At 41.9% G+C, this 57671-nt stretch carries 51 protein-coding genes (2 of these 51 cut by a window edge); 39 read left to right on the top strand and 12 right to left on the bottom strand.

The genetic code is table 11. The features are described 5' to 3' along the window. The 13 genes from WS34_RS00480 to WS34_RS00420 all read left to right on the top strand — a co-directional run. Positions 1–392, top strand: partial view of an MBL fold metallo-hydrolase gene (locus WS34_RS00480; RefSeq protein WP_013611028.1) — the end only. The gene continues 400 nt to the left of window position 1, outside the view; the window shows 392 of its 792 coding nt (coding positions 401–792); its start codon lies beyond the left edge, outside the window; it ends in the stop codon at positions 390–392. Positions 393–516: 124 nt separating this feature from the next. Continuing rightward, the gene (gene gyrA, locus WS34_RS00475; protein ID WP_046402425.1) at positions 517–3039 is read left to right on the top strand and encodes a DNA gyrase subunit A; all 2523 of its coding nucleotides are present in this window, start codon (positions 517–519) and stop codon (positions 3037–3039) included. 57 nt (positions 3040–3096) lie between these two features. Beyond that, positions 3097–4269, top strand: coding sequence for a tetratricopeptide repeat protein (locus WS34_RS00470; RefSeq protein ID WP_022160896.1), 1173 nt, complete (start codon positions 3097–3099; stop codon positions 4267–4269). Positions 4270–4453: 184 nt separating this feature from the next. Beyond that, complete coding sequence (locus WS34_RS00465; protein WP_046402422.1) at positions 4454–5263, top strand: SDR family oxidoreductase; 810 nt, start codon at positions 4454–4456, stop codon at positions 5261–5263. Between the two features lie 7 nt (positions 5264–5270). Further along, positions 5271–6908 carry a DUF3078 domain-containing protein gene (locus WS34_RS00460; protein WP_013611032.1) on the top strand — a complete coding sequence of 546 codons (1638 nt, stop codon included), beginning with the start codon at positions 5271–5273 and terminating at the stop codon, positions 6906–6908. A gap of 33 nt (positions 6909–6941) precedes the next feature. Next, on the top strand, positions 6942–7988 hold the full coding sequence (locus tag WS34_RS00455; RefSeq protein WP_013611033.1) for a nucleoid-associated protein: 1047 nt from the start codon (positions 6942–6944) through the stop codon (positions 7986–7988). Between the two features lie 20 nt (positions 7989–8008). Beyond that, positions 8009–9031, top strand: a complete 1023-nt coding sequence (gene mltG, locus WS34_RS00450; RefSeq protein ID WP_022160898.1) for an endolytic transglycosylase MltG — start codon at positions 8009–8011, stop codon at positions 9029–9031. A gap of 199 nt (positions 9032–9230) precedes the next feature. Beyond that, positions 9231–9581 carry a 30S ribosomal protein S6 gene (rpsF, locus tag WS34_RS00445; RefSeq protein WP_013611035.1) on the top strand — a complete coding sequence of 117 codons (351 nt, stop codon included), beginning with the start codon at positions 9231–9233 and terminating at the stop codon, positions 9579–9581. Between the two features lie 3 nt (positions 9582–9584). After that, the gene (rpsR, locus tag WS34_RS00440) at positions 9585–9854 is read left to right on the top strand and encodes a 30S ribosomal protein S18 (protein ID WP_013611036.1); all 270 of its coding nucleotides are present in this window, start codon (positions 9585–9587) and stop codon (positions 9852–9854) included. An 18-nt stretch (positions 9855–9872) separates the two neighbouring features. Beyond that, positions 9873–10313 (top strand): 50S ribosomal protein L9, encoded by a 441-nt coding sequence (rplI, locus tag WS34_RS00435; protein WP_013611037.1) that lies wholly within the window; start codon positions 9873–9875, stop codon positions 10311–10313. Between the two features lie 132 nt (positions 10314–10445). Beyond that, complete coding sequence (gene uvrA / locus WS34_RS00430) at positions 10446–13211, top strand: excinuclease ABC subunit UvrA (protein WP_046402447.1); 2766 nt, start codon at positions 10446–10448, stop codon at positions 13209–13211. Positions 13212–13248: 37 nt separating this feature from the next. Then, on the top strand, positions 13249–14010 hold the full coding sequence (locus tag WS34_RS00425) for a dihydroorotate dehydrogenase electron transfer subunit (RefSeq protein ID WP_013611039.1): 762 nt from the start codon (positions 13249–13251) through the stop codon (positions 14008–14010). Beyond that, positions 13998–14903, top strand: a complete 906-nt coding sequence (locus WS34_RS00420) for a dihydroorotate dehydrogenase (RefSeq protein ID WP_013611040.1) — start codon at positions 13998–14000, stop codon at positions 14901–14903. The genes WS34_RS00425 and WS34_RS00420 overlap by 13 nt, the downstream gene beginning before the upstream one ends. Positions 14904–14952: 49 nt before the next feature. Here WS34_RS00420 and WS34_RS00415 read toward each other — a convergent pair whose 3' ends face one another. Continuing rightward, entirely contained in the window at positions 14953–15384 is a 432-nt protein-coding gene (locus WS34_RS00415; protein ID WP_041556351.1) for a helix-turn-helix domain-containing protein, read from the bottom strand. A 651-nt stretch (positions 15385–16035) separates the two neighbouring features. On the opposite strand from WS34_RS00415, the gene WS34_RS00410 reads away from it, so the two are divergent. The 3 genes from WS34_RS00410 (at position 16036) to WS34_RS00400 (ending at position 19781) form a co-directional block, all read left to right on the top strand. Then, on the top strand, positions 16036–17814 hold the full coding sequence (locus WS34_RS00410; RefSeq protein ID WP_046402419.1) for an aminopeptidase P family protein: 1779 nt from the start codon (positions 16036–16038) through the stop codon (positions 17812–17814). Between the two features lie 139 nt (positions 17815–17953). After that, positions 17954–18490, top strand: a complete 537-nt coding sequence (locus WS34_RS00405) for an RNA polymerase sigma factor (RefSeq protein ID WP_022160901.1) — start codon at positions 17954–17956, stop codon at positions 18488–18490. Beyond that, entirely contained in the window at positions 18480–19781 is a 1302-nt protein-coding gene (locus WS34_RS00400) for an outer membrane beta-barrel protein (protein WP_046402417.1), read from the top strand. Before WS34_RS00405 ends, WS34_RS00400 begins: the two co-directional genes overlap by 11 nt. Here the strand turns inward: WS34_RS00400 and WS34_RS00395 are convergent. Then, a complete protein-coding gene (locus tag WS34_RS00395; protein ID WP_046402415.1) occupies positions 19778–20149 on the bottom strand; it encodes a hypothetical protein in 372 nt (123 codons plus the stop codon). The two genes, WS34_RS00400 and WS34_RS00395, sit on opposite strands and share 4 nt — an antisense overlap. A 33-nt stretch (positions 20150–20182) precedes the next feature. Here WS34_RS00395 and WS34_RS00390 point away from each other — a divergent pair, with 33 nt between their 5' ends. From WS34_RS00390 to WS34_RS00340, 10 genes are all read left to right on the top strand, one after another. Then, a complete protein-coding gene (locus tag WS34_RS00390; protein WP_046402413.1) occupies positions 20183–20662 on the top strand; it encodes a Rieske (2Fe-2S) protein in 480 nt (159 codons plus the stop codon). A gap of 155 nt (positions 20663–20817) precedes the next feature. Beyond that, complete coding sequence (gene purH, locus WS34_RS00385; protein WP_046402412.1) at positions 20818–22353, top strand: bifunctional phosphoribosylaminoimidazolecarboxamide formyltransferase/IMP cyclohydrolase; 1536 nt, start codon at positions 20818–20820, stop codon at positions 22351–22353. A gap of 47 nt (positions 22354–22400) precedes the next feature. After that, positions 22401–23423: a rod shape-determining protein gene (locus WS34_RS00380; protein ID WP_013611048.1), complete on the top strand. Its 1023-nt coding sequence runs from the start codon at positions 22401–22403 to the stop codon at positions 23421–23423. A 12-nt stretch (positions 23424–23435) separates the two neighbouring features. Further along, complete coding sequence (gene mreC, locus WS34_RS00375) at positions 23436–24269, top strand: rod shape-determining protein MreC (protein ID WP_013611049.1); 834 nt, start codon at positions 23436–23438, stop codon at positions 24267–24269. After that, positions 24262–24771 carry a hypothetical protein gene (locus tag WS34_RS00370; protein ID WP_013611050.1) on the top strand — a complete coding sequence of 170 codons (510 nt, stop codon included), beginning with the start codon at positions 24262–24264 and terminating at the stop codon, positions 24769–24771. Before mreC ends, WS34_RS00370 begins: the two co-directional genes overlap by 8 nt. A gap of 47 nt (positions 24772–24818) precedes the next feature. Then, positions 24819–26690, top strand: a complete 1872-nt coding sequence (gene mrdA, locus WS34_RS00365) for a penicillin-binding protein 2 (RefSeq protein ID WP_013611051.1) — start codon at positions 24819–24821, stop codon at positions 26688–26690. A 10-nt stretch (positions 26691–26700) separates the two neighbouring features. Then, positions 26701–28122: a rod shape-determining protein RodA gene (gene rodA / locus WS34_RS00360; RefSeq protein WP_013611052.1), complete on the top strand. Its 1422-nt coding sequence runs from the start codon at positions 26701–26703 to the stop codon at positions 28120–28122. A 121-nt stretch (positions 28123–28243) separates the two neighbouring features. Further along, positions 28244–29497, top strand: coding sequence for an imidazolonepropionase (hutI, locus tag WS34_RS00355; RefSeq protein WP_013611053.1), 1254 nt, complete (start codon positions 28244–28246; stop codon positions 29495–29497). A 43-nt stretch (positions 29498–29540) separates the two neighbouring features. Beyond that, positions 29541–31241 (top strand): glutamate formimidoyltransferase, encoded by a 1701-nt coding sequence (gene ftcD, locus WS34_RS00350; protein ID WP_013611054.1) that lies wholly within the window; start codon positions 29541–29543, stop codon positions 31239–31241. Between the two features lie 625 nt (positions 31242–31866). After that, positions 31867–34512 carry a calcium-translocating P-type ATPase, PMCA-type gene (locus tag WS34_RS00340; protein WP_013611055.1) on the top strand — a complete coding sequence of 882 codons (2646 nt, stop codon included), beginning with the start codon at positions 31867–31869 and terminating at the stop codon, positions 34510–34512. A gap of 183 nt (positions 34513–34695) precedes the next feature. Here the strand turns inward: WS34_RS00340 and WS34_RS00335 are convergent, their stop codons facing one another. Then, positions 34696–35586, bottom strand: a complete 891-nt coding sequence (locus WS34_RS00335) for a hypothetical protein (protein WP_146752596.1) — start codon at positions 35584–35586, stop codon at positions 34696–34698. A gap of 474 nt (positions 35587–36060) precedes the next feature. Here WS34_RS00335 and WS34_RS00330 point away from each other — a divergent pair, with 474 nt between their 5' ends. After that, on the top strand, positions 36061–36702 hold the full coding sequence (locus WS34_RS00330; protein WP_013611057.1) for an NUDIX hydrolase: 642 nt from the start codon (positions 36061–36063) through the stop codon (positions 36700–36702). A 50-nt stretch (positions 36703–36752) separates the two neighbouring features. Here the strand turns inward: WS34_RS00330 and bioC are convergent, their stop codons facing one another. From bioC to WS34_RS00300, 6 genes are read right to left on the bottom strand one after another with little or no spacing between them, the layout of a single operon-like run. Further along, positions 36753–37505: a malonyl-ACP O-methyltransferase BioC gene (gene bioC / locus WS34_RS00325; RefSeq protein WP_013611058.1), complete on the bottom strand. Its 753-nt coding sequence runs from the start codon at positions 37503–37505 to the stop codon at positions 36753–36755. Positions 37506–37511: 6 nt separating this feature from the next. Then, positions 37512–38165, bottom strand: coding sequence for a DUF452 family protein (locus WS34_RS00320; protein WP_013611059.1), 654 nt, complete (start codon positions 38163–38165; stop codon positions 37512–37514). Next, positions 38156–39319 carry an aminotransferase class I/II-fold pyridoxal phosphate-dependent enzyme gene (locus tag WS34_RS00315; protein ID WP_046402407.1) on the bottom strand — a complete coding sequence of 388 codons (1164 nt, stop codon included), beginning with the start codon at positions 39317–39319 and terminating at the stop codon, positions 38156–38158. The genes WS34_RS00320 and WS34_RS00315 overlap by 10 nt, the downstream gene beginning before the upstream one ends. Positions 39320–39338: 19 nt before the next feature. Then, positions 39339–40616, bottom strand: a complete 1278-nt coding sequence (gene bioA / locus WS34_RS00310) for an adenosylmethionine--8-amino-7-oxononanoate transaminase (protein ID WP_022160913.1) — start codon at positions 40614–40616, stop codon at positions 39339–39341. Next, the gene (gene bioB / locus WS34_RS00305; RefSeq protein WP_013611062.1) at positions 40613–41593 is read right to left on the bottom strand and encodes a biotin synthase BioB; all 981 of its coding nucleotides are present in this window, start codon (positions 41591–41593) and stop codon (positions 40613–40615) included. Before bioB ends, bioA begins: the two co-directional genes overlap by 4 nt. A 54-nt stretch (positions 41594–41647) precedes the next feature. Continuing rightward, positions 41648–41938, bottom strand: a complete 291-nt coding sequence (locus WS34_RS00300) for a hypothetical protein (RefSeq protein WP_140403402.1) — start codon at positions 41936–41938, stop codon at positions 41648–41650. A gap of 92 nt (positions 41939–42030) precedes the next feature. Between WS34_RS00300 and queC the strand changes: the two genes are divergently transcribed. Genes queC through WS34_RS00285 form a run of 3 tightly spaced genes read left to right on the top strand, consistent with a single transcriptional unit; the run spans position 42031 to position 44044 of the window. Next, on the top strand, positions 42031–42702 hold the full coding sequence (gene queC / locus WS34_RS00295) for a 7-cyano-7-deazaguanine synthase QueC (RefSeq protein WP_013611064.1): 672 nt from the start codon (positions 42031–42033) through the stop codon (positions 42700–42702). After that, complete coding sequence (locus WS34_RS00290) at positions 42696–43238, top strand: 6-carboxytetrahydropterin synthase QueD (RefSeq protein ID WP_013611065.1); 543 nt, start codon at positions 42696–42698, stop codon at positions 43236–43238. The genes queC and WS34_RS00290 overlap by 7 nt, the downstream gene beginning before the upstream one ends. Before the next feature lie 2 nt (positions 43239–43240). Further along, positions 43241–44044, top strand: a complete 804-nt coding sequence (locus WS34_RS00285; protein ID WP_013611066.1) for a 7-carboxy-7-deazaguanine synthase QueE — start codon at positions 43241–43243, stop codon at positions 44042–44044. On the opposite strand, the gene WS34_RS00280 is transcribed toward WS34_RS00285, so the two are convergent. Beyond that, on the bottom strand, positions 44045–45946 hold the full coding sequence (locus WS34_RS00280) for a RecQ family ATP-dependent DNA helicase (RefSeq protein ID WP_046402403.1): 1902 nt from the start codon (positions 45944–45946) through the stop codon (positions 44045–44047). An 80-nt stretch (positions 45947–46026) separates the two neighbouring features. On the opposite strand from WS34_RS00280, the gene WS34_RS00275 reads away from it, so the two are divergent. The 4 genes from WS34_RS00275 to WS34_RS00260 all read left to right on the top strand — a co-directional run bounded on the left by WS34_RS00275 (position 46027) and on the right by WS34_RS00260 (position 50795). After that, positions 46027–46863, top strand: a complete 837-nt coding sequence (locus WS34_RS00275; RefSeq protein WP_022160917.1) for a peptidylprolyl isomerase — start codon at positions 46027–46029, stop codon at positions 46861–46863. Between the two features lie 85 nt (positions 46864–46948). Next, a complete protein-coding gene (locus WS34_RS00270) occupies positions 46949–48286 on the top strand; it encodes a peptidylprolyl isomerase (protein WP_013611069.1) in 1338 nt (445 codons plus the stop codon). Between the two features lie 41 nt (positions 48287–48327). Next, positions 48328–49287, top strand: coding sequence for an AAA family ATPase (locus WS34_RS00265; RefSeq protein WP_046402446.1), 960 nt, complete (start codon positions 48328–48330; stop codon positions 49285–49287). A 14-nt stretch (positions 49288–49301) separates the two neighbouring features. Further along, entirely contained in the window at positions 49302–50795 is a 1494-nt protein-coding gene (locus WS34_RS00260; protein ID WP_013611071.1) for an OstA-like protein, read from the top strand. 280 nt (positions 50796–51075) lie between these two features. Here WS34_RS00260 and WS34_RS00255 read toward each other — a convergent pair whose 3' ends face one another. After that, positions 51076–52251 carry a carboxypeptidase-like regulatory domain-containing protein gene (locus WS34_RS00255; protein WP_041557173.1) on the bottom strand — a complete coding sequence of 392 codons (1176 nt, stop codon included), beginning with the start codon at positions 52249–52251 and terminating at the stop codon, positions 51076–51078. A gap of 133 nt (positions 52252–52384) precedes the next feature. Here WS34_RS00255 and WS34_RS00250 point away from each other — a divergent pair, with 133 nt between their 5' ends. Both WS34_RS00250 and WS34_RS00245 read left to right on the top strand, forming a co-directional pair. Beyond that, positions 52385–53035: a hypothetical protein gene (locus tag WS34_RS00250; RefSeq protein ID WP_013611073.1), complete on the top strand. Its 651-nt coding sequence runs from the start codon at positions 52385–52387 to the stop codon at positions 53033–53035. A 12-nt stretch (positions 53036–53047) separates the two neighbouring features. Next, positions 53048–53422: a hypothetical protein gene (locus tag WS34_RS00245; RefSeq protein WP_013611074.1), complete on the top strand. Its 375-nt coding sequence runs from the start codon at positions 53048–53050 to the stop codon at positions 53420–53422. A gap of 12 nt (positions 53423–53434) precedes the next feature. Here WS34_RS00245 and WS34_RS00240 read toward each other — a convergent pair whose 3' ends face one another. Continuing rightward, entirely contained in the window at positions 53435–54703 is a 1269-nt protein-coding gene (locus WS34_RS00240) for a DUF2851 family protein (RefSeq protein WP_013611075.1), read from the bottom strand. A gap of 172 nt (positions 54704–54875) precedes the next feature. Here WS34_RS00240 and WS34_RS00235 point away from each other — a divergent pair, with 172 nt between their 5' ends. The 3 genes from WS34_RS00235 to WS34_RS00225 form a co-directional block, all read left to right on the top strand. Next, positions 54876–55763 (top strand): coiled-coil domain-containing protein, encoded by an 888-nt coding sequence (locus WS34_RS00235; RefSeq protein ID WP_013611076.1) that lies wholly within the window; start codon positions 54876–54878, stop codon positions 55761–55763. Between the two features lie 37 nt (positions 55764–55800). Continuing rightward, complete coding sequence (locus tag WS34_RS00230; RefSeq protein WP_046402397.1) at positions 55801–57468, top strand: formate--tetrahydrofolate ligase; 1668 nt, start codon at positions 55801–55803, stop codon at positions 57466–57468. 115 nt (positions 57469–57583) lie between these two features. After that, positions 57584–57671, top strand: the start of a protein-coding gene (locus tag WS34_RS00225; RefSeq protein ID WP_013611078.1) for a metallophosphoesterase. It continues 1103 nt past the right edge of the window; 88 of the gene's 1191 nt are visible here — the first part of the coding sequence; the start codon lies at positions 57584–57586; its stop codon lies beyond the right edge, outside the window.

The following is a 57671-nucleotide window of genomic DNA, read 5'->3' as shown; positions in this document are numbered from 1 at the left end:
ACGACCGGCCTTTTTACATAGATGATATTCAAGTGGTTCCTATTCCGGTTTTGCATTATAAAATGCCCGTACTGGGATTTCGGATCGGTAATTTTGCTTATATCACCGATGCAAAAACAATCCCGGCCTCTTCCATGGAACGGCTGAAGGGGGTCGAATATCTGGTAATAAATGCACTTCGCAAGGAATTGCATATGTCTCACTTCAATTTAGAAGAAGCACTTACCATGATAGCCCGTATCCAGCCTAAAAGTGCTTTTTTGACCCATATCGGTCATCAAATGGGACTTTCGGCAGAGGTATCAAAAGAGTTGCCTGTTCAGGTAAAATTAGCATACGATACCCTGGAAATTGAAATTCCTGATCGGGAGATTTTCGAAAATCGATCGTAAAAAGAAGAGGTAAATTTCTTTTATAATGTCTGAATTTATTACATTTGTGTGATTTTTACAGAATTAGGGAAAAACAGTGTGGTTTTCCCTTTTATTTCTTTGATTAACAGTAATTTAAATATAGATGGAAAACGGCGGAGAAAAAATTATTAAAATCAACATTGAAGAGGAAATGAAATCATCTTACATTGACTATTCAATGTCGGTGATTGTTTCGCGGGCTTTACCAGATGTACGTGATGGTCTGAAACCCGTTCATAGACGAGTCTTGTTCGGTATGGATGAATTGGGATTGACCTCGGGTAAACCATACAAGAAGTCAGCTAGAATTGTAGGAGAGGTGTTGGGTAAGTATCATCCTCACGGCGATAGTTCCGTGTACATGGCTATGGTCCGGATGGCACAGGAATGGTCATTGCGCTATCCGTTGGTGGACGGTCAGGGAAACTTCGGCTCGGTAGACGGGGATAGTCCTGCTGCAATGCGTTATACGGAAGCACGTATGGCGAAAATTACTGAAGATATGTTGATCGATATCGACAAGGATACCGTCGATATGATGGATAACTTCGACGGTTCGTTGAAAGAACCGACAGTTCTTCCGACCCGTATACCTTATTTATTAGTGAACGGAGCCTCGGGGATTGCCGTCGGTATGGCTACCAATATGCCGCCTCACAACATCAAAGACGCTATAGATGCTATTTGTGCTTATATCGATAATAACGATATCGACATCGAAGAGCTGATCAAAATTATTAAAGCTCCGGATTTTCCTACCGGTGGAACGATCTACGGATACAGTGGAGTACGTGAATCCTATCTGACCGGGAGGGGACGTGTCGTCATTCGTCCGAAAACTTCGGTAGAGGTGATGCCGAACGGTAGGGAAAAGTTGATCGTTCACGAAATCCCCTATATGGTCAACAAAGCAGAGTTGATTTCCCGGATTGCCGACCTGATCAACGAAAAGAAAATCGACGGTATCTCGAATATCAATGACGAATCCGACCGGGAAGGAATGCGTATCGTTATCGATATCAAGAAAGATGCGATTTCGAATGTTGTATTGAATACTTTATTGAAACATACCGCCCTCCAATCTTCTTTCGGAGTAAATAACGTCGCTTTGGTTCACGGACGTCCGAGATTACTCAATCTGAAAGATATCATCCGTTACTTCGTAGAACACCGGCACGATGTGGTCGTTCGTCGTACTCAATTCGAATTGAGAAAAGCGGAAGAACGGGCACATATCCTGGAAGGTCTGATCATTGCTTCCGATCACATCGACGAAGTGATTCGTTTGATCCGGGCTTCAAAAACGCCTCAGGACGCTCAGGCTGCCTTGATGGATGCGTTCAGTCTGACAGACAAGCAAGCAGCAGCAATCGTCGCTATGCGTCTGGGGCAATTGACAGGGCTGGAACAAGATAAATTAAGAGCCGAATATGAAGACATCGAAAAACTGATCGCTCATTTGAACGACATTCTGGCCCATGTAGAACTGAGAATGGAGATTATTAAGAACGAGTTGTTGGCTGTGAAAGCACAGTATGGGGACGACCGCCGGACAGATATCGTTTATGCTTCCGAAGAATTCAATCCGGAAGATTTTTATGCAGATGAAGAAATGGTGATCACGATTTCTCATATGGGTTATATTAAACGTACTCCGTTGTCCGAATATAAAGTGCAGAACCGGGGAGGAGTCGGATCGAAAGGTTCGGCTACACGGGATGAAGACTTCCTGGAACATATGATTATGGCCACCATGCACAATACCATGCTTTTCTTTACAGAAAAGGGAAAATGTTTCTGGCTGAAAGTATACGAAATACCCGAAGGTACGAAACAATCCAAAGGACGGGCAATCCAGAATCTATTGAATATAGAACCGGACGATAAAGTGAAAGCTTATATCAATCTGCTGGATTTAAAAGATTATGACTATATCAACAGCAATTATATCGTATTGTGTACCAAAAAAGGTATCATTAAGAAAACAACGCTGGAGGCTTATTCACGTCCCCGTCAGAATGGAGTGAATGCCATTACCATCAAAGAGGGCGACCAGTTGCTGGAAGCTAAGCTGACCAATGGAGAGAATGACATTATGATTGCCGTAAAATCCGGTAAAGCCATTCGTTTTCCCGAGTCTAAGGTGCGGCCGATGGGACGTACCGCTTCGGGAGTCAGAGGAATCTGGATGGAAGACGACGACGAAGCGATCGGTATGGTTTGTGTCGAGCCTAATAGTGCCAATATTCTGGTTGTATCCGAAAATGGCTTCGGCAAACGTTCGGCGATCGAAGATTATCGGATCACCAACCGGGGCGGTAAAGGGGTCAAGACCATCAATATGACTGAAAAAACAGGTAATCTGATTGCGTTGATCGATGTAACGGACGAAGATAACCTGATGATTATCAATCGTTCGGGATTAACTATCCGGCTTGAAGTTTCTTCCTTGCGAGTGATGGGACGGAATACCCAGGGTGTGAAACTGATCAACTTAAGAAATGAGGATTCGATTGCTGCCGTAGCGAAAGTTTCTGCCGCGAAAGATGAAGAGAATAGTGAGGTAGTTGCCGAGGAAGAAAGGGGAGAAGCAGAGCCGAACGGACAGTCTGAAGAAAATGTGTAACCAAGATCACGTAAAATACGTGGAATAGAAACATAAATTAATGTAAAATTTATACTTATGAGAAAATTATCCTTTATTATGATTTTACTTTTTTGTGCGACTTTTACGTATGCACAAAAAGGAAAAGTAACTCAGGCAATCAGTTATCTGACTTCGGGTAAATTGGATCAGGCCAAAAAATTAATCGATGAAGCGATGGGACATGAATCCTGTGTCGCCTGGGATAAAGCTTATTTCACTAAAGGCCAGATTTATCAGGCCCTATATGAAAGTCCTGTTGCAGATTACAAAAAATTAGATTCCGAAGCTGTAGAAAAAGCCTGGGAAGCTTATCAAAAAGTAATCGAATTGGATGTGAAGAAAAAATATCCCAAAAAGCTGGAAACTCAATATCGGAATTTAGCGATCGATTTCACCAACAGAGCTGCTGAACTTTACAATGCAAAAGACTTTAAAAAGGCCTTGGCGTCTTTCAAAAGAGTACTTGAAATAAAAAGTTCGCCGATACTGACAGCAAACGGAGAAGTTTCCATCGACACCGCCGTTATTTATAATGCCGGTCTATGTGCTCAGCAAGCCGAAGAATATGCCGATGCTGAAAAATTCCTGAAAGAATCTATAAAATTGAATTACGAACCGGCCCAAAGTTATGCGATGTTGAGTAATGTTTTGAAACAACAAGGCAAAAACGAAGAAGCACTGGAATATCTGCACAAAGGATACGAACAATATCCCGATAATGCGTATATGTTAGTGGAATTGATCAATCATTATTTATTGGGGGGTGAACCTGAAAAAGCTGAAGTTTATCTGGATGCGGCTATCAAACAAGATCCGAAAAATGCATCTTTTTACAGGGCTAAAGGTACATTATACGAAAAAACCGAGCGGCCGGCACAAGCAGAGGAAATGTATGTAAAAGCGTTGGAATTGGATCCGAAAGACTTTTTGGCTCAATACAATCTGGGAAATATTAAATTGACAGAAGCGATCAATTTCCATAAAAAAGTTCAGGATATAGTCGATGTCAACGAATATAATAAAGAATTGGAAAAAGTTTACATCGCTTATGAATCTGTCATTCCGTATTTTGAAAAAGCATTGGAACTCAGTCCGGATGAAAAAAATACCCTGGCAACTTTGAGAGAACTTTATTTCAAACTGAGAAATCAAAAACCTGAATATCAGCAGAGATATGATGAGATAAAACAAAAGCTCGAAGCACAGTAAAAATAAAGGGGATTTTCCACTCCCCTTTATTTTAAAATATTATTATTAACATAATATAAATTATAGGACAAATATTCCAGACGGAGTTTACCCCAATTCTTATTATAGATTTTAAATATTTGCTCAAAAAGATGTCAACAAAAATTATTATCTTTGTCCACATTGTTTTAACACACATCATACTATGCGGGATAAAGTCGTTATTATTACTGGTGCGTCGTCCGGAATTGGTAAAGCTTTAGCATACGAATTGGCACATCAAGGAGCTAAAGTTGTCTTAGCAGCAAGAAATATTGAGGAATTACTTCATATCGAACAAGATTTAAGACAGCAAGAAGCTGAGGTGTTGTCGGTACGTACCGATGTGACGAAAGAATTGGCTTGTAAAGAATTGATCGAACAAGCTTATGCCCGTTTCGGACGGATCGATGCTTTGATCAACAATGCCGGAATTTCTATGCGCGCTTTGTTGGAAGATCTGGAACCGGCAGTACTCCGCAAAGTAATGGATGTCAATTTCTGGGGAACCGTATATTGTTCGAAATATGCCTTACCTTATTTATTGGAATCCAAAGGAAGTTTGGTCGGAGTGATTTCTATTGCAGGATTTATAGGTCTGCCGGGACGTACAGGCTATGCGGCCAGTAAATTTGCCGTTCGTGGATTTTTGAATACCGTCCGGATCGAAAATATGAAAAAAGGACTTCATGTGATGGTGGCAGCCCCCGGTTTTACAGCTTCCAACATACGGAAAACTGCTTTGAATGCCAATGGACGGCAACAAGGAGAAAGTCCCCGGAACGAAAACAAAATGATGACTGCCGAGAAATGTGCTGCAATCATCGTGAAAGGAATCAGAAAAAGAAAAAGAGAAATTATAATGACTTTTGTAGAAGGTAAATTAGCCGTATTCTTAAGTAAATGGTTGCCGGGTTTAGTGGATCGGCTCAGTTATTCACTGATGGCAAAAGAACCGGATTCTCCTTTTAAATAAGTGTGTTATGAGAAATATATTTCTTTTGTTTCTGTTTATATGTATAACCGGAAGTGGTTGGGCCCAGTTGTTATATCCGGAAGTCATGGAGCCCCGGACACCACTGAACGGCCCTGTGGTAAATAAACTGACGGGGCTCTCCTTCCCTCCTTTTCTCTACAAAGTAAGACAGGAAAACCGGACTATTGAAAACCCGGGAGTCCGGTATGCCATACAAAATCTGAAGAAGGAACGTTATCCGGAACCACAGGTCAATGAAGCCATCAATACCCTGATTCGCTATGCTGAAGATGAAAGATTAAAGCATGTGGTGGAGTATCTGAAAAGATATGCCCAAACGATGGGAAAAAAGGAACAAGCCCTGGAAACACTCGAACAAAAGATTACCTATGATAGTATCGAATTTTATAAAAATACTGAGTATTTACTGACCGGAGATTTTGAAGAATATATCAATACCGATTTACAGACCTTTGTCAACTATATTCATCAGGATTCCAATTATATATGGCTTAGGGATGCCAGCCGGGATTCTGTCCTGCTGGAAATCATGAGTGTGGCCGATAACTCTGTTCGCTTTTGGGTCAATAACGGGCGGATGCAATATCATCGTTTTTGGGCTTCCAATAAAATATGCGATACGATCGGCACCTGGATTCAGGTGATGCCACAAGGTAACCGGCTGAAAATCTATGTTGACGAAGATGTATACCAGACTCCCGCCATAGAGAAAAAACATGCTGAAACCAATGAAGCCGGCATTTCCAATCGCTTCGACGATGAATATTTCAAGCTCAATCCGATGCAGGTCGGGCAGTTACATCGGAGATACTGGACTTATTATTCCGAAGTCGAGTTGGCCATGAGTCAGGGTAAACTGGCCAACTGGACCAGTGGGGGTGAAAATTCCTTATCCCTGTTGAGTAATATCCGTTATTTCTGGAATTACAACCGGAATAATACCAGCTGGGAAAACTGGGTACACTATCGCTTCGGTTTCATGAAAAATGGGGATGAAGATATCCGGAAGAATGAAGATCGCTTTGAGTTGAACTCGAAATTGGGACAAAGGGCCTTTAAACATTGGTATTATACCGCCCAGTTCAATGTCATTACCCAGCTTTTCAACTCCTACGAGTATCCGCAGGATCAGGACAAGAAACTGGTTGCCAATTTTATGAGCCCGGGAGATTTCACCCTGTCATTGGGTCTTGATTTTAAGCCTAACGATCGTTTTTCGTTGTTTATCTCCCCTATTGCCGGTAAATGGAATTTTGTCCGGGATACGGCGAAAATCGACGTCGGACGTTATGGAGTGGAACAAGGTAAACGGGCCAGAAGGGAGGCCGGTGCAAGAATAGACCTGAGGAGCACGCAAAACAATATCTTTAAAATCATGAACATCAGGAACGAATTGACCTGGTTTATGAGTTATGAAAAAAAAGACCATTATCTGAATTTTGAATCCGATAACGAAGAAAAAAAGAAAATTCCTTTTACAGTAAACTGGAAACTCAATATCGACTTTAATATCAACTATTTCATGAGGGCTTCGATTTATACGGAAACTATTTATAATGAGAACAATTCCAAAAAGTTACAATTCAAGGAAAATTTGAATCTGGGTGTAAATTTCAGATTCTGACATAGGAATATTTACCTTAACTATTTTATCGTCATGATCAATTTTGAAAATAGCGACATCAGTAATATTGTGATTCATCATGTCGGCAATAAATTCGAAGGCGGTGGGCTCACTTTGTCCGACGGTTGTTTCCTACCCGAGGATCCCGATGTGGTAAATTTATTGAAAAGTTATTTCTTGTCCGCCTTCAAGAAGGATGCTTATTACAACTTTTTGCCCTATGAAGAAGAGTTGATGAATAACCCGGTCTATGCGTCGGTTTCCCAGATCTTCGACAATGAGTCTGAATTTTATCAGCAATCTGTCCAAATAGCCGAACATCTGTTCGAACAATCCAACAACCCGAATATCAAACCCGGAGAATTGTATATCGTTCATTTTCGAAATTGTAATGTTGAAGAAGGTGTCTGTGATGCTGTCGGCATTTTCAAATCAGAAACCAAAGACACTTTTCTGAAAATAGTGATGAATCAGAATACTTATCAACTGGTGGGAGAATCGGGGATCAATATCAAAAAACTGGACAAGGCTTGCATCGTCTTCAATGTCAACCGGGACAATGGATACAAAGTTTGTATCCTGGATAAAACGAATACCAAAGAGGCGATCTACTGGACGACCGATTTCCTAGGACTGGAACCGGCTGAGGCCAGTTATTTCCAGACCTCTAATTATCTGAACCTGTGTAAGGATTTTGTAAAAGATATTTACAATCAGGAGAATGATGTACCACGGGCAGACCAAATAGACATGCTCAACCGATCGATTAATTTCTTTAAGGATGCGGACGTCTTTTCGGAAGAACGTTTCAAACAAGAAGTCGTACAAGAACCCGAAGTAATCAATGCTTTCGAGAACTTCAAATGCCAGTACGAAACGGATAATAATGTCGAACTCACCGACCAGTTCGCCATATCGGATTTTGCTGTGAAGGATGAGAAAAAATATTTTAAACATGTCCTTAAATTAGACAAGAATTTTCACGTCTATATTCACGGAGAAAAAAAATATATCCGCAAAGGTTACGATCCTGACCGAGATATGAATTATTACGTACTCTATTTTCGGAATGAAGAGTAAAAAATGAAAAATGTCAACGGATGAAAAAGACAGGAATAATCGTCGGCTTGATTGTTTTACTCGGCTTGGGAGGTATTGCAGGAGGTTATTATTACTTTGTGCAGCGTCCTAACATCACTGTCGGCGATGATGGGATTATTTTCATTCAGCCGGGAGATTCCTTTGAAACGGTCATGACAACACTGATCAGTAGCGGATATGTAAAAAACGAATACACCCTTCGCAAGCTTGCAGAACTGAAAAAATATCCTTCTGCAGTAAAAACCGGCCGGTATCGCCTGGTCGACAAGATGAACAATAATCAATTGATCAATATGTTACGTGCCGGTCGTCAGGAACCGGTTCACCTGACTTTTAACAATATCCGTACTTTAGAGGACTTTGCTGCGATTTTATCCCGTCAGTTGGGTATCGATTCAACCGAATTTCTGCAATTGGCCCGTAACGCCGAATATGTAAAGAAATTAGGTTTTACGCCGGAAAATTTCATCGGTATGTTTATCCCTAACACCTACCAGGTGTATTGGCATACGCCGGTTGAAGATTTTATTCAGCGGATGTATAAAGAATACCGGAAATTCTGGACAGAAGAGCGGCTAGTGAAAGCCCGGAAAGCCGACCTCTCTCCTATGGATATTCTGATATTGGCCTCGATTGTAGAAGAAGAGACCAATATTGCCGACGAATACCCTGTCATCGCAGGGGTTTACATCAATCGCTTGAATAAAGGCTGGAAGTTAGAAGCTTGTCCGACCCTGAAATTTGCCTGGGGAGATTTCTCCATCAGACGGGTGCTGGATAAACATATGGAAATAGACTCTCCTTACAATACCTATAAAAATACAGGCCTTCCTCCCGGACCGGTACGTATGCCCTCTATCCGGGTAATCGATGCGGTATTGAATTATCAGCACCACGATTATATGTTTTTCTGTGCCAAAAGTGATTTTTCCGGTAGTCACTATTTTTCCCGTACCCTGCGGGAACACAACCGGCATGCCAACGAATATCACCGTGCCCTGAATATAAAAAGAATTTATTAAAAGAGGCAGTTATATACATATTTACCATCGGTCGCCTCAGTGATCCTAAAAAAAGTACCCGCAGGGGACATCGATTTTATAAACTTTACGGACTTTATAAACTTTATAACTCAAAAGCCCCCTGTTTGTTTGGCAGTTTCAGTTGAAAATACTACCTTTGCGGCCGATAAATTATTTTTATACTAATAATCAAATCATTATGTTGAATCATTACGAGACCGTTTTCATTACAACTCCCGTTTTATCTGAACAACAGATAAAGGAAGCGGTAGAAAAATTCAAGAATACCATCACCGATAATGGTGGTACGATTGAACATGAGGAAGCTTGGGGACTTCGCAAGCTGGCTTATCCGATCCAGAAAAAGACGACCGGATTCTATCATTTGTTACAGTTTGAAGCAGAAGGTGCACTGGTTGACAAACTGGAAACCGCTTACAGACGTGACGAGAGAGTTATTCGTTTTTTAACGTTTAGATTAGACAAGTATGCTTATGAGTATACTTTAAAAAGAAGAAGTAAATACGCAGCTAAACAAGAGGAGAAATAAGCTATGGCACAGAACGAAAGTGAAATCAGATATCTGACCCCCCCAACGGTGGATGTTAAAAAGAAAAAATACTGCCGTTTCAGAAAAGCAAGAATCAAATTCATCGATTACAAAGATCCTGAATTTTTAAAGAAATTTTTGAACGAACAAGGTAAAATCCTTCCCAGAAGAATTACCGGTACCTCTGTGAAATTCCAGAGAAAAGTTGCAACTGCTGTAAAAAGAGCAAGACACCTTGCTTTGTTGCCCTACGTAACCGATTTGATGAAATAATTAAAAGGAGGACACGAAATGCAGATTATATTATTGACAGATATCGCAAATCTGGGACATAAAGACGACGTGATCAACGTAAAACCCGGATATGGCCGTAACTACCTGATTCCTCAGGGATATGCCATTTTAGCTACCGAAGCTGCAAAGAAAATCGTTGCAGAAAATACCAAACAACGGGCACACAAGGAAGCTAAATTGAAAGCAGAAGCTGAAGAATTGGCTGCAAAACTGGCTGAATTGAAACTGACTGTAGGTGCTAAAACCAGTAGTACCGGTAAGATTTTCGGTTCCGTAAACAATATCATGATTTCAGAAGCTTTATTGGCTCAGGGATTCGATATCGACCGGAAGAAAATCATGCTGAAAGAAATTAAAGAAGTAGGAACTTATACCGCTGTCATCAAACTTCATCGTGAAGTGAAAGTCGATGTTCAGTTCGAAGTAGTTTCTGAATAATTAACCAAAGTCATAAACGGACTATAAACGTATTTCCAAACATATTCCAAACGCTTAAAAGCACCCTTCGCCGGGTGCTTTTATTTTTCGCAACATTTTCATTATCTTTGTATGCTAAATGTGAAAGATAATATGAATAAACCATATATTGATTTGAAGGGTGTACGGGTGCACAATCTGAAAAATATCGATCTGAAAATCGAACTCAATAAACTGATTGTCATCACGGGAGTATCAGGTAGCGGCAAATCTTCTTTGGCTTTCGACACGCTATATGCCGAAGGTCAGCGCCGGTATGTCGAGAGTCTGTCGTCGTATGCCCGGCAGTTTCTGGGACGTCTGAATAAACCGGAATGTGATTATATCAAAGGAATTCCCCCTGCCGTTGCAATCGAACAGAAGGTAAATACTTCTAATCCACGCTCGACGGTAGGTACTTCTACAGAAATATACGATTATATCAAATTATTATACGCCCGGGCAGGACAAACCATATCCCCGATATCGGGACGGGAAGTAAAAAGAGATCATACTGACGACATTACCCGGTATATCCTGGAAGACCACTTCGGCAAAACTGTTATTATCCTGGCACGTCCTGAACACTTGCAGGATGTGGAAACTTTAAAATTGTTGTTGAGCCAGGGATTTTCCCGTATAAAATCAGGAAAAGAATATCACCGGATCGACGATATCCTCGCTGAAAATAAAGTTCTTTCGAACCCATCCGATCTATATCTCGTCATCGACCGGATCAACATCACCCAGGAAAAAGATACCGTTTCCCGGGTTTCCGAATCGGTAGAAACGGCTCTGTATGAAGGAAAAGGAGAATGTTTTATAGAGATCGACGGGGAAATTCGCTCCTTTTCCAATCGTTTCGAAGCAGATGGTATGAGCTTTGTCGTGCCTACAGTCAATACCTTTAGTTTCAACTCTCCCTTGGGAGCCTGTCCGAAATGTGAAGGATATGGGAAAATTCTGGGTATAGACGAAGACTTGGTCGTTCCGAATAAATCGCTCAGTATCTACGAAGAAGCTGTGCTGTGTTGGAGAGGGGAAAAAATGAGCGAATGGAAAAACGAATTGGTGAAACATGCACACAAAGTTAATTTCCCGATTCATACTCCCTATTATGAATTGACAGAAGCGGAAAAGAATATCCTATGGAACGGATGTCCGTACTTTGGAGGAATTTACGATTTCTTCAATTATTTGGAATCCAAAAAATACAAAATTCAAAACCGGGTGATGATTGCCAGGTATACAGGAAAGACCAAGTGCCCAGAATGCCATGGTACTCGCTTAAAACCCGAAGCTTCATACGTGAAGATCGGCGGTAAATCGGTGCCCGAACTGGTTGAAATGCCGGTATCCGATCTGAAAGTATTCTTCGATACCCTTTCTTTGACTCCGGCTCAAAACAAAGTGGCAGAAAGGATCCTTCCCGATATTAAGAACCGACTTGAATTTTTACTTGAAGTAGGTTTGGGTTATCTCACTCTGAACCGGCTTTCTTCTTCACTTTCAGGTGGAGAATCCCAGCGGATCAATTTAGCTACTTCCCTGGGTTCGGCTTTGGTCGGTTCGCTCTATATCCTGGATGAACCTAGTATCGGATTACATTCCCGGGATACCGAACAATTGATCAAAGTATTGAAAAAACTAAGGGATTTGGGAAATACCGTCATTGTCGTCGAGCATGACGAAGACATCATTAAAGCAGCCGATCAGGTGATCGACATCGGCCCTCAGGCTGGACGCCTGGGGGGTGAAGTTGTATTTCAGGGCGATATGAAAGCACTGAAAACTGCCGGTACGTTAACCGCCGATTATATTTTCGGGAAGCGTAAAATCGAAGTTCCTGCCCGGAGACGTCCCTGGAAACAAAAAATAACAATCAGCGGAGCAACCGAGAATAACCTGAAAAATATCACTGTCGATATTCCTTTGAAAATCATGACTGCGATTACCGGAGTCAGCGGTTCAGGTAAAAGTACTTTGATAAAAACGATTCTGGTACCTGCCTTAAAGAAATTATATGGAGATTATTCCGATCGCACAGGTAGTTTCGATAAACTCACCGGAGATTTGAAAGCCATTACCGGAGTCGAATTTATCGACCAAAATCCGATAGGAAAATCTACACGCTCCAATCCGGTTACCTATTTAAAGGCTTGGGACGATATCCGTAAAATTTTCTCAGATACACAAGCTGCTAAGGTACAGGGGTTTAAACCGGCACATTTTTCTTTCAACGTACCCGGTGGGCGTTGTGAAGAATGTCAGGGAGAAGGAATTATTAAAGTGGAAATGCAATTTATGGCGGATGTATTTCTGGAGTGTGAACACTGCAAAGGCAGACGCTTTAAAGACGAGGTACTGGAGATCAGTTATAAGGGTAAAAATATTTATGATATTCTGGAAATGACCGTAAATCAGGCCCTGGAATTTTTTTCTGCGGGGAATGGTCATAGCGAACGTAGTATTGTAGATAAGTTACAAAAATTGGTAGACGTTGGATTAGGTTATGTGAAGCTGGGCCAGTCTTCCAGTACTCTCAGCGGTGGTGAAAGCCAACGGGTCAAACTGGCTTATCATTTAAGCCGGGAAAATGCCGATCCTACCCTTTTTGTTTTCGATGAACCGACGACAGGTCTGCATTTCCACGACATTCATAAATTGATGAGTTCGTTGAATGCTTTGATCGAACGGGGACATTCCGTATTGATCATCGAACACAATATGGATGTTATCAAATGTGCCGACTATGTTATCGACCTCGGACCTGAGGGAGGAAAAGAAGGTGGACGTATCGTTTGTACCGGTACACCGGAACAAGTGGTAAAATGTCCGGAATCCTATACAGGGCACTATCTGAAAGAAAAATTGCAATAAATAATAAATCAGTGATCACCAGATCTCATTAAACAGCATGAAGAAAATACTAGATTTTACTGTTAAAGAAAACCGCCGGCTCAATGCAGACAATTTTTTATTGGTGTTGCATTCCATAGAGTTACCGGAGATTCAGGCAGGACAATTCGTCAATGTCAGAGTAGACCATTCCCCTTCTACTTTTTTACGCCGGCCGATATCCGTGCATGATGTGGATAAGAAACAAGGCCTGCTTTATCTTTTAGTAAAAATTGCAGGTAAAGGGACCGAAAAATTGTCCACGCTTAAGCCCGGTGAACAGTTGAATATTATACTTCCATTGGGAAATTGCTTCTCTCAACCCGAACAAGGACGATGTTTACTGGTTGGTGGCGGTGTCGGTATCGCTCCCCTTTTGCATTTATCCAAAGAACTCTCCGATAAAGGGCTACACCCGGTGGTTCTGATCGGAACCCGGACAGTGAAAGATATTATCTTAAAAGAAGAGTATGAAAAGTATGCAACGGTATACTATACAACCGAAGACGGTTCTTATGGAGAAAAGGGATATCCCACTCAGCATACCATTCTAACTGAACAATTCGACCATATCTTTTGTTGTGGCCCCGAACCGATGATGAAAGCAGTTGCCAGGTATGCTTATTCTAAACATATCGATTGTGAAGTTTCTCTGGAGAATACGATGGCTTGTGGAATCGGAGCTTGCCTTTGCTGTGTAAACGACACCAAAGAAGGTCATAAATGTGTATGTACAGACGGTCCGGTATTTAATATAAATGATTTAAAATGGCAGATTTAAATATAAACCTCAATGGCTTAGAGCTAAAAAATCCTGTATTGACAGCATCAGGAACATTTGGTTATGGTTTAGAATTCCAAGATTTCATTCAACTCGATAAGTTGGGTGGATTTATAGTAAAAGGTACTACCCTAAAACACCGCGAAGGGAATTCCTATCCCCGTATGGCTGAAACCCCCTCCGGTATGTTGAATGCAGTCGGCTTGCAAAATAAAGGGGTCGATTATTTCATCGAACGTATTTATCCGGAAATAAAGGATATCGAAACGAATATTCTGGTAAATGTTTCCGGGTCTACCATCACTGATTATGCGGAGACTGCAGAAAAAATCAACGCCTTGGATCACATCCCTGCCATCGAATTGAATATTTCCTGTCCCAATGTAAAGGAAGGTGGAATGGCTTTCGGTACCAGTTGTGCTTCTGCTGCCGAAGTCGTAAAAGCAGTCAGACGGGTATACAAAAAGCATTTGATGGTAAAATTATCCCCCAATGTGACCAATATACAGGAAATAGCTTTGGCTGTAGAAAGTGAAGGAGCCGATTCGGTTTCTCTGATCAATACTCTGCTGGGAATGGCTATCGACGCCAAAAAACGCAAACCCGTTTTAAGTACGATTACCGGGGGATTGAGCGGAGCTTGTGTAAAACCGATCGCTCTACGTATGGTTTGGCAAGTCGCTAAAGCAGTAAAGATTCCGGTTGTCGGCCTTGGAGGAATCATGTGTGCGACCGATGCTATCGAATTTTTATTGGCAGGCGCTTCTGCTGTTCAAATCGGAACCGCTAATTTTATCGATCCGGCGATCACCGTAAAAATAATCGAAGGTATAAACGATTATCTGGATGAAAATGGTTGTAAGTCTGTCAAAGAAATTATCGGACTGATATAAATACTTCAAATCAGAAATGAGGCTGTCTGAATGCTATATGAAGATAACCTCATTTCTCATAATCTTCGAAGCTGCCGTCTTCAAAAAATAAGATAATCCGTTTGACCTTCTTTCCTTTGGCTGTAGGTATCGAAGCGACGGAAACGGCCGGTCGTAAAATCTCTTCTGCTTTTGTATTTTTTTCTTCGATAGGAAAGCGTTTTTCTTCTTCTTCAAATAAATTTTTCTGAACAGGTATTTTTTCAACCTCTTTAGCCGGAGTGGAAATACGGTTATTGTATAGAGAGCCTTTACCGGAAATCAACCAATTTAAGTTTACGTCCGGAAAAGCTTGTGCAATTTTGTCCAATACATCGAATCCGGGTTTACTTCGCCCGTTCAGAATATGTGACATCGCCGAAGCATTGACCTTGATCATTGCAGCAAAACGAGTTGCTGTCAGATTTTTTTCTTCCAAAAGCTGCTTAAATCTCTCTTGCATCTTGTAAAATATTGCATTACAAATGTAATATATATTCTGCAACTATCAAAATTACATTTGTAATATGATATACATTACAAATGTAATAATACAATCAATCCATGATTTATCGGTATGGTTAAATCCTTAAAATCAGTAATTTAGTGAACAGTTAAAAGGTTATTCGATACTAAGTTTCTGTAAATTAACAATTTGAATATATATTCCTAAGGTTATATTTCTGTTTTTTATATGAAGTTAAACATGAAATGATACAATATAAATAACTGGATATTAAATAAATATATAAATATAAATACCTTCAAATTGCCTTATTTATCGCTTTAACAACTGAAGTTTGCCCTAGGTAATTAAAGTAATTTATTCAAAATAGGATATATAATACTGATAATCATTATTATATATCTTAAAATATAAAAAATGTAAAATATTCCAAATCCCCTGAATTAAGATTGTAATCCACTTCTGTTGTTTTGGAATTTGATTACATTTGTAATATAAAAACCTTTAATTCCTGTAAAATCCCCATGTATTACAATTGTAATGTGTAACATTTCTATTCTTTTATTAGAAAATAGCACTACTCGATGACAATCGCTGCTAGAATTTTAATTTTTCTTATTATATTTGGTGAAATTTAAAATCTGGATTATGACGATCAAGGAAAAACTTTCAGCTTTAAGAGCCATTATGGAACGCGAATCACTGGATGCATATATTATATCCGGAACCGATCCGCACAATAGTGAATATTTACCGGCAGCCTGGAAACAAAGACAATGGATTTCCGGTTTCACAGGATCTTTCGGTACGGTTGTCGTCTTGAAAAATGAAGCCGGACTTTGGACAGATACCCGTTATTTTATACAGGCGGAAAAACAACTGAAGGATTCGGGAATACAGATGCATAAATTGAGAGTGCCGGAAGCGGTCGATTATCCGGAATGGCTGGCAACCAACTTACCGGAAGGAAGTCGGGTCGGTTTGGATAGTTTCTGTATTTCTGTCTGTGACATGAAAAATCTGCAAGAGACCCTAACCCCCAAACAGATTACTGTTGTAGAAAAAACAGATCTATTAGGAGAGATATGGCTGGATCGTCCTTCCTTACCCGATGCCCAACTCTTTTTAGTACCTACCGCTACTGCCGGAAAATCGGCTAATGAAAAGATAACCATGATCCGGGAAAAGTTACAAGCTGCACATGCAGATTATATGCTTTTCAGTTGCCTGGATGAAATCGCCTGGTTATATAATGTAAGATGCAACGATATCATTTACAATCCTGTTACCATCAGTTATGCAGTTGTCGGTAAAGCCAAAGCCTGGTTGTTTATAAAAAATACCAAAGTCTCTCGCGAAATCGCAAGTCAATTAAGTCAGGAAGGTATAGAAATCCGGGATTATCATCATTTGTTTTTATTCCTGGAAGAACTAGACAAAAATTCGGTGTTTACCGTGGATTCGGCCACCTTAAATTATGCTGTCTATCATAAACTCTTTACAGAATTTCAGGTAAAAGAACAAGAGTCACCTATTGTTTTGGCAAAAGCCATCAAAAATCCGATAGAAGTTGAAGGGTTCAGAAAAGCTTGTATAAAAGACAGTGTAGCCCTGACGAAATTCTTTTATTGGGTGGAACGTAATATCGGCAACCATTTGACGGAAATCTCTGTTTCCGAACAACTTTCGGCTTTCAGAGCCCAAAATGACGGATATGTAGAAGATAGTTTTGCCAACATTTCAGCTTATGGTGCAAATGCAGCACTGCCTCACTATTCGGCTATTCCGGGAGAAGATGCAGAACTGCAGCCACGTGGATTTTATCTGATCGATTCCGGGGGCCAATATACACATGGTACGACCGATATTACACGGACAGTTCCACTTGGAGAACTAACTCGCTTGGAAAAAGAAGATTACACCACCGTATTAAAAGGAATGATTGCACTGAGCAGATGCATTTTTCCGAAAGGTACCAAAGGTTGTAATATAGACGCTATCGCTCGTCAGCCTCTTTGGCAAACTTGCCGGAACTATGGACATGGTACGGGGCATGGGATCGGCTTTTTCTTAAATGTACATGAAGGTCCTCAGGCTATCCGCCAGGAATTGAAAAACCAGGATGTGGTTCCCGGTATGGTAACCTCCGACGAACCTGGTCTGTATCGGGAAGGTTCGCACGGTATTCGGCATGAAAATATGATTTTATGTATCCCGGTCAGTAAAAATGAATTCGGGGAATGGTATGGATTTGAGACATTAACACTCTGCTACTTCGATACTTCAGCTCTATTACTTGATTTGTTAAGTGAAGATGAAAAAAAATGGCTGAACGACTATCACAAAACAGTCTATGAAAAAACTGCACCTTATCTGACTCCCGAGGAAGCTCAATGGCTGGCTGAAAAGACCAAACCGGTACTATGATCCGGCTTCTATTCTACTCATATTTACCAATGTTCACAATTCCATTATGAACATTGGTAAATCATTTCATTTTTTCTGATTTTCTTTTTATCAGGGACGCAACCTTTTTAAATTTCTTACATCTCTATAACAGATATTGATGTGTAATTTGGACCGAATAATAGATAAATGCAAACAGGGTGACAGACAGGCAGCAGAGAAAATCTATCAGATATTTTCTGCAAAAATGTTTGCATTATGTCTCCGTTTTTCCAAAGACCGGGCAGATGCCGAAGATACGTTGCAGGATGGATTTATCAAAATTTTCACTTCTATCGGACAATATACCGGAAAAGGTTCATTTGAGGGATGGATGAAACGGATCATGATCAATACGGCAATGGAGAAATTCAGGAAAAATTCCCCATTGCAAATTGTAGAGGAGTTACCTGAAATCGAAGATAACGAGGACATAGACGAAGAGGTCAGCATTCCGGAAGAAGTGTTGGCTGATTTTGTAAATCAACTTCCGGAACGGTACAAAATGGTTTTCAACCTCTATGTGATCGAAGAAATGTCCCATAAGGATATCGCAGCCTTACTCGGTATTAACGAGGGTACGTCGAAATCCAATCTGGCCAGAGCCAGGGAAATATTAAAAAGAAAAGTGAAGGAATATTTAGACCATGAACAATAATTTAGATCATCTTTTTAAAAAGGCCCTTCAGGATAAAAGTTGTGAGCCTCCTCCCTATATCTGGGGAAATATAGAACGACAGCTGAACAAAAGCAAACACAAAGTGGCGTTGTGGTGGTGGCGCACTGCAGCTGCAGCAGCAGTGGTCGCCGCTTTTATCGGAATTTGGTTGTTCTATTCCGTCGAATCACCCGAAATAGAAGTTGCCGGTATTACCGGTACAGAAATATTAAAAACAAAAGATTCCACGAATTTGCCGGATACCTTCTCCGATTCTATACAAGAAGAAAAGACCGTTCAATATGTAACGAAGGAGACGGTGACGGAAGTACCGGTTTTGATAGCACAAAACAAGAGGACTGAATTAGAACCGATTCAAATGCATCGAGCCGGTGAAGCCGGATTTATCGAGCAGACAGCACCGGACTATGCAATTTCTACCCGGAAGCTTCAACGCAATTTTATTCCTTTAACCAGTAAAGAAGCCTATCAAAATCAAAAAGAATATCAGAAATTACTGAATACGCCCACTTCCTTGACAACGGATGAAAAAAGAAAAATCAAAGTGATGGTCAGCGGCCACTTTGTTCCGGCCTATTCATCCGGTAGTTATTCCTCTTCGTTAAAAAATTCCAGGGGAGTGAGTTATTCCAGTAACCAGATGGACGGCTTGATGAATGTCGGAGGTGGATTAAAATTATCTGTCTCTGCCAATAAAAGATTTTCCGTACAAACAGGATTATTCTATTCCCGTATGGGACAGAAAACTTCCGGAGCAGGCTCGGGAGTCCGGGCGATGATGCTCCCTTCGCTCCAACATAGTGACCGGATGATCGCCACTCCGTTGGGAAATATTAAAACCCGTACCCAAGGTGTCGCCTACCGTAGTCCGGAAGCTATTTTGCTCAGTAGTTTGAACAGTAGCAGCAGTGAAACCATCGAACAAACTTTCGGTACGCTCGAAATTCCTCTTCATGTGCGGTATTTACTGAATAATAATAAAGTATTGTTTGCCGTATCGGGAGGAGTAAGCGGCAATTTTATCGTAAATAACAAGGTATTCTTAAGGAATGGAAGAGACAAAGAATATATCGGAAGTACAGAAGATATCCGTAATTTCAATATAAGTACGGATATCGGATTGGGGATGGAATATCCGGTCACGTCTAAAATCAGAATTATGATCGAGCCGGGCTTCAAATATTTTCTGCAATCTTTAAGTCGGAATGACGACATCGATTTCAAACCTTATTTATTCACCTTCTCTACAGGTATCGGTATCCGGTTTTAATATTGAGGCCGTTTTAAAATTTCACTGCTGATAATAGCCTGCCGGATGTCGAACTGTACGTGTTCTTCCTCTTCATTTTCTTCGGCCGGTAATTCATCCCTGTCGTCAATCATGACTTTCGGATCTCTGTAATAATCAGCAACGATTTCCTGTATAACCGGTCCATCTGAAACATCTTTATTTTTAGTTATTGTATACTCTTCTACATTGGGCAGAATCTCTTCTTCTTCCCCGATCTGACCGGGTTGTTCAAAAACAGGCGGGACTTGGGTTTTCTTTGCATTATTACTTTTTATCCAACCGATAAGTCCAGCCCCTATGACCAATATCAGGGAAATCCAATCGAATTCTGCTGTAGAGATATTCATATTTATTATATTTGTGTCGCAAATTTCTTATTCATGAAATCAAAAATAGTATTTTTTTTATTAGTTTCCATCATTTGGGGAATAAATATCGGTTGCGGGGATAAATTCAACGAAAAACTCAGGGATAAACACCTCATTCCTTATGTCCCGGTATATACACAGATTAATTTAGGAATAGGAGGCGAAAGTAATCTTCAGGTTCCCGGCCAGCCTATTTACCTGACCAGTTCTCAGCCGGACGCCAAACCATTGGGATATAATGGCCAAGGAATCGTCGTCATCCGTTTGAACGATACCGAATATGCTTGCTGGGATGCCACCTGTACCAACTGCCAGGAACTGACTTCCCATTTTACGAAAGAAGATTTGGACGGAGAACTGGCTGTTTGTCCGGTTTGTCACACTCAATTTTCACTTCGTTACGGAACCCCTTTCAATCTGACTTATGAAATTTACCCCTTGAAAGGATATCCCATTTCAAAAGTAGGTAATAAACTCATTGTCAATTATTAAAACACAGCGAATAGGTGTATCCATAAAAAAAATGCACTATCTGCGATTTTATATAAAAATAATCTTCTTTTTTTTTACCTTTGCAACGAAATACGATTTGTATAAAATGAATAAAATCCGATAGCTCGGATGATAACTAAAAAAATATAATCCGGATGAAGAGAGCATTAATTAGTGTATTTGATAAGACAGGTATTGTTGAGTTCGCTAAATCACTGGATTCTATGGGCTGGGAGATCATTTCAACCGGCGGGACCTCTAAAAAACTGAAAGAAGAAGGCATTAAAGTTCAGGATATTTCAGATCTGACTAAGTTCCCCGAATGTTTTGACGGCAGAGTGAAGACCCTGCATCCCAATGTAGAAGGTGGTATTCTGGCGATCCGTGACAACGAAAAGCATCGGAAACAGATGGCAGAACTGGGAGTAGAACCGATCGATATTGTGGTTTGTAACCTTTACCCTTTTAAACAAACCATTCTGAAAGAAGGGGTATCCCATGCAGAAATCATTGAAAATATAGATATCGGCGGGCCCACTATGATCCGGGCCGCTGCTAAAAACTACAAATTCGTTACGGTCATCACCGATCCCGAAGACTATCGACTGGTAATCGATGAGTTGAAAAACAACGGAGATACGACAGCCGAAACCAAAGAAATGCTGGCAGCGAAAGTATTTATCCACACCGCCCACTACGATGCTCTGATTGCAGGATATTTTTCCGAACGTCTGAATATCAAATACCCGAAAACACTGACTCTCACCTACGAGAAAAAGCAAGATCTTCGGTACGGCGAAAATCCCCATCAAAGTGCTGCTTTTTATACTTCTGTACTAGGGACGCAAGGCACACTTACCGGAGCTGTCCAATTGCATGGTAAAGAGCTTTCTTACAACAATATCGGAGATACCGACGGAGCACTCGAAACCTTAAAAGAATTCGACGAACCGACTATAGTTGCAGCCAAACACGCTAATCCATGTGGGGTCGGGAGTGCAGAAACATTGGTAGAAGCCTACCGGAGAGCCTATGAAGCCGATCCGGTTTCTATCTTCGGTGGAATCGTGGCGGCAAACCGGGAAATAGATGCAGCCACGGCAACCGAAATGGCCAAGATTTTCCTGGAAGTGATCGTAGCTCCTTCTTTCTCTAAAGAGGCATTGGAAATATTGACTAAAAAGAAAAATTTACGTTTATTACAACTCGACCATATCGATCAGAAAAACCGGAAAGCCAGCAAAGCGAAAACAGTGCTTGGCGGCTTATTGATTCAGGATTCGGATACCCAGCTACTTCATGAATCGGAATTGAAAGTCGTCACAAAACGGCAACCGACCGAAGCTGAAATGAGAGATCTGCTCTTCGCCTGGAAAGTAGTGAAACATACCAAATCGAACGGTATCGCTATCGCTAAAGATTTGTGTACAACGGGTGTCGGCCCGGGACAGGTCAGCCGGATTTGGGCCTTAGAAAACGCTATCCGTCAGGGAAGCGATCGTATTGCGGGAAGTGTGATGGCATCGGATGCCTTTTTCCCTTTCTCCGATTGTGTAGAAGCTGCTCACCAAGCAGGTATTACAGCTATCATACAGCCTGGAGGATCGGTCAGAGACCAGGAGTCTATCGATGCTGCGAACAAATACGGTATCGCTATGATTTTCACCGGCATGAGACATTTTAAACATTAAACAATCCATTGAGGTTGACGCTCATAAATTATTAACGTTCATTTAAAATGGGATTATTTTCATTTCTAACACAAGATATAGCTGTCGATTTAGGAACAGCGAATACGATTATTATCTGTAACGATAAAATGGTGGTAAACGAACCCTCCATTGTCGCTATCGACCGGAAGACCGAAAAGGTTATCGCTATTGGAGAAAAAGCCCGGCAGATGCAGGGAAAGACACATGATAACATCAAAACCATCCGGCCTTTACGGGATGGGGTTATTGCCGACTTTAACGCTGCCGAACAAATGTTGCGCGGTATGATTAAAATGGCAAGTGTAAATAGTAAGTTCTTCTCTCCCTCTTTGCGGATCGTCGTTTGTATCCCGTCGGGAAGTACGGAAGTTGAAGTCCGGGCTGTCCGCGACTCTTCAGAACATGCAGGAGGAAGAGATGTATATATGATTTATGAGCCGATGGCGGCTGCTTTGGGGATCGGCTTGGATGTAGAAGCTCCCGAAGGAAATATGATCGTAGATATAGGTGGTGGTACAACCGAAATTGCCGTTATTTCTTTAGGTGGTATAGTTAGCAACAAATCTATCCGGATTGCCGGTGACGATTTGACCGACGACATTCAGGAATATATGCGTCATCAGCACAATATTCGGATCGGGGAAAGAACTGCCGAGCAAATCAAAATACATGTAGGTTCTGCGCTGTCCGAACTGGATGAACCGCCTGCCGATTTTATCGTACAGGGACCGAATCAGATGACTTCGTTACCTGTCGAAGTACCGGTATCTTATCAGGAGATCGCTCACTGTCTGGAGAAATCTATATCGAAAATTGAAATCGCTATTCTAGGAGCTTTGGAACAAACTCCCCCTGAACTATATGCAGATATCGTCAATAAAGGAATTTATTTGGCAGGAGGTGGTGCTTTATTGAGAGGTTTGGACAAACGTCTGACCGATAAGCTCAATATCCCTTTCCATATTGCAGAAGATCCGTTGAGAGCTGTTGCCCGGGGAACAGGTATTGCTTTAAAGAATGTCGATAAGTTCTCTTTCCTGATCAGGTAAAACCATTAGGCTGTGAAAGAAATTATAAAACTGATATTAAAATATCATTTTACTATAATTTTTATTTTGTTGGAAGTCCTCTCCTTTTCTCTGATAGTTTTACACAATAACTATCAGAGAACTGTGTTTTCAGGCTATACAGCATCATTTTTCGGAACCATATCTTCCGTGGTTACCCGGGTAGACGATTATTTCTATCTGAAAGTAACCAACGAAAAATTAGTTGCAGAGAATACCGAATTGAGAAATGAAATTGAAAAACTGAAACTTCTCAATCGGATCAGTAATGCGGATACATTATGGGCCCCTACCGATTCTGCCGATGTCGATTATGTATACAAAACAGCTGAAATGATCAATTCCAGTTTTAACAAGACTAAAAATTATATTGTTATCGACAAAGGCGCAACTGAGGGGATCAAACCCGAAATGGCCGTTTGTTCGAGTGAAGGAGTGGTCGGTATTATCGAGAAAGTAAGCAATCGTTATGCGCGGGTATTACCCTTGATCAATACCAATCTTCGGATCTCAGCGAAAATCAAAAAAAACGGTTACTACGGTTCACTTCAATGGGACGGAGACGATTATCGGTATTCTTATCTGAACGACATACCCTTTCATGTAGATACAGAAGTGGGCGATACGATTGTGACTTCAGGATTTTCCAGTATTTTCCCGGAAGGTGAGATGATCGGCTTCGTAGAATCGGTAAATAAGGAAACGGCTAATTTTCTGACGATAAAAGTAAAACTTGCAACTGATTTTAAACGCATCTCGGATGTATACATTATCGCTAATACCAGAAAAGAAGAACAACAGGCTTTAGGGAGGGAAAATCATGAGTAATATCAAATTTGTTATACATCTCTTCGTGTTGCTATTACTCCAATTGACCATATTGGATAATATTCAGCTTCACTCCTACGTCTATATCAACATTTATATTCTGGCCATATACATTCTGCCTTACCGTTTACGTAATGCAACGATTTTGTTTTTCGGTTTCTTTTTAGGTTTATTTGTCGATCTGGCCAACCACACCATGGGTATTCATGCTGCGGCAACGACTTTATTGGCCTATATTCGTCCCCGTTTGTTGATGCTGACTTCAAACCGGGAACAGATCGACGATATTCAGGGAAAACAGAAAATCAGTGATTTCGGTTGGTTTTTCAAATATGTCTTTATCAGTACTGCGATTTTCAACACCGTGCTGATCCTTTGTGAAACGTTCAGTGTCCACAATTTCGTGATCACCGGCCTGCGTATTTTATTCAGCACTTTAGCTTCTACTTTTTTCATCTTGCTATATTATTTTATAGCTTTGAAGAAAAAACAGAACCAATAGAATTGAATTCGAGCATATTGAATTTTCAAATTCCCGGTTAGATTGTTATGAACAAATACACACATCGGAAAACAGTTATCTCGGCTATCATTATCTGTGTTTGTTGTATTTATATCATCCGCTTGTTTTATATGCAGGTGATAGACGATTCATTCCAGATAAAAGCCATGATGAACTCTCAACGAATTGCGACTCAATATCCGGCCAGAGGATTGATTTTTGACCGGAACGGTAAATTATTGGTAGAAAACCAGCCGGCATACGACCTCATGGTGATTCCCCGTCAGGTGAAAGATTTCGATACAACCGAGCTGATCACTATTTTGGGTATAGATAAAGATATGCTGATTAAAAATATGGTCAAATGCCGGAAATACTCTCCTTTCAAGGCTTCTGTCCTGATCTCTCAGATCACGGCCAACAAATATGCCGTATTGCAGGAAAAATTACACAAATATCCGGGATTTTTCATGCAGACCCGAACATTACGAAAGTATAACGTTTCCCATTCTGCCGATGTCTTCGGATATATCGGAGAAGTCAGCCAAACTTTGGTCGAACAGGACAGCACCTACGCTCCCGGTGACTATATCGGAGTCAACGGACTCGAAAAAAGTTATGAAAATCTGCTGAGAGGTACGAAAGGGGAACAAATCCTACTGGTTGACAATTATAATCGTGTAAAAGGCTCTTACCAAAACGGTCTATATGATAAACCCGCTATCGTAGGACAAAATCTCACGACTACGCTGGACATCGACTTACAGGAATATGCTTACCAGCTCATGCGAAATAAGAGAGGCGGAATCATTGCTATGGAACCCTCGACAGGTGAAATCCTACTGAAAGTTTCCAGCCCCGGCTACGATCCCCAACTGATGATCGGCCTGGAAAGAGGTAAAAATTATAAAAAATTGAATCAGGATCCCAATAAGCCTCTGTTCGACCGTACCGTTTCAGGAGCTTATCCTCCCGGTTCTACTTTTAAAACACTGCAAGCACTGTATGGTTTAAAGGAAGAAGTCATTACCCCTGAAACTTGTTTCGAATGTTACGGGAAAGCTAAGACAGCTATCGGAGGGATCCGGATGGGATGCCACAATCACAATTCTCCCCTGAATCTGTACCAGGCTATTCAGCAGTCTTGTAATCCCTATTTTGTAAATGTGTGGCGAAGGATACTGGAAAACCGAAAATACGATAGTGTTCGGGATGCTTACATCGAATGGAGAGATTTTATTTGTTCCTTCGGTTTAGGTGCGAAGATATGTCCTGATTTCTCCAATGAGATCAGTGGTTCAATTCCCACTCCTCCGCTATTCGATCGCAAATTCCGGACTCAGGATTGGCGCTGGAGTTATATTATGTCTCTTTCTATCGGACAGGGAGAGTTGGAGCTTACTCCTTTGCAGATAGCCAATATGGCCTGTGTATTGGCTAACCGGGGGTATTATATGACTCCTCATATCGTACGTCCGATCGAAGGGGCGAACAATCAGGTCGAGAAACATACGGTCGACTGTGACCGGAAATACTTCGATATCGTCGTAGAAGGTATGGCGATGGCAGCCAGCAGCGGAACGGCCCGCGGGGCTTCTATCGATTCGGTAGTCATATGCGGTAAAACCGGGACAGCTCAGAATCCGCATGGAGAGGATCACTCCATTTTCATGGCCTTCGCTCCTAAAGACAACCCTAAAATTGTGATCGCTATCTATATTGAAAACGGAGGATTCGGTGCCCAATATGCAGTACCTATCGGAGGACTGATTATGGAGAAATACCTCAAGGGCAAGATCGCTCCCCGCAAAAAAGCAATTGAGGAAAGAATGTTGAACTCTAATCTGATTATCCCGGAAACTCCGAAGAAAGAACAGCATTTGAAGACAGCAGAAGAAAAGCAAAACGAAGAAGATTAATCTTGGAATTATGAACAGGCAATCAGAACTTTTGAAAAATATAGACTGGCTCTCCATTTTCTTATATACCCTCCTGGTTTTTATGGGATGGCTGAATATCTATGCGGCTGTATACGATGAAAGCCACAGCAATATTTTGGATATCGACCTGAAATACGGAAAACAATTGTTGTGGATCGGGGCTGCCTTCGTATTGGGTATTTTTATCTTACTTACCGACAGTAAATTTTTTACCGCTTTTTCTTTTGTGATCTATGGACTGACGGTCGGACTTTTGGCCGCCGTACTGGTCTTCGGGGTAGAATCCCATGGAGCCCGTTCGTGGTTTGAAATCGGAGGTATCCGGATACAACCGGCCGAATTCGGAAAATTCGCTACTTGTCTGGCTATTGCGAATGTAATGAGCAGGCATGGTTTTAAAATCATGCGCTTTTCAAGCCTGGCATTGATCGGTTTGTTATTGGCTATTCCGGCCGGTTTGATTGTCTTGCAGAACGATACCGGTTCTGCACTGGTATACAGTTCGTTTATCCTTGTAATGTATAGAGAAGGTTTACATGGTTCACTTCTATTATTATGTTTTATAGCTATAGCTATTTTTATATTCACCCTGATCTATCCCCCCATCGTCGTATTATCTCTGATTATTGCAGGGACGTTGATAGCCTTCCTGTATTACCGTCAGAATAAACAGGAATTTTATCGGATCATTATTTTCCTGGTAAGCTGCTTCCTATTTTTATTATTTTTGAAGTGGTTATTTGAATTCAATATCGGAAATGAAAGATTATTATTGTACGCTTATTTATCGACCGGTTTGATCGGTATTTATTTTATATATAAGCGTAAGATGAAGCATATACTGCTCGTTTTACTGGCTTCCTGGGTTTGTATCGGAGCGACGGTAGGTGTCGACTATGCTTTCGAAAAATTACAGCCCCACCAGAAAGACCGGATCAATAATTTATTGGGGATAGAAACCGATTTGACCGGAGCCGGTTATAACGTCAATCAATCTAAAATTGCAATAGGTTCAGGAGGCTTATTAGGAAAAGGATTTCTACAGGGTACCCAGACCAAATTCAATTTTGTTCCCGAACAAAGTACCGATTTTATATTCTGTACAGTCGGCGAAGAATGGGGTTTTGTCGGTTCGGCCATACTGATCGGACTACTTATGGCCTTTATTTTAAGAATTATTTACCTGGCGGAACGTCAGCGTTCGGATTTTTCCCGCATCTATGGATACGGGGTAGCCAGCATTTTATTCTTTCATGTGGCGATCAATATAGGAATGACGATCGGAATGGCTCCCGTCATCGGCATCCCCCTGCCTTTTTTCAGCTACGGAGGTTCTTCCCTTTGGGCATTTACTATTTTGATCTTTATCTTTTTACGTCTGGATGCCAACCGCCTTCAGGTATTCAGTTAAGCGGCGAACATCTGCCGGGTAAAATCTTCGGGCACAAACGTTTTAAATATATCTTAAAGCGCGTTTTTATTCGTTTTTTTTAATATTTTCGTGCGGCTATAAACATTAAAAAGTACGAAAGATGAAAACACTCATTCTGAACATAAAACAGCTGGTACAAACGGAACTATCTCCCCGCAAATGGGTTGCAGGTAAAGATATGGCCCGGTTAGGTATCCTGGAAAATGCTTATTTACTTGTTGAAGAAGATAAAATTGCCGGATTCGGAAAAATGGAAGATTTAGACCGGGAGGCTGTCTATGCCGGCGGGGATATCGTCAAGGAAATCGATGCAACCGGCCGTTTGGTCATGCCCTCTTATTGTGACTCTCATACTCATCTGGTTTATGCCGGAAGCCGTGAAATCGAGTATATCGATAAAATCCGTGGTCTTTCTTACGAAGAAATAGCCAAACGCGGAGGCGGTATTCTCAATTCATGCGAAAGGATACGTAAAGCTTCTGAAGAAGAGCTTTTCGATGCAGCCTATGACCGGATTCAGGAAATCGCCGGTTTCGGTACAGGTGCAGTCGAAATAAAAAGTGGTTATGGGCTGGATACCGAAAGCGAATTAAAAATGTTGAGGGTGATCCGCCGTTTGAAAGCCGAAACTCCCCTATTGATTAAATCGACTTTTTTAGGGGCACATGCCGTACCTTTGGAATATAAGGGCAGACAAACAGAATATGTAGATCTTATTATCAACGAAATGATCCCAATGGTCGCTGCCGAAGAATTGGCCGATTACATCGACGTATTTTGTGACAAAGGTTTCTTTACTGTCGAAGATACCGACCGGATGCTGAATGCCGGAATGAAATACGGATTACGTGCGAAGATACATGCCAATGAACTCGACTACTCGGGTGGTGTGCAAGTCGGAGTGAAATACAATGCAATTTCTGTCGACCACCTGGAATGTATGGGAGAAGAAGAAATCGCCTGTTTATTGGAAAGCGAAACTATGCCGACCGTATTGCCCGGAGCCGCTTTTTTCCTGAATATGCCTTATTCTCCCGTTCGTAAGATGATTCAGGCCGGTTTACCGGTAGCTTTGGCTTCCGATTATAATCCGGGTTCTTCTCCTTCCGGTAATATGAAATTCATTATGTCCTTAGGATGTATCAATTACAAAATGTTACCTGAAGAAGTGATCAATGCGACGACTTTAAATTCGGCCTATGCGATGGGAGTTGAAGAAGAAGCAGGGAGTATCGCTGTCGGTAAACTTGCCAACTTTTATATAACGACTCCTATTTCGGGCATCGAATACTTACCCTATGCCTATACGGCTGATTTAATAGAAGCGATTTTCTTAAAAGGAGAACAATATTAATTGAAATCGACTGAAACATACTTAAAATTAAAGTTTATATACCATGAAAAAATTAATTGAATGCGTGCCTAATTTTAGCGAAGGAAACGACATGCATATCATCGATCAGATCACCGATGCCATGAAAACCGTTGAAGGAATCAGTGTTATCGATGTCGATCCCGGTAAGGCGACCAATCGTACTGTGGTGACTATGGTTGGAGAACCCGAACCGATTTGTGAAGCAGCTTTCCGGGCAGTCAAGAAAGCCGCCGAATTAATCGATATGACCAAACACAAGGGAGCTCATCCCCGCTTCGGAGCAACCGATGTATGTCCATTGGTGCCGGTTTCCAATATCACGATGGAAGAAACCGTGGAATACGCCCGGAAATTAGCCGAGCGTATCGGCAAAGAGCTGAATATCCCGGTATATTGTTACGAAAGTGCTGCTTTTGTTCCGGAACGGAGAAATTTAGCTACTTGTCGGGCCGGAGAATATGAAGCTTTGGGAGAACGTCTTTCCAGTGAACAGTGGCATCCGGATTTCGGTCCCCGTGAACTGAATAGCTGGACTGCCAAGACCGGAGCTACTGCAGTCGGTGCCCGTAATTTTCTGGTCGCTTATAATGTTAACCTGAATACCACCTCTACTCGCCGGGCCAACTCGATCGCTTTCGATGTACGCGAACGCGGAAGGGTGAAACGGGAAGGCAACCCGATCACCGGTAAAAAAGTATTGGATGAAAAAGGAAAGCCGGTGATGATTCCGGGGAGCCTGAAATCTGTAAAAGCGATCGGCTGGTTTATAGAAGAATATGGAATAGCTCAGATCTCTATGAACCTGACGGATATTTCCGTGACTTCCATGCATGAAGCCTTCGACGAAGTTTGCCGTAAGGCTGCCGACCGGGGCATTCGGGTTACCGGTTCCGAACTTGTCGGTGTACTTCCGTTAAAAGCGATGTTGGACGCCGGTCGGTATTTCCTGCGTAAACAACAACGTTCTACGGGGGTATCCGACAAAGAGCTGATCAAAATAGCCGTCAAATCATTGGGATTGGACGAATTATATCCTTTCGATCCGAAAAAGAAGATCATCGAATATATTCTCGAGGAAGAAGCTTCGAAAGGTAAGAAAAAACTGGTAGACATGACTTTAACCGATTTTGCCGACGAAACGGCTTCTGAATCTCCGGCTCCCGGTGGGGGGTCGATCTCTGCCTATATGGGGGCCTTGGGTGCCGCTCTCGGTTCGATGGTCGCCAACCTCTCCTCACACAAACGGGGATGGGACGACCGTTGGGAAGAATTTAGCGATTGGGCTGAAAAAGGAAAAGTATATCAGACTGAATTGATCAAACTGGTGGACGAAGACACCAATGCTTTCAATAAGATCATGGATGCTTTCAGTTTGCCTAAAAAATCTGAAGAAGAAAAAGCTGCCCGGCAGAAAGCTGTTCAGGATGCCACCCGCTATGCTACCGAAGTACCGTTCAAAACGATGAAACAATGTTACGAATGTATGTCTGTAGCCAAAGCTATGGCTGAAATAGGTAACCCGAATTCCGTAACGGATGCCGGCGTAGGTGCATTGGCAGCACGCGCCGGAGTCATGGGAGCATTTCTGAATGTAAAAATCAATGCAGCCGGATTGGAAGATAAGGAATTTGCAGCTCAAATCATACGCGAAGGTGAAGCTATCGTGGAAAAAGCCAATGAACTGGAAGCTGAAATTTTGAAGATTGTAAATTCAAAAATCTAAGTTCCCGATCTATTGCTATGTTATATAAAATCGTTTAGCCGGGCCACCGGTTAAACGATTTGCTTTTTTTATCACAGACTTTCTTACTTTCGATCGATTTTTCCGGATAGCAGGATAAAATATCGGGGGTTTTGCTTTATCTTTGCGTACGTATGACAAAGCAGAATTTAATAGTTAGAGAGATTTCAGGGATAACAAGGGTTTCAGAAATTAACCGTTGTGACTGTTGTCATTGGAAAAGGTACTTCTTTGGGGGGATACTGGTCGTTATCCTTACTGTTTTCCAGCAAGGAGCCGATCAGGAACCGATCTCTTTTGCCGGCCAGTATCCCGGAATCGAGACTGAATTTATTGCAGATTATACCCTGTATGGGGAGGACGACGAAAATTGTATCTGTCCATCCAGTTCGCGCAACCGGAAAAATCTATTACACTCTGTTGCTGAAAAATATCATTTTTCAACTTGCTTTTCTCCTGCGGGAGAAAGGAAAATAGTTTTTACACGTTTCTGCCCTATTCCCATATTGCGTTCTTTTTTATGCGTTTATAGAATTTGAAGTCAGCCAATGCAATCAAAAAGATTATTTACGAATGGAAGAATTAAAATATACTACACACAGCTAAAATGGAAACAAAACATTATTCCGGCTTGAACGATTCAGAAGTGCAGCAAAGCCGCAAACAATTTGGAGAAAATATCATCACTCCACCTCCACATACTCCTTTGTGGAAACTTTTCCTTGAGAAATTTAAAGATCCGATTATCCGTATATTGTTGGTAGCAGCCGTCTTGTCGCTGATTATTTCTATCATGCACAATGAATATGCAGAGACGATCGGTATTTTCTTCGCTATATTTCTGGCTACCGGAGTCGGTTTCTGGTTCGAAATGGATGCCAATAAAAAATTCGAATTATTGAATCAGGTCAATGATGATATACACATAAAGGTTCTTCGCAATGGAAACATACACGAAATACCTAAACGTGAAATTGTAGTCGGCGATATTGTCGTACTTGAGACCGGAGAAGAAATTCCCGCTGACGGAGAATTGATCGAAGCTATTTCTTTGCAAGTGAACGAATCTACCCTAACGGGCGAACCGGTCATCGATAAGACTACCGATCCTGCCGATTTCGATCCGGAGGCTACCTACCCTTCCAACAAAATCATGAGGGGTACCACTATAGTCAACGGGCATTGTGTCTACAAAGTAGAAAAAGTAGGTGACGCTACAGAATTCGGAAAAGTGGCCCAAAAATCTACAGAGATCAATCACGATAAAACTCCGCTCAGCAAACAACTGGAAGGCCTGGCCAAGTTTATCAGTATTATCGGTTTTACAGTTGCCGGGGTTACTTTTGTCGGATTACTTACAAAAGATATTATAGCCGGAATTTTCACTGCCGATACGATCTTCACTTTAGAAACGGCAGGAAGGATTTTGAAATATTTCATGGTTGCAGTCACTCTTATCGTTGTATCCGTCCCGGAAGGCTTACCGATGAGTGTTACACTAAGTCTTGCATTAAGCATGCGTAAAATGCTAAAGACGAACAATTTGGTACGTAAGATGCATGCCTGCGAAACGATGGGAGCCACAACCGTTATCTGTACAGATAAGACAGGAACCCTGACTCAAAATCAAATGCAGGTTTATCAAACCCGGTTTTACGGTTTGCCGGACCAAGAACTGCAACAGGATAATCGCCTTCAGGTATTGATCAAGGAAGGGATTTCCATCAATTCAACGGCCTATCTGGAATACGGTAACGATCAGATCAAGACCTTGGGAAATCCGACCGAAGCCGCTTTATTACTTTGGCTGCATCAGCAGAAGATCAATTATATGGATTACCGGGATAATACTGAAATTTTGGAACAATTGACCTTTTCTACCGAACGGAAATACATGGCAACCCTGGTCCGCTCCGTGCTGGAGGGAAAGCTTATTCTCTATCTGAAGGGAGCTCCCGAAATTGTATTCGCCAAATGTAAACAGGTAGAAACCCCCGCAGGTTTAGTTCCTGCACAAGAATATCATGCTACTGTAGAAAAAGAATTGCTGGACTTTCAGAATCAGGCGATGCGTACATTGGGATTTGCCTATAAGCTAGTAGATTCTGCTTCAGAAGGCGAGATCGAAGCTATCGCTCAGGAAGATTTTATCTTTTTAGGAATTGCGGCGATTTCCGATCCGGTACGTCCGGATGTCCCCGCTGCAGTAGCCAAATGTTTGAATGCGGGAATCGATGTAAAGATTGTCACCGGAGATACTCCGGCAACCGCCCGGGAAATCGGACGGCAGATCGGTATTTGGAAATCCGAAGATTCGGAGGAACAGATTATCACCGGAGTCGACTTTGAAAAATTGCCGGACGAAGAAGCGGCTAAACGGGTTTTGAAACTCAAAATAATGTGTCGTGCCCGCCCTACCGACAAACAACGTCTGGTCGAACTGCTGAAACAATCGGGAGCAGTCGTAGCTGTAACCGGGGACGGTACAAACGATGCACCGGCATTGAATCATGCCGATGTGGGACTTTCCATGGGCTCCGGAACCTCGGTGGCTAAGGAAGCCAGTGATATTACTTTATTGGATGATTCGTTCAACAGTATTGCTACAGCCGTAATGTGGGGACGTTCGCTTTATCACAATATCCAACGTTTTATACTGTTTCAGCTGACGATCAACTTATCGGCTTTGCTGATTGTACTGATCGGTTCAATGTTCGGCCGGGAATTACCCTTGACTGTAACTCAAATGTTATGGGTGAACATGATCATTGATACATTCGCAGCAGCTGCCCTGGCTTCTCTCCCTCCCAACCCCAAAGTAATGAATGAAATGCCCCGCAAATCGACAGATTTTATCATCAGTCCCAAGATGCGGAATTACATCCTGGGGATAGGACTTTCGTTTACGGTATTGCTGCTCGGCCTGATGTATTGGTTTACCATAAACGACGGAGTCATGTCCCGACACGATCTGTCTGTATTTTTCACAACTTTTGTGATGCTACAGTTCTGGAATATGTTCAATGCGAAAGCTTTTCTTTCTCATGGCTCTGCATTCAAGAATTTAAAGGACAGTACCGGTTTCCTGATCGTTATGTTTATCATTCCCATCGGGCAGTATTTGATTGTACAATTCGGAGGAGAGGTATTCCGTACCGTTCCTTTAAGTTGGAAAGACTGGGGGATCATTGTCGGTTTGACTTCGCTGGTACTGTGGATCGGTGAAATCCTCAGATTGATGAAGAAACAATGAGTCATAAGTCATTTTCTGGCAAAGCTAGAAAAAGATAAGGCTAACCTTCGGTTAACCGACGAGTGCCTTGCTGATTGGCGGAACCAGGTTCAGGATTGAAAGTCAGAACCGAAAATCCGCCAATCCGCCAGGACCTCAGTTCAAATGATTTATAAACTAAATCTTATCGTCCCGATCAAGTCTTCACTCCTTCGATAAGTCACTTTTCTCTTCCTGGGAATTCTCGCGGGATTTCGATAAGGTCTCTAAGAATTTGATCCTTTCCTTACAAAATTTTTTGATTACTTTCTCTGTTTTGCAGGTAAAAGTCAGACAGCGGGTCAACAGATCGGAGTTGACGGTATACGGATAGCTGAAGCGGGTTTTATAACTAAAAGATTGCAAGCGTCCGAATAAAGTCCATTCGGCCAATTGTCCGTCTCCATACCACAAGGCAGCAATTTCTTTCGTACAGTATCTGATTTTCAGGTAAGTCGTCACCAGATCTTCTCTCCCTTCGGCCAGAAAGCCATAATGTACCATATTTCCGGCCCGAAGAAATTGGACGACAGCCTGATACAGATAATAAGCGGCTAAACGGGGAATACCACCGTCGATATGTCGCTGTGCATCTTGCAGAAAAGCTCTTCCTAAGGCCAGACACTGATCGGAAAGGCCGACAATTTGCTGATAAGAACGGGTCGGTTTATAAGCGACAGACTCTTTTAAAATACAATTTTCACTCTCATACAACAAGATCCCCTCTTTTCTAATTGCATAGAAAAAATAACTTAAAGAAGTGCGATGATGAATAAATTCAGCTGTAAAAATATGAAGGGACAGATTCTTCTCCTTCCGGTTATCAAGCGGATAATGAGTCTTTAAATATCCGACCAACTCCCTAACCGTCAGCGTCGGTTTTTCCTCCATGATAACAAGCATTTCATACCCTTTCAAAGCGTTATGAAAGTCCATACCTGCATAATAACCGAACAAAATAACCATCTGAGGATGAATATACTCACAAATAAGATCTGTTAGCTTGTGGAGTTCTTCCATGTTCTGACAAGCTGGTACCATTGGAATTGTCTTCATAACCGTTAAGTTTTTAATTAGAGAAATTTTACAATTACCCCGTCAAATCTCTATATCATCCAAATCCGGAATATATACACATAAAAAATCGGCCCTTGAACTGATGGGGTGCCAATAATATTTTACAAAAAATTACCAGGTTTTTCACCTGCCCCATCAGCCAAGAACCGAATATTTAAAGCAGCAGGCAACCGAATGCCTGCTACGTTAATCAACAGTCCTAAGCTGCTTTGTAAAATATATTGGCATTACAAAGATAGGACAATTTTTCATTATATCCATATAAAATTGGAATAATTTTCATATTTATTTCACCAAGCTATCGTTTAACAGGTTAAAGATAAGTCTTTTTTATTTAAATCGCCATTATTTTTATTTATAATTTTGTATTTTCGGATAGTTTGTCCAATTTAAAACACATGTTTCTTATCTTATATCTTTATTTCTTATCTTTGTCAAATCAGTAATAGAAATATGAAAACCAGAAAAATCAGAACTGCTTTATATAATGTCCTTCCCGGAGAAAAAGCACATGCTCTCATGGCTCCTCGCCCGAAGTATATCGAAGGAATCGAAGGCGTACATCCCTGTCCTCCTGTCAATAGTGCCATCCTTGCCTTAATCGTTCCTTTTGAAAACGAATTGGCCCTTCCTCTCATCAAACGGGTAAACCGGGGAAAATATCATGGCGGACAAATTGCTTTTCCCGGTGGAAAGATGGAAAAAGAAGATGCCGATGCTTTACAGACAGCTTTACGGGAATGTCACGAAGAAATAGGAGTACCCGAAGAAAAAGTGTCTATCCTGGGAGTATTGAGCGATATCTATATTCCTTTGAGCAATTTCAATATTACTCCGATTGTCGGGACAACATTACAATTACCTGATTTTATCTTATCCCAGGATGAAGTGGAAAAAGTCATTTTAGTAAAATTAAGGGATCTTTTCGATGACCGGAATAAAACCACACACTCTTTTGTACGACACGATCATAAAATTATTGCACCGGGATATAAGATCGGAGAAAATTTTATTTGGGGAGCCACTGCAATGATTATTGCAGAATTAGAGCAATTAATGAAAACCAATACTTTCAATCATTTAGGAAAGCTGTAAGGCTATTTTAGCATTGCAATTGGGGCTGTAGCCGAATTGCAATGCCAGATTTATTTTTTCCGGCATACCAGATAAAGGGGATGATAGCTCAGCGGACAATACCCGTCTGTCAGGAAACGGATTTTGTAGTCTTCACAAAACTCGTGAAGACGTCCTTTGGTCCAGGCTGTCGGTAGACTGGTTGCATTCACTCCGGTTTTCTTTACATGCCGAAGAATATCCAAGGGATCGGAAAATTTTAGCGTATGTATCTGCTCTTCGGTATACAATATATCGTATTCTGAAGACAACCAGGCACTTAATTCCCCTATAGAACGATATTCCAGTCCTTGTCCGGTTACAGCTTTCAATTCTTTAAAATTATTCTTCCCGAAAGTACTGAAAATCAACCATCCGTTTGTATTAAGATGAGCTGCTAATTTAGCAAAAGTAGCCCGGGGATGAGCCAGCCATTGAAAAGTCGAAGCAGAAACGATCAAATCGAATTTCCCGGTCAAAGGTATTTGTTCGATATCCCCGTTCAGCCCGTGTGAGACAGGCAACTGGCATCTGTCTATCGTTTTCCGGCACATCTGCTCGACCAAATCATTCACCCAAAATTGCTGATCCTCCCAAAGCCGGTTGATTTTTTCGGATAAGAGTCCGGTGCCACACCCGATTTCCAAGGTCCGGGAAGAATAAGGTACATATTCCTGTAATAATTCTACCAGGCGCTGTACAATCCATTTCTGAACGGTTGCATTATCTTCATAGCTATCGACGCTCCGTCGGAAACGGCATTCTATTTCAGTCTTATCGATCATACTTTGCTATTTTTCTAAAATTTCTCTCCAACTCCGAAACCGATAAAACGGATAATGTCCGCCGGGTAAAGAAACGGCAGGAATCCCTTCTTTCTTACACCAGTTCAATTGATTCTGTGCAGGAAATACCGAGTCTTTTTCCGAAATGTAACTTTTATCCCAATTCAGTTTTCCTTTTACACCAGAGCATAACTCCCGTATACGACACAACTCTTCGCATACTTCTTCGATTCCACGATTCGGTTTTTGTCCGCTGAATTTCCGGCATTCGTCAGCCCCATCGAGCATCCTCAGAAAGAACTTTTCCCGTCCTCTCTCATTCATTCCTTTTTCTGTAAGCTCATAAATTTTGACCGGAATTCCATATTCATCGTCGACCGGACGTGTAGTTCCATTCAATGCGACACATCGCTCCGGTTTCATTTCAAGCCTGGAGATTACCCGATCTGCGGCCCACACTCCCATCGACCAGGCGACCACATAAATGCAGCGGTAATACCCTAAATCCGGAAAAGCAAAATCTAACGAACGGTAATCATAACACATCAGCACATCATCTTCTATTTGCAGATGAGATACACCGGCAGCATCCATTCCCCAACCATGGAAGAAAACGATCACCCGATCGGAACCTTTTTTGTTCAACCACTCTATTCGCATACCAGACACTCCAAAAATTCAAATAAACAACCATAATCTTCGGTTGGAATAGAAGCATTCAGGGAGAAACGGATACGGGCTTCATTTTTGGGTACGGTCGGATACCGCACCGGCAAAACAAAAAATCCGTTATCCCGAAGTAATTCCGACATTTCTACACTACTCTCATTAGAACCACATACCATAGGTACGATATGAGAGTCACCCCGGGTTTCGAATCCTTTTTCGACCAATACCTGCCGTAACTTCGAAGCAATTTCGGCCAATTTGATCCGAAGATCGTAAAAATCGGGCATCCGGTTGAGAATAAACCGCGTCCACGCCACATTTACAGGAGGCAAAGCCGTTGTAAAAATCAGGCTTCTTTGCGTATTGATCAAATAATCGCGAAATACTTGTTCACACACGACAAAAGCTCCCATCGAAGCAAAAGCTTTTCCAAAAGTACCGACGATAAAATCGATATCTTCCATACAAGCTTGTTCTTCACAACAACCTAACCCATTCGTCCCCCTTACTCCTACGGCATGTGCCTCGTCTACATACAAAAAGGCGTCGAATTCCTTCTTTATTTCACACAATTGTTGTAAATCCGACGTATCTCCATCCATACTAAAAATGGACTCCGTAACGATGAATACATTATCATATTCCTCCCGGTGCTGGGTCAGTATACTTCGCAAATGTTCGTAATCCAAATGTTTGTATCTGATCATCTGAGCCTCACTCAACCGCAATCCGTCGATAATACTGGCATGCACCAATTTATCTGCAACGATCAGATCCCGCTTATTGGTTAAAGCAGGCAAAATTCCGATATTGGCATGATAACCCGAATTGAATACCAAGGCTGCCTCTTTATCGTAAAGATCGGCTAAATCGTCCTCGAGCATTTTGTAATAAGGATGATTTCCGGATAATAATCTGGAAGATACAGCACTGTATGGTAAAGCCATAACATCTGTCTCTTCACGGAATTCTTCAATCAGGCGTGGATTAGACGATAAGCCCAGATAATCGTTCGAAGACAGATTCAGCATCTCACGTCCGTCGTCGTGGATCAAAAAACCGTTGTGTTCGATTTCCCTCAGGATCCGGTAATTACCGGATTCTTTTATGGTTTCTAATTTATGATAATAACGCTCTTTATTCATTTTGTATGCTTTTAACCGATTATTGAGCGATCACTTTCAATAAACCTTGAGTCAAACGGCTCAGTTCTTCGGGCCGGATGATGAATGGCGGCATAATGTATACCAGTTTACCGAACGGTCTCACCCATATACCTTCTTCAACGAACTTGGCTTGAAGGACAGCCATATTCACCGGTTCTTTCATTTCGATTACCCCGATGGCCCCCAATACCCGGACATCCGCCACATTCGGAAATAATGCAGCAGGCTGCAATTCCTGTTTCAATTGGCGTTCGATAGCCCCTACCGTCTTTTCCAGATCATACTCCTGAATCAATCCGACCGAAGCATTGGCGACAGCACAAGCCAGGGGATTTCCCATAAAGGTGGGCCCGTGCATAAATACAAAAGGATCCCGGGAGCAGATCCGAGTCGCTACCCGTTCGGTAGCCATCGTTGCGGCAAAGCTCATGTAACCTCCGGTAATCGCTTTTCCGATACACATAATATCCGGAGAAATCCCCGCATGTTCAACCGCCCATAACTTCCCGGTACGTCCGAATCCTGTTGCTATTTCATCACAGATCAACAACACTTCGTACCGATCACACAATTCCCTGACCTGTTTCAGGTAATCTGCTGAATAAAACCACATTCCACCTGCTCCCTGAACAATAGGTTCAAGAATAACAGCAGCTATACCGGCATGATGTTCTTCCAGGCAGTCTTTCAGTTCCCGGATATCTTCCTCCCGGCAAGGAGCTCCGAAACGACATTCCGGACGATGAATAAAATACTGTATAGGGAGGGTACCATGAAAAATACCGTGCATACCCGTTACCGGATCACATACAGACATGGCATTCCAGGTATCGCCGTGATATCCTTTGGTGATAGTCAGAAAATGTCTTTTTTCTGTGCGTTCAGCTGCATACCAGTATTGTAAAGCCATCTTCATAGCCACCTCTACAGATACCGATCCCGAATCACAAAAGAAAATTTTATCCAATCCCCCGGGAGCAATAGAAAGAAGCCGTTCTGCCAGTTCAACGGCAGGCCGATGGGTAAATCCCCCGAACATCACATGGGACATTTCTTTCATTTGTTTTTCAAGGGCGGCATTCAATACCGGATGATTATAACCGTGTACTTCACACCACCAGGAAGACATACCGTCGATCAATCTGCGTCCGTCTTCGAGTTCGATATATACCCCTTCCGCCCTCTTTACAGGATATACCGGCAGCGGATCTATCGTCGAAGTATAGGGATGCCAGATGTGCTCCCTGTCGTATTGAAGTAATTCTGCTGTATTCATATTTTTAGATTTTTAGATTTTCCTTCTGTTTCGAAACCCAGCGCCTTCACCTTTTCCATATCTTCTTTTACTTTCGATCCCAAAGTGGTCAATAAATCACCTACTATCGCAGCATTTATCCCGGCCTGGATCGCCTCTGTCTCTAAATGGGATATCAGCATTCTCCCTCCGGCAAAACGCAGGTAGGCATCGGGCTGAATAAAACGAAAGAGCGCAATGGTAGTCAGGATCTCTTCATCTTCCAACCGAGCTGTACCTTCGAGAGGAGTACCGGGGATCGGATTCAGAATATTTATCGGAATAGATTTTATTCCCAATTCCCTTAACATCAAAGCCAGATCGATCCGATCCTCCATACTCTCTCCCATTCCGATAATTCCTCCGGAGCACACTTCCATACCGATTTCCTGAGCTGCACGGATAGTCTCTATTTTATCGGCAGGGGTATGCGAGGTACATAAGGTACCGAAGTAATCGGCCGAAGATTCCAGATTACAATGATAACGTGTAATACCGGCATCCATCAATTTTTGTAACTGCGCCTTTTTCAGTAATCCCATGGAAGCACACAATTGAAGGTCCGACTGGGATTTGATTTTAACGGCAAAAGTACAGATCCGGTCTATATTTTTATCGGACAAGGCCCTACCGCTGGTCACAAACGAAAATTTATCCACTCCATAATCGGCATTCGAACGGGCTAAATCGAGACAAGTCTTCTCATCTACCAGTTCGTACTCTTCTATATTCGTTTTAAACAAAGCCGATTGGGCACACCATTTACAATTCTCCGAACATCTTCCGGAACGGGCATTTATAATCGAGCAAGTATCGAACCGACGGCCCACCCGTTTATCTCTGATTTCGCCTGCGGCCCGGTATAAAGCTTGCTTATCCACCGCATTACTCAATAAAATCGCCTCTTCGCGGGTGATCTGTCCACCGTTCAACACTTTTTCTTTTAATTGTGTAATCATACTTCTCTTTATTCAAAATAAAAAGGGCATGCTTACAGCACACCCTTTCCTTATTTACTTTAACATCACTTTCAGACCGGGGCATACTTCTCCCTCATGTAAACAGACCCCTTCCATTTCCCGTTTCAATTGTTCCGCTATTTCTCCCTCATTTTCTTCCCAAGCTAAAACCCCACTTACAATTAAGCCTTTCCGGGCAGATTTGAGCATAGCACACAAACAAATATGCAAAGCTAATCCTGCAATCTGTACTTGCCGGCCCAAAGCAGCAAAAACAGCATATCCTTTCCCGCTCCACTGGGAAAAGTAAAGTACGGCTTCCGGTATACAGGTATTTATTTTCATATTCGGCCGCAAGGTAATCAAAATTCGGGATACCACACCCAATTTATGGGTAATAATTGTAACTTCGCACCCGAAAATAAGAATAAATAGTTATGAAAAAGGCCATTGTTTTATTATCCGGCGGGCTGGATTCTTCAACAGCTCTTTATCTGGCCCAAAGCCAGGGATTCGATGAGATTTATGCCATCACTTTCGAATACGGTCAGAAGCACGACAAAGAATTAAAAAGTGCTATAGCCATTGCAAAAGCAGCCGGCGTAAAAGAACATAAAATAGTTAATTTACTTTTGAACCAATGGAGCGGATGCGCACTTACCGATCCGGACATGGAGGTAGAAGACGGCCATATCGAACGCCAGGATATTCCTTCCACTTACGTACCTGCCCGGAATATGGTATTTCTGTCGGTAGCCGCTTCGTGGGCCGATGCATTAGATATCACGGACATCTTTATCGGAGTGAGTGAAGTCGACTATTCCGGTTATGTCGATTGCCGGGAAGAATTTATAAAAGCGATGGAAAACGCGATCAACCTGGGAACCGTATTGGGAGCCGAAAAGAAACAGAGAATTACCATCCACGCTCCTTTCATGCATCTAACCAAAGCCGAAGAGGTCAAATTAGGCGTCAGTCTGGGGGTCGATTTCGGACTGACCTGGACCTGTTACCGGGGAGGTGAACATCCGTGTGGCGTTTGTGACAGTTGTTTATTGAGAGCCAAGGCTTTTGCCGAAGCAAACGAAATAGATCCTTTAGTATGCTGATTAGAAAACAATTCAAATTCGAAGGGGCGCATATTGTCCGTAATTGTTCCTCTCAACGGTGCCGGGAAAATATTCACGGACATTCCTATATCGTCGAAGTTTTTATCACCTCGGACAAACTCGACGACGGTTATATGGTTATGGATTTCTGCCGTTTGGATAAAGTGAAAGAATTTATCGAAAGTTTCGATCACTCTTACTCCCTGTGGCAAAATGAATCGCCCGATTTAAAAACATTCGTATACCGTTATAACCGGAGAGTTGCAGAAATCCCGGTCTCTCCTTCTGCCGAAGGTTATGCCTTACTGTTTACCTATGTCATCGACAAAATCCTCCGGCATACGGAACGTGTCAACGGGGAAGGAAATATTCAGCTTCATGCTGTCCGGGTACATGAAACGGCTACAGGTTATGCCGAAGCTTTTCAGGAAGATTTAAAACTGGCCAGATTCCAACTGAAAGACATCCATTTCTCCGAAGGGATCGTTGCAGAGTGGAAATCTACCGACTGGTGGGATAAACTGTTAGAGGCGTAAATATGCGATTAGCCAAAGACGGAATCTTTCCGATCGTTAAAGATAAAGACGGACATTTGCTCCCGGATTTGCCGGCATCCGGTTTTCAGTTTGCAGGTACCGTTCAGGGAGAAGGAAAATTGTGCGGTATCCCTTCTCTATTTGTCAGATTGGCCGGATGTAATCTGCAATGTCACTGGCAAACCTCCGACGGTCTGTCGTCACCTTGTGACTCTGCTTATGCTGCATATCAATTAAAAGATACCCGGCAAGTATCTGTGGAAGCCATTTATACAACCCTCTTGCAAAATGCCGGTCCCATCCGGCACATCGTCCTTACCGGTGGTGAACCTTTACTTCAGGTAAAGGAATTAAAAGCCTTATGTCAAAAGTTAAAGTCCGACTATCGATTCCATTTGACTTTAGAAACCAATGCCACCTTATTCGATCCTGAATTGGCCCGATACATCGATTTATTCAGTTTATCTCCCAAGCTAAGCAGTTCCTATACCGGAGCGAGTCCGCTTTCCATTCAACGGTTGAATCCGGAATGCATACAGCAATATATATCCTCTGCCCGGCAATACCAGAAAGATTTCCAATTGAAATTCGTATATGCTTGCGATGAAGATATAGACGAAATCCAGCAACTTTTATCTGTTCTTCAAGCTTGGAAAAATGACGACATCCTGTTAATGCCTTTAGGAGGGACGCCGGAAATCATGCGAAGAAATATGCGAAAAACTTTAGAGTATTGCATTCGGAACGGTTGGCGATATTGTGACAGATTGCATATCTCGTTATTCGGGGATAAGGCAGGAGTATGATTAATGACGTAAAGCCAGTAATGTCGGAGTTTTATAATAAATTTCACCTGCATCCAAAAGTTTGCGGATACAAGCCGTCGCTTGCTGTCGGGAACCCGCCGATTCATAGATCAGTTCCCTGATCTCATAATCTTTTTGTTTCAGCAGCTCAAGGATCTTCTCCTCGGTTTTCCGGTTGGTATTTCCCGGTCGTTTCTTCTGTTCGAGACAAAGGTCACAAATACCGCAAACCTCTTTTTCCCGTTGTCCGAAATAAGCCATCAAATACAATTGACGACAGGAATCGGTTAATTCGATGTATCCGGCCATATGCCCGACTTTTACAGCATAAGCTTGTTTCCTGTCCTCATAGGCCTCGGGACCGATATGCAGGTAATGAGCCGGAACCCGGGGCTGGTGATAAACGATATAAGGCCGGTCATTACCGGGAATATAACCGATGATCCTGCGACGGGCTAATAACAACAGACTTTCATAGACCTGTTGTCTTTTCACCCCTAACTTCCCGGCCAGTATTTCTTCATCGATATAAGCATATTGCACAAAAATCCCCGGATAATTCCGAAGTATATATTCCACCAATCGTTCCAATAAAAGGTCCCCCAACTCTATTTTATACAATTGATCTCTCAAAACCAGGAAACTGATACGCGAACGGGCATGTACTTCGGTGGTACATTCCAAATAACCGGCTACCTGCAATACTTTTATCGCCGACAAGGTAGTGGTCAGCTCCAGCTTATAAGTCTTCACAAAATGTTCAGGATCGAACTCAAAAGCCAGTCCATGCCCTAACCCTTCCTCCAATCCGAAAAAATCCCCCAACAGGCGATACACCTGACGGATATAATTTTTATCGGGAAATCCCTGAGTGACTCTTTTTTTCAGGGCTGTCAAAGCAGCTTCGTTGTATAACAATACCGCATAAGCCTTCTTACCGTCCCGTCCTGCTCTCCCGGCTTCCTGGAAATAGGCCTCGGGACTATCCGGAATATCGAAATGAACGACAATCCGAACATCCGGTTTGTCGATTCCCATACCGAAAGCATTCGTTGCGACAATCACCGGGACTTCACCTTTTTTCCACGCCTCCTGTTTTTGTTCTCTTTGAAAAGAAGTCAGTCCGGCATGATAAAAATCAGCTTCTATTCCCTTCGCTTTCAAAAAACGGGCCAACTCTTCCGCTCCCGCTCTTTTGCGCACATACACGATTGCGCTGGCTTTCAGACTGGATAAAATATGCAATAATTCTCCCAACTTATCGTTCGCTTTCCGGACTACATAAGCGATATTATCCCTCCGGAAACTTTTCGATAAAACATGGGGCATCTCAAATTTTAACTGTTGCTGGATATCTTCGGCCACCTGGGGGGTAGCGGTAGCTGTCAATGCCAATACCGGAATCTGCCGGAAATTCTCCCGAATTTCAGCGATCCGCAGATATGAAGGCCGGAAATCATAGCCCCATTGCGAAATACAATGGGCTTCGTCGACTGCCAGCATGGACAAATGCATTTGTTTCAGACGTGCGCGAAACTGTTCCGAAGCTAATCGTTCGGGAGAAACATACAGGAATTTGATTTTTCCGGCAATCGCTTTATTCAGGGTCGATTCTATCTGTTCTTTCCCCATACCGGTATAAATCGCCTCCGCCACAATTCCCCGCTTTTGCAATTCTTCAACCTGATCTTTCATTAAAGCGATCAAGGGCGTCACCACCAGGCATATCCCCTCCAACACCAAGGCAGGTACCTGGTAGGTAATCGACTTTCCTCCACCGGTCGGCATCAAAGCCAGCGTATCCTTCCCCTCCAATACCGAGAGAATAATCTCCTCCTGCAGACTACGGAATTCATCGTATCCCCAGTATTGTTTCAATATTTCGTGAATCCTGTTATGCATCTCTCTTCTTTCGGACAAAGATAGGGAAAATTGAAAATTATTTACTACTTTCGCCCGTGTCTTAAAACAAGAAGCTAAAAATGAGATTCACCCTATTGTTTATGCTGGTCCTGATCATTTGTTCCTGTGAGCCCCAAAGAACGCAGGAGCCACCTGTGGCACAAGTGTTCGAGAGTACCTTATCCCGCTCCGAGATCATCGATTTTATTCCGAACGGCACCTCCAGTGAAGATAGTCTGCTCATGGCTCAGAACTATATCCGCAATTGGGTGACGCAAAAATTACTTTTACATAAAGCGATCGAGAACCTATCCAACGAAGAAATGAATATACAAAAACAGGTTGAAGATTACCGCACTTCTTTGTTGATTTACCAATACAAACAAAAACTGATCGCCCAACGCCTTATGGACGAGATCAGCGAAGAAGACATCGAAACCTATTATAATAAAAACGAAAAAAACTTTATTCTGCCCACTCCGATCATTAAAGCGGTATTCTTTATTCTTCCTAAAAATGCACCTAATTTAAAAGAAGTGAAGAAATGGTTCAAATCGGATAAAGCAAACGATCAGGAAAGTCTGGAAGATTATTGCCTGACCCATGCTAAAAAATACGATAAATTCAACAATAAATGGATTGAAGTAAAATATATATTAAATCTGATTCCCGGAGATTTCAACACATTAGAAAAAGAAATTCTGGTGGTTAAAAACATCGAAAAAGAAGATGACGACAACTACTATTTTCTAAAAATCAAGGAGATGCGTCATGAACAAACGTTAGCTCCCTTAGATTATGTCAGAGATGAAATTACCCTTATTCTGAAAAATAAAAAGAAACTTCAATTCGAAAACGACCTAGAAAAACAGATCAATGAAGAAGGAGTTCGTAAAAAGTATGTAAAAATTTACTAAACTTTCTACTGTTCTTCGCTGTTTTGAATAAAAATAGTAGTTTAGAGGTCTCAAATTTTGACTATATAATAACAAATTAATACACATGAAAAAGGTTTTATTATTACTTGTTTTATCTTTCTCTTTCAGCTTTATTTTTGCACAAAAAAATGTTATAGATAAAATAGTCGCTATTGTAGGAGATGAAATAATTTTGCAATCCGATATTGAAAATGCCTTTTTACAACAACAGGGCCAGGGGATCATCTCCTCGTCACCTGATTATAAAGCAGAAATTCTGGAACAACAATTGGTACAGAAACTACTTATGGCCCAAGCTCAAATAGATAGTATCATCGTATCGGACGAAGAAGTTGAAAATGCCGTTTCCAGTCAGATCGAATTTTTTATCAGTAATATCGGTTCTCAGGAACGTCTGGAGAAATATTTCGGTAAATCCATCCAGGAAATCAAAGACGACATGAGAAATCCGCTTAAGGAGCAATTGATTACAGAACAAATGCAGCAAAAGATCGTTGAAAAAATACGTATTACTCCTTCGGAAGTAAGAAGTTATTTCAAAAAGATCCCCAAAGACAGCCTTCCGGATATGCCCGACCGTTACGAATTACAACAGATCGTTTTAAAACCGGATGTCAGTGAAGCCGAGAAAGAACGGATACGGGAACAATTGCGCTCTTTCCGGGACCAGATCCTGAAAGGGGAAAAGACGTTCAATACTTTAGCCGTATTGTATTCAGAAGATGCTTCTGCTCCCCGTGGCGGAGAACTGGGTTATAAATCCAAGAAAGAACTGGATCCGGCTTTTGCAGAAGCAGCTTTCAGCTTAAAACCCGGAAAAATTTCTAAAATCATAGAATCGGAATACGGTTTCCATATTATTCAGCTGATCGACCGTCAGGGAGAAAAAATCAATGTCCGTCACATTATCCTTCAACCGAAGGTTTCCGATACGGAAAAACAGGAAGCTTTAAATCGTCTGGATACCATCCGGCAATACATCACCGATGGGAAAATGACTTTCGAAGAAGCTGCCTATTATTTCTCTACCGATAAGAAAACCCGGAATAACGGTGGGTTGTTCGCCGATCCCCAGACTTCGGAAGCCCGCATTGCCCGTCCTGATATTCCCGGCGATATGGCTCGAGAAGTAAATAAAATGAAACCCGGCGAAATCTCTCAGCCGTTCATCAGTCATACCAACGGCCAAGAAGAATACAAGATCGTGAAGATTAAAGAATTTTATCCCCGTCATAAAGCGAATTTGGATGATGACTGGCAAAATTTCGAATTGATGCTGAAACGGGAAAAACAAATGGAGAAATTGGAAAAATGGATCAAAGAAAAACAAGCGGATACCTATATTCATATCGATGAAAGTTTTAAAGATACCAAATTCCGGTACGACGGATGGATTAAATAAACAGAAACAGGGATTGAAAGTCGTGCTAAAAGCAAATGATCATGAAAGATTTGGTAAAAAGGATCGATCAGTTGAAGATTAAATATGAAACATTAAAAAAAGAGATCGCCCGCAAAATTGTCGGTCAGGAAGAAATCATCGATAAAATACTGGTAGCTATTTTCAGTAACGGACATTGCCTGCTCATCGGTGTCCCCGGTTTGGCCAAGACCTTGATGGTAACCGCTATATCCGAAACCTTAGACTTAAAATACAAGCGGATACAGTTTACGCCGGATTTAATGCCTTCCGATATTATCGGTACTGAAATCTTAGACAATCAGAAGGAATTCAGATTTATCGAGGGGCCTCTATTTGCCAATATTATCCTGGCTGACGAGATCAACCGTACTCCTCCCAAGACACAGAGTGCTTTACTGGAGGCGATGCAAGAGCAAGAAATCACTGCGGCCGGTACAACCCGGAAATTGGAACAGCCTTTTTTTGTTCTGGCTACTCAGAACCCGATAGAACAGGAAGGAACCTATCCGCTGCCGGAAGCTCAATTAGACCGGTTCATGTTCAGTTTGATACTCGATTATCCGACTCTGGAAGAAGAAATCGCTATCGTAGAAAGCACTACCGGACAGAAAACGGAAAAATTGAACCGTATCGTTACAGGGGAAGAAATTCTGAAATTCCAATCTGCAATCCGCCTGATGCCGGTATCGAAACATATCACCGAATATGCCGTAAAACTAGTTGCCCGGACTCGTCCCGGACGTTCTGGGGCACATCCGCTGGCAGAGCAATACCTCAACTGGGGCGCCGGACCGCGAGCTTCTCAATTTTTAATTTCAGGAGCTAAAACACATGCAGCTTTACAAGGGAAATATGCTCCGGATATAGAAGACGTAAAATATGTAGCGGAAGCTATTTTGCGGCATCGGATCTTTAAAAACTATAAAGCAGAGGCTGAACATATCCGGGTCGAAGATCTGATCCGGGAATTTATAAAATAAACGGTCGATATAAAATGTACTTGAAAATCCTCCTATTGTCTATATGTTTTGCCGGCACAATATGCCCCTCATTTGCCCAGCAAAAAGATGTTATCGATATTCTTCATGCCGACACCTATGCCGTGAATATGAAGAGTAATATCGATAGCTTACTTGGAAATGTCAGGCTGAAGCATAAAAATATGCTGATGTTTTGCGATAAATTATACAACCATCGAGATAGTAATTATGTGGAAGCTTTCGGTAATGTCCACGTGATTCAGAACGATACCTTGAATCTGTGGGGAGATTTTATGCTATACAATGGCAATACGGAATTTGCCAAAGTCAGGGATAACGTGATCATGAAAGACCCGAAAATTACCCTGACCACCGATTTTCTGGATTACGATGCGGCCAACCGGGTCGGCTATTACTTCAATAAAGGGACGATAAAAGACAGTATCAACACCCTGATCAGCGACATCGGCTACTATTACCTCCCGATTAATGAAATGTTTTTTAAGGATAGTGTCAAGGTATACACTCCCGAATATACGATGTATTCGGATACTTTGAAATATCAAACGGAAACAAAAGTCATTACGATATTGGGACCGACCAATATCTATGGCGACAACCGAACCCTCTATTCGGAGAACGGCTGGTATAACTCACTGACTTCACATGCCGAATTATATAAAAACAATCACCTTACCTACAACGAATATTTAGGAAGGGCCGATACTTTAATTGTAGACAGCCTGTCCGGTAAGGCTATCATGCATCAAAACATCCATTTGTACGATACAGTAAATAATGTGATTGTAGAGGGAAACTATGGCGAGGTCACGAAAAACAACGATTATGCTTATGTAACCGAGCGTGCTCAATTGATTCTGGTTGGTAAAACCGATTCCCTCTTTGTCCATGGAGATACCCTTTCAAGTAGTAAAGATTCGTTAGGTAACAACGTCCTGAAGGCCTATTACAACACGAAATTTTTCAATCCCGATCTGCAAGGAATATGCGATTCAATGATTTTCCCGGTAGCGGATTCTACCGTATATCTTTTCGGTACTCCTATTGTCTGGGCCAGTGGCAATCAGCTAACGGGGACAACGATCGATATGCACCTCAAGAACAATGAAGTCGACCTGTTCCATTTAAATAACAAAGCATTTATCGTCAACCAGCTGGATACGGCCAAGTTCAATCAAATCAAAGGACGGAATATGACCGGTTATATCCGGCACAATGAACTTTATCTGGTGGAGGTCGATGGGAACGGCGAATCGATATACTACCCGGATGACAAAGGAGTAATTATCGGTTTGAATAAGACTATCAGTTCCGCTATTAAAATTCATTTAAAAGAAAAAAGGGTAAACCGGATTGTTTTTATTACCAAACCCGAAGGAACTTTGAATCCGCTGATCATTGTCGATCCGAAAGATCGCTTTCTCAAAGATTTTGAATGGCATCAAGACAAACAACCCCGCAGCAAAGAAGATATCTTTAACAAATAAAGTTGTGGATCCGAATAAAAAATTCCGATTAAAAAGATCAGTCTGGCTTTAACGTAGATTTTATTTTTTCTTTCTATTTCTATTCCGATTCCGGGTTTTGTACCGTCAGACCGGTCCGGTAAGGTTTTCCTTCACTGACCGGCGGAACTCCTCGTAGCGCAAAAAACTTTACGCTACGTTTCCGTCAGACACCACCGGTCGGTCGTTTAGAAAAAGCCAGACGACCGACAGAAGCGACCGGGCCCCCGAACACGAAGGCACGTTTTATTTTCTCTCCATTTTATTCTTCAAAATAGACCGAATAGCGATTCCAAAATTCTTCGTTAGCCTCGATATCCTCGTAATAAATCCGGCCTTCAATAACTGTAGGAGAAGTCCTGTTTACACGGGTAGTGATATACTCCATCGTCCCTTTCACCTCTTTCCCCTCTTCTTTATAGGAATATTCCACCTGAACACCACTTAGAAAGTAAACCGATTTCAATTTCTTATAGGTTGTGGTGATTGTCATTTTCACGTCGCTTTTCGGTTTTTCATTGATCGTAACCAGATTCCGGCCTAATCCATTAAAATCGCGGGAAGTCAGGTTGACGACATTCTTTAAGACCGCCAGATCTTTCAGATTGACATAAATCTCTCCGCTATAGGTCTGCACTGCCGGATCACCGGTTGTTGAAATAGAAGGATGAGTAGCCTGGTAACTGATCACCTGAACCGAATCACCTTCATAGACCAGCTTACCTTTACTTTTCAGTTTATAATCACGGGAATTGACGATATCCAATACATTACGGGTATTCCTGACGATATCTGCTGTCAGAATATCATCGAAATAGGTCAGGCCGTCCCACACCGAAGTCACTTCGGAATTTCTACGGACCTGATTGAATTTATAATTCAATTCTTTAAAAGCCGAGGCAACATCTTCCCGATGGTATCCCTGAGCATCATAGATCGTTACCGTTGCCTCTTTTACTTTTTCCTGTCCGTCGACCTGCCGGCTATATTTAAAGTAACCTTCGTAATTATAAGGTTTAGAAATATAATTCTTGTTGATGTTGGAAACGACATTTTGCAGCATTTTCTTATAAATCAGCAATTGTCCGTATACATCTACCTCCCCGATCCCATAAGTTTTCGGCTGCAACAGGATTTTGAGGTCGGGTTTATTTTGTATTTCATATACTTTGATATCCTTTGAAGCATAACCGATAGCCGAGAGACGCAGGACATGGGTTGCATACCGATCCGGGATGACCAATTCGAATCGTCCGTCTACATCCGAAGCAACCCCTGCTACCGTTCCCAACAAACCGATGTTGACAAAAGGTATAGGTTCGTTAGTCCGGGCATCCTGTACCACTCCCTTCAATACAATTTTTCCATCTTCCTGAGCCTGCCCCATACACAAGCCTCCACATATCAATAGCAATAATAAAAGAAATTTCCTGGCCATAATCATCAGTACATTTAGTAATTCAAGCTTATTTTACGTTACGTTTCTATTTTATTTTATATATTTGCCCCAAAGTAAGCAATTATAATGCTTAAAACCAAAATGTGTCAATAAATAATTAGAGTCACTTCATATGAGAAAAACGATTTTATACCTGAGTGGATTTATGATTATTTCATCTTTATCCGTGTCTTGCGTCTCTAAGAAGAAATTCGAAGAATTAGCCAGAGCAAAAAGAGAAGTCGATCGGAATCTGCTCGATCTGAAGCGCGATAAAAAACAGTTGGAAGATCAATTGCAACTAGCAAAGGACGATTTCAATACCATTCGGTACAAACTGACTGAAAATAATGCTGTAAAAGATAAAACGATCGACCAACTGTATACCAAATTACGCTCTTTGGAAAGCAAACAAGTGGAGTTGAAATCCGAATTGAGTAATGTTGCCGATCAGATCAAAACTACTACTCAATCTACCAGCGAGCAAATATCGTCATTGGAAAGCAGTCTGCAAAAAGTGAGCAATGAACGGGATCAGTTGCGTCGTCAGCTGACCGAAGTACAAACCAATCTGGAATTTGAGAATCAGAAAATCAAAGCACAGCTGGAAAGTGCTACCAATAACCTGCAAGCTCAAAACGGAGAAGTTGAAAAACTGAAAGCAGACAACGAGGAAATGACAAAAAAACTGAATTGGATCAGAAAAACAAAAGCCGACGCCGACGCAGAAATCAAAAAACTGACCAATCAGGTGAACTTATTAAAAAAAGAACTATTAAAATAACAGATCTACACAATGATCTATATTCTATCGGGATTAACAGGGCTGCTGATTTTAGTCGCCCTGTTTACTTTTATTCATAAACGCCGCCATAGTGAAGACCCGGAGACCATTGTCGCTCCTCCGGCAGATTGCTGCGGAGCTCATGCGATATGTGAAAAAGGATTGAAAAAAGCCAGTCCCCAAATAGATTACTTCGATGATGAAGAACTGGATGTTTACCGGCAAATTGCTCCGGAAGCCTATACCGACGAACAGATCGAAGTATTCAGGGATATTCTTTACACCCTTCGTCCGGAAGAAGTAGAAGAATGGCTGATCAGCCTGGAAAAAAGAGAAATCAATCTCCCCTTAATCCTGCGTCAGGAAGCGATCGAGTTAATCCCCTGACAGGATTTCAGATCAGCATATCTTTAAAATTTCCCGCCCTAATTTGCATTGCAGACAACGATGGCACTCGCAATATTCCCGGGTTAGTTCTATAATGGCCTGTGTTTGTAAAGCTGAATCGAAGCGAAATCCCAATTCTTGCCAGGCCCTCACGATATAATTGTTTTCAGGGGAACATTCTTCCAGCCATCTCAGCGCTTTTTCGGTATATTTTCTTTCCTCTCTTTGTTTTCCATACCAAAAAACAAAAGGGATCACTGCATTAATAACCAGTGTTTTCCGCACCTGTTCTCCCAATTTTTTAGGTCGTTCGGGAGCGATAATACCCGGACGATAATGCCGGTTCCAGTAAGCAGAAACATTTACTTCGAATAGCCCCATCAGTTCCTTCAATGAAGTCGCATCTAAAATACGGGAGGCCAAAGTCCTGTAATCACGGATCAACGAAGCCAGCAAAGCTAAACGGACAGTCGGAAAAACATCCGGCCGGATCCGCATAAACTTCCATTGTCCGGAAGGCATGGATTGTAAATCGTGTTTATTCCGGTAATACAGGAATTCCTTTTTCAATACAGCCACATATTCATCTTCCGCACCATCTTCCAACAGCCCGGCACATCCCAACAATAAAGCCTCTAAAACGGTTTGTTTATCCGCATACCTGAGTAATATCCGATAAGGCAAGCGAAGCGACAATTGATAAAAGGGCTCTGCATTGACATTACCGGTCCAATACTTACAGATCAGGCGAAAGAGGCATTCTTCCCAATCATTCCGGGTTAATTCAAGTATTCCCTCGATTTCCCGGCATTTTCTCATCAACCGCTCGATAGCCAGTGCCGGCAACATCAGATAAAAGCTACTCTTGTCGATTTTTTCTATTTTCCGCCGGCAGCCGGGTTTCAGTTGTCCGCCCAGCATATAAAGATACTCCTCATACAATCGATCGGCATAATCCAGAACTATCGTATCGATTTCGCGTCCCTTGCTGTTATAAATACGGACATCGGCCTCCAGGACAACAGACAGAATCACGTTGTCGTAAGCTGCGTCCACTTGATGACCATGCCTGTTCCAATCGCTATTACGCAAATGTACCTCGACATTACCGCCCCACTCTACTCCATCCAACCGGATTCTGGCATTGAAAAAATCCGGCCCTGCATCCCGGTTCAACAGCCCGACTTTCAATACCTCCACAGCATGACCGGAAATGGTTACAAACTCATTACTTCTGAACAAAGCATTCGCCCAGAGATAATGTAAAAATTCTTCTCGCATATGCTGATGATTTAGGACTATACAATAATACGTTAAAAAATTGTAAAATCCAAATTTATGCTCTCCTTATCGCCATGCTTTTAGTTTTAACATTTCTCCTTTTACTTTTATTTTTCCTACCTTTGCGGAAGTCAGGAGATAAAAACGAATAAAAACAATAATGTATTAAATTATGGAAGAAAATTCTATCATCAAGGACAAGAAAGACAAAATGTTAATGATCGTTATCGGTTGTTTGTCGGTAGTTCTTATTTTATTATTCATTTTCTTTTTAGTTGAAAGATCCGAAAATAAAAAACATATCGCCGCCATTCATGAGGAAAAGCAATTATTGGAACAGGAGCTTACCGATCTGAGCCATAATTACGATGATCTGAAAACCAGTAACGATACCCTGAATGAAAAACTGCAATTAGAACAGGAAAAGATCCTTACCTTAATGGATCAGATGAAGAAATTCCGCGATAACTCTTATGCAGAAATCAATCGTTATAAAAAAGAAATCGGTACATTAAAAAATGTATTGAGAAGTTATGTGGTACAGATAGATTCTCTCAATCAGCTGAATCAAAAACTGGCAAAAGAAAATACGGAAGTACGCAAACAAATGAATTGGGTCAGGGAACGGAATCAGAAACTTGAAAATCAGCAAAAAGACATGAAAGAAGTGATCGCCCAGGCCAGTGCCCTCCGGACAGAAAACTTCGTCGTATATCCCGTAAATAAAAGAGATAAGGAAACGAACTGGAAAAAATGTTACAACCTGAAAGCGGAATTTGTGATCACGAAAAATGTAACGGCCAAACGGGGCGACCGGGTGATTTATCTGCGTCTGAAACGTCCGGATGACAAAGTGATCGCCTTTAGCGAAAAATCATTCTTTAAATATCAGAATGTTTCTCTGACCTACTCCGCCAAACGGGAAATCAATTATGAAGGTGACCGGCTCGAAATGGCGATATACTGGCCTAACGACGGAAGTCTGGTCAAAGGAAAATACGTTGCAGAATTATTCAGCGACAACGAACTGATAGGGAGTACAGAATTTACGCTCAACTAATATAAAACCAACCAATAACCAACAAACAATTAAAAACATGACAGACATAGAGATTGCAAGTACCGTAAAACTGAAACCGATCACGGAAATTGCAAAAAAATTAGGCATAGATCCGGAAGTGATAGAACTATATGGTAAATATAAAGCCAAACTCCCCCTCGACCTGATTCAGCCCGCCCGGATGCAAGGCAAGCATCTGATTTTGGTATCGGCCATCTCCCCGACTCCGGCCGGCGAGGGGAAAACGACCATATCGATCGGATTGACCGAAGGGCTGAACCGGATCGGTAAAAAGACAACGGTTGTTTTGCGTGAACCTTCTTTAGGACCTGTATTCGGTATCAAAGGTGGTGCAACAGGAGGCGGTTACTCACAGGTGTTACCGATGGAAGATATCAATCTCCATTTTACAGGTGACTTCAATGCCATCGAGAAAGCCCATAACTTGTTGGCAGCCCTGATCGATAATAACATCCAAAGTAAAACTTCTTCCCTGGGGTTAGATCCCCGGACTGTGACCTGGAAACGGGTAATGGATATGAACGATCGTTCTCTGCGGCACATTATCGTCGGTTTGGGAGGTACATCATCCGGTATCCCACGGGAGACCGGTTTCGATATTACGGCAGCGTCAGAGATTATGGCGATCCTTTGCTTATCGGAAAGTTTCATGGATCTGAAAGAACGGTTGGGAAATATTTTCATCGGTTATACCTATGATAAACGTCCTTTATATGCCCGTGACCTGAAAGCTCATGGAGCGATGGCCGCTTTATTGAAAGACGCGATCAAACCCAATCTGGTGCAAACCATCGAAGGGAATCCCGCCATCATTCATGGAGGTCCGTTTGCCAATATTGCTCAGGGAACGAATTCCGTACTGGCAACGAAGATGGGACTTTCGCTTTCAGATTTTGTCGTCACGGAGGCTGGTTTCGGTTTTGACCTGGGTGCAGAAAAATTCTTCGATATCAAGTGTGTCAAAGCCGGTCTGAATCCGAGCGCCGTCGTTCTGGTCGCCACGATCCGGGCGCTGAAATACCATGGAGGCGTGAAAGTCGAAAATCTGAAAGAAGAGAATACGGCAGCATTGAGAAAAGGAATCGAAAATTTGGAAAAGCATGTTGAAAATATGAAGAAATTCAATATTTGCCCCATCGTTGCTTTGAACAAATTTGTCACCGATACAGATGCTGAGATACAAATTGTTGCAGACAAATGCAAAGAACTGGGCGTGCCCATGGAAGTAGCGGAAGTTTGGGCCAAGGGAGGTGAAGGAGCTGAGAAACTGGCAATCCTGGCAGCCAAAGTAGCCGAACAATGCGTATGCAAACTAAAACCGCTCTACGAATGGAGCTGGGATATCGAAAAGAAAATAGAAACCATCGCCAAAGAAATCTATGGAGCTGCAGCTATCGATTATACAGCACAAGCCAAAAGCGATTTGAAAAAAATCATCGCTCTGGGATTGGATAAACTCCCGGTTTGTATAGCCAAAACACAAAAATCACTGTCCGATAATCCTAAATTACTAGGTCGGCCGAAAGATTTTGTCGTTACCGTCCGCCAAATAGAAATTGCCGCCGGAGCAGGTTTTGTCATACCGATTACAGGGGAAATCATGCGAATGCCGGGACTTCCCGAGAAACCGGCTGCCGAGAATATCGATATCGACGAACAAGGTCATATCACCGGTTTATTTTAAAAACTTCTAAGGTTTACTATTTTGTCAGGAATGCGTATAATCATTCCTGACATAAATGTATGTCTTAGCCATTAAACATTATATCATATTTATGATATTATAATTTAAAAATTATATGCGGAGTAGTAATTTAATATTTATAGCAGGCCTCATTTTTATTCTATTGACAGATACCATATTCTGGATTCAATTGAAACAATATT

Source organism: Odoribacter sp. N15.MGS-14, assembly GCF_000980245.1.
GTDB classification, from domain to species: domain Bacteria; phylum Bacteroidota; class Bacteroidia; order Bacteroidales; family Marinifilaceae; genus Odoribacter; species Odoribacter splanchnicus.
Note: the sequence above shows the minus strand (reverse complement) of the source record. Positions and strands in the feature narration are given on the sequence as shown.

Excerpts from the sequence above, each read along its gene's own strand:
- rpsF (WP_013611035.1), top strand. The coding sequence starts at position 9,231 with ATGTTGAATCATTACGAGACCGTTTTCATTACAACTCCCGTTTTATCT.
- bioC (WP_013611058.1), bottom strand. The coding sequence starts at position 37,505 with ATGATCGATAAGACTGAAATAGAATGCCGTTTCCGACGGAGCGTCGAT.
- queC (WP_013611064.1), top strand. The coding sequence starts at position 42,031 with ATGAAAAAGGCCATTGTTTTATTATCCGGCGGGCTGGATTCTTCAACA.
- WS34_RS00415 (WP_041556351.1), bottom strand. The coding sequence starts at position 15,384 with ATGCAAGAGAGATTTAAGCAGCTTTTGGAAGAAAAAAATCTGACAGCA.
- WS34_RS00265 (WP_046402446.1), top strand. The coding sequence starts at position 48,328 with ATGAAAGATTTGGTAAAAAGGATCGATCAGTTGAAGATTAAATATGAA.
- WS34_RS00470 (WP_022160896.1), top strand. The coding sequence starts at position 3,097 with ATGAGAAAATTATCCTTTATTATGATTTTACTTTTTTGTGCGACTTTT.
- WS34_RS00230 (WP_046402397.1), top strand. The coding sequence starts at position 55,801 with ATGACAGACATAGAGATTGCAAGTACCGTAAAACTGAAACCGATCACG.
- WS34_RS00235 (WP_013611076.1), top strand. The coding sequence starts at position 54,876 with ATGGAAGAAAATTCTATCATCAAGGACAAGAAAGACAAAATGTTAATG.
- WS34_RS00405 (WP_022160901.1), top strand. The coding sequence starts at position 17,954 with ATGTGTAATTTGGACCGAATAATAGATAAATGCAAACAGGGTGACAGA.
- rpsR (WP_013611036.1), top strand. The coding sequence starts at position 9,585 with ATGGCACAGAACGAAAGTGAAATCAGATATCTGACCCCCCCAACGGTG.
- bioA (WP_022160913.1), bottom strand. The coding sequence starts at position 40,616 with ATGAATACAGCAGAATTACTTCAATACGACAGGGAGCACATCTGGCAT.
- WS34_RS00395 (WP_046402415.1), bottom strand. The coding sequence starts at position 20,149 with ATGAATATCTCTACAGCAGAATTCGATTGGATTTCCCTGATATTGGTC.
- gyrA (WP_046402425.1), top strand. The coding sequence starts at position 517 with ATGGAAAACGGCGGAGAAAAAATTATTAAAATCAACATTGAAGAGGAA.
- WS34_RS00420 (WP_013611040.1), top strand. The coding sequence starts at position 13,998 with ATGGCAGATTTAAATATAAACCTCAATGGCTTAGAGCTAAAAAATCCT.
- WS34_RS00370 (WP_013611050.1), top strand. The coding sequence starts at position 24,262 with ATGAGTAATATCAAATTTGTTATACATCTCTTCGTGTTGCTATTACTC.
- WS34_RS00460 (WP_013611032.1), top strand. The coding sequence starts at position 5,271 with ATGAGAAATATATTTCTTTTGTTTCTGTTTATATGTATAACCGGAAGT.
- uvrA (WP_046402447.1), top strand. The coding sequence starts at position 10,446 with ATGAATAAACCATATATTGATTTGAAGGGTGTACGGGTGCACAATCTG.
- WS34_RS00315 (WP_046402407.1), bottom strand. The coding sequence starts at position 39,319 with ATGAATAAAGAGCGTTATTATCATAAATTAGAAACCATAAAAGAATCC.
- WS34_RS00390 (WP_046402413.1), top strand. The coding sequence starts at position 20,183 with ATGAAATCAAAAATAGTATTTTTTTTATTAGTTTCCATCATTTGGGGA.
- WS34_RS00275 (WP_022160917.1), top strand. The coding sequence starts at position 46,027 with ATGAGATTCACCCTATTGTTTATGCTGGTCCTGATCATTTGTTCCTGT.
- WS34_RS00330 (WP_013611057.1), top strand. The coding sequence starts at position 36,061 with ATGAAAACCAGAAAAATCAGAACTGCTTTATATAATGTCCTTCCCGGA.
- rplI (WP_013611037.1), top strand. The coding sequence starts at position 9,873 with ATGCAGATTATATTATTGACAGATATCGCAAATCTGGGACATAAAGAC.
- mrdA (WP_013611051.1), top strand. The coding sequence starts at position 24,819 with ATGAACAAATACACACATCGGAAAACAGTTATCTCGGCTATCATTATC.
- WS34_RS00250 (WP_013611073.1), top strand. The coding sequence starts at position 52,385 with ATGAGAAAAACGATTTTATACCTGAGTGGATTTATGATTATTTCATCT.
- hutI (WP_013611053.1), top strand. The coding sequence starts at position 28,244 with ATGAAAACACTCATTCTGAACATAAAACAGCTGGTACAAACGGAACTA.
- purH (WP_046402412.1), top strand. The coding sequence starts at position 20,818 with ATGAAGAGAGCATTAATTAGTGTATTTGATAAGACAGGTATTGTTGAG.
- WS34_RS00280 (WP_046402403.1), bottom strand. The coding sequence starts at position 45,946 with ATGCATAACAGGATTCACGAAATATTGAAACAATACTGGGGATACGAT.
- rodA (WP_013611052.1), top strand. The coding sequence starts at position 26,701 with ATGAACAGGCAATCAGAACTTTTGAAAAATATAGACTGGCTCTCCATT.
- bioB (WP_013611062.1), bottom strand. The coding sequence starts at position 41,593 with ATGATTACACAATTAAAAGAAAAAGTGTTGAACGGTGGACAGATCACC.
- WS34_RS00425 (WP_013611039.1), top strand. The coding sequence starts at position 13,249 with ATGAAGAAAATACTAGATTTTACTGTTAAAGAAAACCGCCGGCTCAAT.
- WS34_RS00245 (WP_013611074.1), top strand. The coding sequence starts at position 53,048 with ATGATCTATATTCTATCGGGATTAACAGGGCTGCTGATTTTAGTCGCC.
- WS34_RS00410 (WP_046402419.1), top strand. The coding sequence starts at position 16,036 with ATGACGATCAAGGAAAAACTTTCAGCTTTAAGAGCCATTATGGAACGC.
- WS34_RS00340 (WP_013611055.1), top strand. The coding sequence starts at position 31,867 with ATGGAAACAAAACATTATTCCGGCTTGAACGATTCAGAAGTGCAGCAA.
- WS34_RS00240 (WP_013611075.1), bottom strand. The coding sequence starts at position 54,703 with ATGCGAGAAGAATTTTTACATTATCTCTGGGCGAATGCTTTGTTCAGA.
- WS34_RS00270 (WP_013611069.1), top strand. The coding sequence starts at position 46,949 with ATGAAAAAGGTTTTATTATTACTTGTTTTATCTTTCTCTTTCAGCTTT.
- WS34_RS00300 (WP_140403402.1), bottom strand. The coding sequence starts at position 41,938 with ATGAAAATAAATACCTGTATACCGGAAGCCGTACTTTACTTTTCCCAG.
- WS34_RS00380 (WP_013611048.1), top strand. The coding sequence starts at position 22,401 with ATGGGATTATTTTCATTTCTAACACAAGATATAGCTGTCGATTTAGGA.
- ftcD (WP_013611054.1), top strand. The coding sequence starts at position 29,541 with ATGAAAAAATTAATTGAATGCGTGCCTAATTTTAGCGAAGGAAACGAC.
- WS34_RS00335 (WP_146752596.1), bottom strand. The coding sequence starts at position 35,586 with ATGAAGACAATTCCAATGGTACCAGCTTGTCAGAACATGGAAGAACTC.
- WS34_RS00260 (WP_013611071.1), top strand. The coding sequence starts at position 49,302 with ATGTACTTGAAAATCCTCCTATTGTCTATATGTTTTGCCGGCACAATA.
- mltG (WP_022160898.1), top strand. The coding sequence starts at position 8,009 with ATGAAAAAGACAGGAATAATCGTCGGCTTGATTGTTTTACTCGGCTTG.
- WS34_RS00285 (WP_013611066.1), top strand. The coding sequence starts at position 43,241 with ATGCGATTAGCCAAAGACGGAATCTTTCCGATCGTTAAAGATAAAGAC.
- WS34_RS00320 (WP_013611059.1), bottom strand. The coding sequence starts at position 38,165 with ATGCGAATAGAGTGGTTGAACAAAAAAGGTTCCGATCGGGTGATCGTT.
- WS34_RS00455 (WP_013611033.1), top strand. The coding sequence starts at position 6,942 with ATGATCAATTTTGAAAATAGCGACATCAGTAATATTGTGATTCATCAT.
- WS34_RS00290 (WP_013611065.1), top strand. The coding sequence starts at position 42,696 with ATGCTGATTAGAAAACAATTCAAATTCGAAGGGGCGCATATTGTCCGT.
- WS34_RS00465 (WP_046402422.1), top strand. The coding sequence starts at position 4,454 with ATGCGGGATAAAGTCGTTATTATTACTGGTGCGTCGTCCGGAATTGGT.
- WS34_RS00255 (WP_041557173.1), bottom strand. The coding sequence starts at position 52,251 with ATGGCCAGGAAATTTCTTTTATTATTGCTATTGATATGTGGAGGCTTG.
- WS34_RS00400 (WP_046402417.1), top strand. The coding sequence starts at position 18,480 with ATGAACAATAATTTAGATCATCTTTTTAAAAAGGCCCTTCAGGATAAA.